56 protein-coding genes and 2 pseudogenes (1 of these 58 running past the window's edge) are annotated in these 57,671 nt (G+C 41.0%); 32 read left to right on the top strand and 26 right to left on the bottom strand.

The window, feature by feature from the left end; all coding sequences use genetic code 11:
- Positions 1–121: 121 nt before the first annotated feature.
- From CYP84_RS10915 to CYP84_RS00085, 11 genes and pseudogenes are all read right to left on the bottom strand, one after another.
- Positions 122–250, bottom strand: a pseudogene (locus CYP84_RS10915) (integrase); the annotation flags it as partial.
- Between the two features lie 53 nt (positions 251–303).
- Positions 304–1,161 carry an AMIN domain-containing protein gene (locus tag CYP84_RS00040; RefSeq protein WP_103636259.1) on the bottom strand — a complete coding sequence of 286 codons (858 nt, stop codon included), beginning with the start codon at positions 1,159–1,161 and terminating at the stop codon, positions 304–306.
- Positions 1,162–1,166: 5 nt separating this feature from the next.
- Positions 1,167–1,349: a hypothetical protein gene (locus CYP84_RS11110; protein WP_178140078.1), complete on the bottom strand. Its 183-nt coding sequence runs from the start codon at positions 1,347–1,349 to the stop codon at positions 1,167–1,169.
- A 104-nt stretch (positions 1,350–1,453) separates the two neighbouring features.
- Complete coding sequence (eno, locus tag CYP84_RS00050) at positions 1,454–2,704, bottom strand: phosphopyruvate hydratase (protein WP_103565812.1); 1,251 nt, start codon at positions 2,702–2,704, stop codon at positions 1,454–1,456.
- Positions 2,704–3,801 carry a recombinase RecA gene (gene recA, locus CYP84_RS00055; RefSeq protein ID WP_002940852.1) on the bottom strand — a complete coding sequence of 366 codons (1,098 nt, stop codon included), beginning with the start codon at positions 3,799–3,801 and terminating at the stop codon, positions 2,704–2,706. Before recA ends, eno begins: the two co-directional genes overlap by 1 nt.
- 62 nt (positions 3,802–3,863) lie before the next feature.
- Positions 3,864–4,352, bottom strand: coding sequence for an addiction module antitoxin (locus CYP84_RS00060; RefSeq protein ID WP_103636260.1), 489 nt, complete (start codon positions 4,350–4,352; stop codon positions 3,864–3,866).
- Positions 4,353–4,360: 8 nt separating this feature from the next.
- The gene (locus tag CYP84_RS00065; protein ID WP_103636261.1) at positions 4,361–5,158 is read right to left on the bottom strand and encodes a UDP-N-acetylmuramate dehydrogenase; all 798 of its coding nucleotides are present in this window, start codon (positions 5,156–5,158) and stop codon (positions 4,361–4,363) included.
- Entirely contained in the window at positions 5,155–5,424 is a 270-nt protein-coding gene (fliQ, locus tag CYP84_RS00070; protein WP_223154231.1) for a flagellar biosynthesis protein FliQ, read from the bottom strand. Before fliQ ends, CYP84_RS00065 begins: the two co-directional genes overlap by 4 nt.
- Positions 5,421–6,236, bottom strand: a complete 816-nt coding sequence (locus tag CYP84_RS00075; protein ID WP_430393500.1) for a menaquinone biosynthesis family protein — start codon at positions 6,234–6,236, stop codon at positions 5,421–5,423. The genes fliQ and CYP84_RS00075 overlap by 4 nt, the downstream gene beginning before the upstream one ends.
- A gap of 113 nt (positions 6,237–6,349) precedes the next feature.
- Positions 6,350–6,847, bottom strand: a complete 498-nt coding sequence (locus CYP84_RS00080; protein ID WP_103636263.1) for a chemotaxis protein — start codon at positions 6,845–6,847, stop codon at positions 6,350–6,352.
- 8 nt (positions 6,848–6,855) lie between these two features.
- Positions 6,856–7,944 (bottom strand): nicotinate phosphoribosyltransferase, encoded by a 1,089-nt coding sequence (locus tag CYP84_RS00085; protein ID WP_103636264.1) that lies wholly within the window; start codon positions 7,942–7,944, stop codon positions 6,856–6,858.
- Between the two features lie 127 nt (positions 7,945–8,071).
- Between CYP84_RS00085 and modA the strand changes: the two genes are divergently transcribed.
- The 4 genes from modA (at position 8,072) to CYP84_RS00105 (ending at position 11,307) form a co-directional block, all read left to right on the top strand.
- Positions 8,072–8,770: a molybdate ABC transporter substrate-binding protein gene (gene modA, locus CYP84_RS00090; RefSeq protein ID WP_103636265.1), complete on the top strand. Its 699-nt coding sequence runs from the start codon at positions 8,072–8,074 to the stop codon at positions 8,768–8,770.
- A gap of 8 nt (positions 8,771–8,778) precedes the next feature.
- Positions 8,779–9,438: a molybdate ABC transporter permease subunit gene (locus CYP84_RS00095; protein ID WP_103636266.1), complete on the top strand. Its 660-nt coding sequence runs from the start codon at positions 8,779–8,781 to the stop codon at positions 9,436–9,438.
- An 85-nt stretch (positions 9,439–9,523) separates the two neighbouring features.
- The gene (accB, locus tag CYP84_RS00100) at positions 9,524–9,976 is read left to right on the top strand and encodes an acetyl-CoA carboxylase biotin carboxyl carrier protein (RefSeq protein WP_002940019.1); all 453 of its coding nucleotides are present in this window, start codon (positions 9,524–9,526) and stop codon (positions 9,974–9,976) included.
- A complete protein-coding gene (locus CYP84_RS00105; RefSeq protein WP_103636267.1) occupies positions 9,976–11,307 on the top strand; it encodes an acetyl-CoA carboxylase biotin carboxylase subunit in 1,332 nt (443 codons plus the stop codon). Before accB ends, CYP84_RS00105 begins: the two co-directional genes overlap by 1 nt.
- Positions 11,308–11,472: 165 nt before the next feature.
- Here the strand turns inward: CYP84_RS00105 and CYP84_RS00110 are convergent, their stop codons facing one another.
- From CYP84_RS00110 to CYP84_RS00145, 8 genes are all read right to left on the bottom strand, one after another.
- Positions 11,473–12,024, bottom strand: a complete 552-nt coding sequence (locus tag CYP84_RS00110; protein ID WP_103636268.1) for a DUF2393 family protein — start codon at positions 12,022–12,024, stop codon at positions 11,473–11,475.
- Positions 12,024–12,554 (bottom strand): DUF2393 family protein, encoded by a 531-nt coding sequence (locus tag CYP84_RS00115; protein WP_002939967.1) that lies wholly within the window; start codon positions 12,552–12,554, stop codon positions 12,024–12,026. Before CYP84_RS00115 ends, CYP84_RS00110 begins: the two co-directional genes overlap by 1 nt.
- Complete coding sequence (gene hisIE / locus CYP84_RS00120; RefSeq protein ID WP_103636269.1) at positions 12,544–13,278, bottom strand: bifunctional phosphoribosyl-AMP cyclohydrolase/phosphoribosyl-ATP diphosphatase HisIE; 735 nt, start codon at positions 13,276–13,278, stop codon at positions 12,544–12,546. The genes CYP84_RS00115 and hisIE overlap by 11 nt, the downstream gene beginning before the upstream one ends.
- A gap of 2 nt (positions 13,279–13,280) precedes the next feature.
- Entirely contained in the window at positions 13,281–14,399 is a 1,119-nt protein-coding gene (locus tag CYP84_RS00125) for a prohibitin family protein (RefSeq protein ID WP_103636270.1), read from the bottom strand.
- 16 nt (positions 14,400–14,415) lie between these two features.
- Positions 14,416–15,330 carry a branched-chain amino acid transaminase gene (locus CYP84_RS00130; RefSeq protein WP_002939975.1) on the bottom strand — a complete coding sequence of 305 codons (915 nt, stop codon included), beginning with the start codon at positions 15,328–15,330 and terminating at the stop codon, positions 14,416–14,418.
- A gap of 100 nt (positions 15,331–15,430) precedes the next feature.
- Positions 15,431–16,072: a thiol:disulfide interchange protein DsbA/DsbL gene (locus tag CYP84_RS00135; RefSeq protein ID WP_103636271.1), complete on the bottom strand. Its 642-nt coding sequence runs from the start codon at positions 16,070–16,072 to the stop codon at positions 15,431–15,433.
- A 9-nt stretch (positions 16,073–16,081) separates the two neighbouring features.
- Positions 16,082–16,579, bottom strand: coding sequence for a thioredoxin-dependent thiol peroxidase (bcp, locus tag CYP84_RS00140; RefSeq protein WP_103636272.1), 498 nt, complete (start codon positions 16,577–16,579; stop codon positions 16,082–16,084).
- Positions 16,576–16,779 (bottom strand): tautomerase family protein, encoded by a 204-nt coding sequence (locus CYP84_RS00145; protein WP_103636273.1) that lies wholly within the window; start codon positions 16,777–16,779, stop codon positions 16,576–16,578. The genes bcp and CYP84_RS00145 overlap by 4 nt, the downstream gene beginning before the upstream one ends.
- A gap of 113 nt (positions 16,780–16,892) precedes the next feature.
- On the opposite strand from CYP84_RS00145, the gene CYP84_RS00150 reads away from it, so the two are divergent.
- Positions 16,893–17,297 (top strand): hypothetical protein, encoded by a 405-nt coding sequence (locus CYP84_RS00150; RefSeq protein ID WP_103636274.1) that lies wholly within the window; start codon positions 16,893–16,895, stop codon positions 17,295–17,297.
- Here the strand turns inward: CYP84_RS00150 and CYP84_RS00155 are convergent.
- Entirely contained in the window at positions 17,294–20,614 is a 3,321-nt protein-coding gene (locus CYP84_RS00155) for a DUF748 domain-containing protein (protein ID WP_103636304.1), read from the bottom strand. The two genes, CYP84_RS00150 and CYP84_RS00155, sit on opposite strands and share 4 nt — an antisense overlap.
- A 175-nt stretch (positions 20,615–20,789) precedes the next feature.
- Between CYP84_RS00155 and CYP84_RS00160 the strand changes: the two genes are divergently transcribed.
- The 13 genes from CYP84_RS00160 (at position 20,790) to CYP84_RS00220 (ending at position 34,459) form a co-directional block, all read left to right on the top strand.
- Positions 20,790–22,322 (top strand): ABC transporter substrate-binding protein, encoded by a 1,533-nt coding sequence (locus tag CYP84_RS00160; protein ID WP_103636275.1) that lies wholly within the window; start codon positions 20,790–20,792, stop codon positions 22,320–22,322.
- A 27-nt stretch (positions 22,323–22,349) separates the two neighbouring features.
- The gene (locus CYP84_RS00165; RefSeq protein ID WP_258033858.1) at positions 22,350–23,273 is read left to right on the top strand and encodes an ABC transporter permease; all 924 of its coding nucleotides are present in this window, start codon (positions 22,350–22,352) and stop codon (positions 23,271–23,273) included.
- Positions 23,270–24,070, top strand: a complete 801-nt coding sequence (locus CYP84_RS00170) for an ABC transporter permease (protein WP_103636277.1) — start codon at positions 23,270–23,272, stop codon at positions 24,068–24,070. Before CYP84_RS00165 ends, CYP84_RS00170 begins: the two co-directional genes overlap by 4 nt.
- Complete coding sequence (locus tag CYP84_RS00175) at positions 24,067–24,747, top strand: ATP-binding cassette domain-containing protein (RefSeq protein WP_103636278.1); 681 nt, start codon at positions 24,067–24,069, stop codon at positions 24,745–24,747. Before CYP84_RS00170 ends, CYP84_RS00175 begins: the two co-directional genes overlap by 4 nt.
- Positions 24,744–25,493 (top strand): ATP-binding cassette domain-containing protein, encoded by a 750-nt coding sequence (locus tag CYP84_RS00180; protein WP_103636279.1) that lies wholly within the window; start codon positions 24,744–24,746, stop codon positions 25,491–25,493. The genes CYP84_RS00175 and CYP84_RS00180 overlap by 4 nt, the downstream gene beginning before the upstream one ends.
- Before the next feature lie 26 nt (positions 25,494–25,519).
- Positions 25,520–26,596 carry an epoxyqueuosine reductase QueH gene (locus CYP84_RS00185; protein WP_103636280.1) on the top strand — a complete coding sequence of 359 codons (1,077 nt, stop codon included), beginning with the start codon at positions 25,520–25,522 and terminating at the stop codon, positions 26,594–26,596.
- Positions 26,597–26,706: 110 nt separating this feature from the next.
- Positions 26,707–27,153: a 3-hydroxyacyl-ACP dehydratase FabZ gene (fabZ, locus tag CYP84_RS00190; protein WP_004317884.1), complete on the top strand. Its 447-nt coding sequence runs from the start codon at positions 26,707–26,709 to the stop codon at positions 27,151–27,153.
- 24 nt (positions 27,154–27,177) lie between these two features.
- Positions 27,178–27,966 carry an acyl-ACP--UDP-N-acetylglucosamine O-acyltransferase gene (gene lpxA / locus CYP84_RS00195; RefSeq protein ID WP_103600252.1) on the top strand — a complete coding sequence of 263 codons (789 nt, stop codon included), beginning with the start codon at positions 27,178–27,180 and terminating at the stop codon, positions 27,964–27,966.
- A complete protein-coding gene (clpX, locus tag CYP84_RS00200) occupies positions 27,966–29,198 on the top strand; it encodes an ATP-dependent Clp protease ATP-binding subunit ClpX (protein WP_021088133.1) in 1,233 nt (410 codons plus the stop codon). Before lpxA ends, clpX begins: the two co-directional genes overlap by 1 nt.
- A 9-nt stretch (positions 29,199–29,207) precedes the next feature.
- Entirely contained in the window at positions 29,208–30,245 is a 1,038-nt protein-coding gene (locus tag CYP84_RS00205) for a rod shape-determining protein (protein WP_002939972.1), read from the top strand.
- On the top strand, positions 30,235–30,990 hold the full coding sequence (gene mreC, locus CYP84_RS00210; protein WP_103636281.1) for a rod shape-determining protein MreC: 756 nt from the start codon (positions 30,235–30,237) through the stop codon (positions 30,988–30,990). Before CYP84_RS00205 ends, mreC begins: the two co-directional genes overlap by 11 nt.
- Positions 30,990–34,250, top strand: coding sequence for a carbamoyl-phosphate synthase large subunit (gene carB / locus CYP84_RS00215; RefSeq protein ID WP_103636282.1), 3,261 nt, complete (start codon positions 30,990–30,992; stop codon positions 34,248–34,250). The genes mreC and carB overlap by 1 nt, the downstream gene beginning before the upstream one ends.
- On the top strand, positions 34,247–34,459 hold the full coding sequence (locus CYP84_RS00220) for a hypothetical protein (protein ID WP_180996345.1): 213 nt from the start codon (positions 34,247–34,249) through the stop codon (positions 34,457–34,459). The genes carB and CYP84_RS00220 overlap by 4 nt, the downstream gene beginning before the upstream one ends.
- Positions 34,460–34,510: 51 nt before the next feature.
- Here CYP84_RS00220 and CYP84_RS00225 read toward each other — a convergent pair whose 3' ends face one another.
- Both CYP84_RS00225 and CYP84_RS00230 read right to left on the bottom strand, forming a co-directional pair.
- Positions 34,511–35,650 (bottom strand): NAD(P)/FAD-dependent oxidoreductase, encoded by a 1,140-nt coding sequence (locus CYP84_RS00225; RefSeq protein ID WP_103636283.1) that lies wholly within the window; start codon positions 35,648–35,650, stop codon positions 34,511–34,513.
- Complete coding sequence (locus CYP84_RS00230) at positions 35,647–36,948, bottom strand: MFS transporter (RefSeq protein ID WP_009294826.1); 1,302 nt, start codon at positions 36,946–36,948, stop codon at positions 35,647–35,649. Before CYP84_RS00230 ends, CYP84_RS00225 begins: the two co-directional genes overlap by 4 nt.
- Positions 36,949–37,060: 112 nt before the next feature.
- Between CYP84_RS00230 and CYP84_RS00235 the strand changes: the two genes are divergently transcribed.
- A complete protein-coding gene (locus CYP84_RS00235; protein ID WP_103636284.1) occupies positions 37,061–37,702 on the top strand; it encodes a non-canonical purine NTP pyrophosphatase in 642 nt (213 codons plus the stop codon).
- On the opposite strand, the gene CYP84_RS00240 is transcribed toward CYP84_RS00235, so the two are convergent.
- Positions 37,695–38,417, bottom strand: a complete 723-nt coding sequence (locus CYP84_RS00240) for a tetratricopeptide repeat protein (RefSeq protein ID WP_103636285.1) — start codon at positions 38,415–38,417, stop codon at positions 37,695–37,697. The genes CYP84_RS00235 and CYP84_RS00240 overlap by 8 nt on opposite strands.
- Before the next feature lie 93 nt (positions 38,418–38,510).
- On the opposite strand from CYP84_RS00240, the gene CYP84_RS00245 reads away from it, so the two are divergent.
- Both CYP84_RS00245 and rmuC read left to right on the top strand, forming a co-directional pair.
- On the top strand, positions 38,511–39,722 hold the full coding sequence (locus CYP84_RS00245) for a saccharopine dehydrogenase family protein (protein WP_103636286.1): 1,212 nt from the start codon (positions 38,511–38,513) through the stop codon (positions 39,720–39,722).
- 249 nt (positions 39,723–39,971) lie between these two features.
- A complete protein-coding gene (gene rmuC / locus CYP84_RS00250; protein ID WP_103636287.1) occupies positions 39,972–41,504 on the top strand; it encodes a DNA recombination protein RmuC in 1,533 nt (510 codons plus the stop codon).
- A 17-nt stretch (positions 41,505–41,521) separates the two neighbouring features.
- On the opposite strand, the gene CYP84_RS00255 is transcribed toward rmuC, so the two are convergent.
- The 3 genes from CYP84_RS00255 to CYP84_RS00265 all read right to left on the bottom strand — a co-directional run bounded on the left by CYP84_RS00255 (position 41,522) and on the right by CYP84_RS00265 (position 44,663).
- Positions 41,522–42,154: a DUF6803 family protein gene (locus tag CYP84_RS00255; RefSeq protein WP_072593896.1), complete on the bottom strand. Its 633-nt coding sequence runs from the start codon at positions 42,152–42,154 to the stop codon at positions 41,522–41,524.
- 129 nt (positions 42,155–42,283) lie between these two features.
- Positions 42,284–42,997: a TorD/DmsD family molecular chaperone gene (locus CYP84_RS00260; RefSeq protein ID WP_103636288.1), complete on the bottom strand. Its 714-nt coding sequence runs from the start codon at positions 42,995–42,997 to the stop codon at positions 42,284–42,286.
- Entirely contained in the window at positions 42,990–44,663 is a 1,674-nt protein-coding gene (locus CYP84_RS00265) for a 4Fe-4S binding protein (RefSeq protein ID WP_103636289.1), read from the bottom strand. The genes CYP84_RS00260 and CYP84_RS00265 overlap by 8 nt, the downstream gene beginning before the upstream one ends.
- A 154-nt stretch (positions 44,664–44,817) precedes the next feature.
- Between CYP84_RS00265 and selA the strand changes: the two genes are divergently transcribed.
- The 11 genes and pseudogenes from selA to CYP84_RS00320 form a co-directional block, all read left to right on the top strand.
- A complete protein-coding gene (gene selA / locus CYP84_RS00270) occupies positions 44,818–46,143 on the top strand; it encodes an L-seryl-tRNA(Sec) selenium transferase (protein ID WP_103636290.1) in 1,326 nt (441 codons plus the stop codon).
- Positions 46,140–47,960, top strand: a complete 1,821-nt coding sequence (gene selB, locus CYP84_RS00275; RefSeq protein ID WP_103636291.1) for a selenocysteine-specific translation elongation factor — start codon at positions 46,140–46,142, stop codon at positions 47,958–47,960. Before selA ends, selB begins: the two co-directional genes overlap by 4 nt.
- Positions 47,961–48,013: 53 nt before the next feature.
- Entirely contained in the window at positions 48,014–48,721 is a 708-nt protein-coding gene (locus CYP84_RS00280; protein WP_103636292.1) for a thioredoxin domain-containing protein, read from the top strand.
- A 279-nt stretch (positions 48,722–49,000) separates the two neighbouring features.
- Positions 49,001–49,207 (top strand): twin-arginine translocation signal domain-containing protein, encoded by a 207-nt coding sequence (locus CYP84_RS00285; protein WP_004317725.1) that lies wholly within the window; start codon positions 49,001–49,003, stop codon positions 49,205–49,207.
- Between the two features lie 77 nt (positions 49,208–49,284).
- Positions 49,285–49,479 (top strand): annotated as a pseudogene (locus tag CYP84_RS10925) (hypothetical protein); the annotation flags it as partial.
- A 60-nt stretch (positions 49,480–49,539) separates the two neighbouring features.
- Positions 49,540–52,194, top strand: a complete 2,655-nt coding sequence (locus CYP84_RS00295; RefSeq protein ID WP_430393501.1) for a formate dehydrogenase subunit alpha — start codon at positions 49,540–49,542, stop codon at positions 52,192–52,194.
- Positions 52,195–52,204: 10 nt separating this feature from the next.
- On the top strand, positions 52,205–52,765 hold the full coding sequence (gene fdh3B / locus CYP84_RS00300; RefSeq protein WP_103636294.1) for a formate dehydrogenase FDH3 subunit beta: 561 nt from the start codon (positions 52,205–52,207) through the stop codon (positions 52,763–52,765).
- A 314-nt stretch (positions 52,766–53,079) separates the two neighbouring features.
- The gene (locus CYP84_RS00305) at positions 53,080–55,023 is read left to right on the top strand and encodes an FTR1 family iron permease (RefSeq protein ID WP_103636295.1); all 1,944 of its coding nucleotides are present in this window, start codon (positions 53,080–53,082) and stop codon (positions 55,021–55,023) included.
- Between the two features lie 20 nt (positions 55,024–55,043).
- Positions 55,044–55,565, top strand: a complete 522-nt coding sequence (locus tag CYP84_RS00310; protein WP_004317727.1) for an iron transporter — start codon at positions 55,044–55,046, stop codon at positions 55,563–55,565.
- Between the two features lie 51 nt (positions 55,566–55,616).
- Positions 55,617–56,996, top strand: coding sequence for a Fe-S-containing protein (locus CYP84_RS00315; protein ID WP_103636296.1), 1,380 nt, complete (start codon positions 55,617–55,619; stop codon positions 56,994–56,996).
- A protein-coding gene (locus CYP84_RS00320) for an ABC transporter permease (RefSeq protein WP_103636297.1) crosses the window boundary here: on the top strand, positions 56,993–57,671 show its 5' portion. 614 nt of this gene lie beyond the right edge of the window; the window shows 679 of its 1,293 coding nt (coding positions 1–679); it begins with the start codon at positions 56,993–56,995; the stop codon falls past the right edge of the window. Before CYP84_RS00315 ends, CYP84_RS00320 begins: the two co-directional genes overlap by 4 nt.

Consider the following 57,671-nt stretch of genomic DNA (forward strand, 5'->3'; position numbering starts at 1 on the left):
GTAAGCTTTTGGGCTGCTTGCAAGCTAAAAATTCTCGCGTATTTATATAGTTTCATAGTTAAATTTAGTGTTTTAAATTTGCATGGGTTAAATTTACTATTGATAGTTTGCTTTTAGTGCCCTAGTTCGCCAGATCCTCAGCCACTTTTGTGGCTAGTTTTAGCTTGTCACTATCAAAGTGCGTGTAAATTCACGAGGTATTTAAGCTAGTGTGCCTAAAAGCTTCTTGAGCTAGTTTAAGCCTTTTTTGGTTGCAACCAAGAGAAATTTAAAATAGCAGGCTTAAATTACAAATATCAAAAACTATAAAAGCTTAAGCACATATCCATTTTCAGCGGTTTCAAGCTTATATTTATGCATCTTGTCAAGCTCTAAAACCACTCTGAAATACTTATCATGCCAGCCGATTATGACGTTTTTAAATGTCTCGTTTTCAAGCTTTAAATTTCTAGTTTTAAAGCTTCTTGGAGGTTTTGCAAAGTCAAGCACGATCTTGTTTTTCTCGTAAGCAAAGTGCTTTAAATTTTTAGCTTTTGTGACGATATTTAGCTCTTTTTCATGTGTTAAAAAGCTCACAAATCCTAAGAATTTAATCTCTTTTTCGCTGCTTTTTATCTCTTGAATAGGCTTTGAGGCTGGCTCGATCTTTACTTCGACTACCTTTTGCTCAGGCTTAGCTGGCTCTTTTGCTTTTTTTGTGCCAAGGTCGATCACTACGACGTTTGGAGTTGGCACATCTGAGGTTTTGTTTCTATCTTTGTTTGGAATTTTAGTCTCATTTTTTTCTATTATGACTGGCGTGCTAACCTTTTGTGGCACCTCTGCCATCGTGACTGAGACGTCTAGTTTTTTGGCTGCGACTGGTTCTGGATTTTTCATCTTACTTATGGCAAATTCATCGTTCCAGTCGATAGTTTTGTTTATATCGGTTAGTCTTTTTTCTTTTATGCTGCCGTCATTTGCTCTGTATCTTATGGTGACATCCATCAAAAGCGCTGCGTCGCTTGGAAATTTAAACGAGAGCGAGTTGAAGCTGTCATATTTTTCTACGACGTTTGTCGTCATAACGCTTGTGTTTAGCTCGCTAATAGGTATAAATGGGTTTTCTCTGGCGCATAAGCTCGCAATCATGATAGATAAAACTAACCAAATTTTCTTCATCGTTCCTACTTTTTATTAGAGTCTGGCTCAAGGCCTTGCAATTCAAAATAATCTTTTTGCAGACGTGCATTCATCTTTTTTAAAATTTCCACGTCTTCGCTAAGCCTCTCTTTTTTGCTCTGAAGGCTTAGCATCACGTCAAGTGAGCGTTTGCCAAACATCATGTTGCCCACGTAAAAGGCAAACATAGCCACGCAAATGGTGGCTATGACGTAGCGTAATGTCGGCCGAACAAATTTTACGATTTTATGAAATATGCCATCTTCTTTGCCATATTCATCTAAAATTTCGCTCAAATATTATCCCCTAAAAACTCACCCGCCTCAAGCTCGATCTCGAGCAAGCGGTTGTATTTCGCGTTGCGCTCGCTTCTTGAAGTGGCACCTGTCTTTATCTCGCCAGTGTTTAGTGCGACTGCAAAGTCAGCGATAAACGCATCTTCGCTCTCGCCGCTTCTGTGGCTCATTATGCAGCGGTAGCCATTTCTTTGAGCAAGGCGGACAGTTTGCATAGTTTGAGTGACGGAGCCTATTTGATTTGGCTTGATTAGGATCGCATTTGCGATCTTTTTCTCGATGCCTTCGCGTAAAATTTTCTCATTTGTAACAAAAAGGTCGTCGCCAACTAGCTGCACTTTGCTACCAAGCCTTTTTGTAAGCTCAGCCCAGCCGCTCCAGTCATCCTCGCTAAGGCCATCTTCGATAGAGAATATCGGATATTTTTCACAAAGTTTTTCGTAGTAGCTAATGAGTTCGTCGCTGCTAAATTTCTTGCCCTCAAGCTCGTATTTGCCATCTTTATAAAGCTCGCTTGAAGCGACGTCAAGGGCAAGTTTTATCTGGCTGCCTAGCTCATATCCAGCCTCTTTTACGGCTTGTGAGATGAGCTTTAGCGGCTCCTCGTTGTCTTTTAAATTTGGAGCAAAGCCGCCCTCATCGCCGACAGCTGTGCTGTGTCCGGCTGCATTTAGGATAGATTTTAGCTTGTGATAAATTTCAGTCGCAGCTCTTAGTGCCTCGCTAAATGTGCTAAAGCCAAATGGCATGATCATAAATTCTTGAAAATCAACGCTATTATTTGCGTGTGCGCCGCCGTTTATGATGTTAAACATCGGCACTGGCAAGATGCTAGCGTTTGCACCGCCAAGGTAGCGATAAAGCGGGATATTTAGGCTCTTTGCAGCTGCGCGAGCTACCGCCATAGATACGCCAAGGACTGCGTTTGCGCCTAAATTTGAGTAGTTGTGCGTGCCATCAAGCTCAAGCATCTCCGCATCGACTGCCTTTTGGTTGTAAGCATCAAGTCCTATCACTGCTTCTGCGATCTTTTCATTTACATTTGAAACAGCCTTTAAAACGCCTTTGCCAGCATATCTCTCGTCTTTGTCGCGAAGCTCGAGCGCCTCACGCTTGCCAGTGCTTGCACCACTTGGTACGATCGCGCTTGCCTCGGTGCCGTCGCTTAGTCTAACTGTCGCACGAACTGTTGGGTTGCCTCTGCTGTCTAAAACCTCGTGAGCTTCTACATCTTCAATAAATACCATTATTCATCTCCTGCTTCGTTTGTGTCGTCGTCTTCGTCTTTTGCGCCGCTGCTTATTAGGTGATCGATCCCCATTGAGCCTTTTATCGCCGCTACTATCTCATCAGAAATTTCTGGGTGCTCTTTTAAGTAGGCTTTGGCATTTTCTCTGCCTTGGCCTAGTTTTTCGGCCTTGTAGCTAAACCACGCACCTGATTTGTCGATGATGTCGAGCTTTACGCCATAGTCGATGATCTCGCCCTCTTTGCTCACACCCTCTCCAAACATGATGTCAAATTCAGCCACTTTAAATGGAGGCGCGACCTTGTTTTTAACGACTTTTGCTTTTGTGCGGTTGCCGATAGGCTCGTCGTTTTGTTTAAGTGTGGCTATCTTTCTTACGTCTATTCTTACAGATGAGTAAAATTTAAGTGCATTACCGCCAGTTGTAGTCTCTGGCGTGCCATATCCCATCATACCGATCTTCATACGAATTTGGTTGATGAAGATAACAGTTGTCTTCATCTTGCTTAAAATTCCAGTTAGCTTTCTAAGCGCCTGGCTCATGAGCCTTGCTTGCAAGCCAACGTGCTGATCGCCCATATCGCCGTCTATCTCGCTCTTTGGAGTAAGAGCTGCGACGCTATCAACTACGATAAGATCGATCGCTCCGCTTCTTGCAAGTGTCTCAACGATCTCAAGTGCCTGCTCGCCAAAGTCTGGCTGAGAGACGTAAAGGTTGTCAGTGTTTACGCCTAAATTTGAAGCATATTTTACGTCTAGTGCGTGCTCTGCATCGACAAACGCACAAATTCCGCCAGCTTTTTGCGCTTCAGCGATGATGTGAAGTGTGAGAGTAGTCTTACCAGAGCTTTCTGGTCCGTAGATCTCGATGATCCTGCCTTTTGGGACACCGCCTATGCCAAGAGCCAGATCAAGCCCTAGCGAGCCAGTCGGTATCGACTCGATAGCCTCAACCTCTTTGTCGCCAAGTCTTAAAAGCGTGCCTTTGCCAAAAGCTTTATCGATCTGCTTTAGCGCAAGCTCAAGCGCCTTTTTCTTGTCCGCTTCGCTCTCTGGGATAGCTATCTTTTTGTCACTATCTTTTTCTTTTGCCATTTTTTACCTTATAGTTGAAATTTGGCTTGATTTTATCTAAAAAGAGATGAATTTTACTTGATTTACTCGCAAATTATAATATTTTCGCCAAGCAGTGCAGCGCTATCAATAAGAGCAAAAAGCTGCTCTTTTTCAAACAAAAATCCATAAATTTGATCTTCGTTTTTTAGTATCGCAAGCTTAAATGGCTCTACAAGCGAGCTTGCGCAAAGATTTAAAAAAGCTTCATCGATACTGTTTTGTGAAATTTGGGGTTTGATTTTGAAATTTTCATCTTTTATAAAAGAGATAAATTCCTCTTGCGAGGTAGATTTATTAAATTTAAAAATTAATTTTTCTTTTAAGGCCTCAGCCAAAATTTCATCAAATTTAACTAAGTCGATGTGATCTTTTACACCTAAAATTTTGGCAAAATTTAGCAAGTTTTTATCATAATCAGCCACATTTTTCTCATGCTCGCTTTGTGCCTTTTTAGCCCTATAAATGGCGTAAAATCCGATAGCTATAAACAAAAGTGAAAGGGTAAAAACTTCGCTTAAAAACTCACTCATCATCATCCTTATAAAATGCAAACTTCAGTCTTAAGCTCTACGCCAAATTTCTCTAAAACTCTAGCTCTAGCCAAATTTATAAGGCTAGTGGCGTCTTCAAAGCTTGCGTGGTTAAAATTTATCAAAAAATTTGCGTGCTCTTCGCTAAATTTCGCTCCGCCAATAGCGTATCCCTTTAGTCCAACTGCCTCCACCAACGCCCCTGCAAATTGCCCTTCAGGATTTACAAAGCAGCTGCCAAAGCTAGCTCCTTTTGGTTGATTTGCCCTTTTTGCGCTTATAGCTTCAGATATGCTTGCACCAAAGCCACTAGAAAGCTCAAATTTAGCCCCCAAAATGGCCCCATCTATGCCGCTGTGGCGGTAGCTAAATTTTATCTCCTCTTTGCTTACCCAGCCACGGGCCAGACGCACATGCGTGAGGTTGTCGCTTATGCTAAATTTAAGCAGTCCAGCGTTCATTTTTATAAGTCCGCCAAGCGTGCCTGGGATATTTTTTAAAAACTCAAGGTTCGCGATGTTGTTTTGCTTGCAGAAGTTATAAATTTTAGCGGATTTTGTCGCAGCACCTATCTCAAGACAAATTTTTTCATCACAAATTTCTAAATTTATATAGTCAAAGCTCTTGCCAAGCATTGCCATTTTTGGGGGATTTGGCGAGATAAGAAGGTTGTTGCCTCCGCCTATCATCACAGAGCCTAAAAAGTGAGGCGAGCTTAGATCTTCAAGGCTATCAATCTCGAAAATTTCATGCACTCCGCCTATCCTAACTGAGGTAAATTTAGAAAAATCAACAAGCCTCGTCACTGGATAAATTCCGGTATAAAATCAAGCATACGAGTGGTAAATTCAACCATCATCGAGATCATCCAAGGCATCAAAAATATGATGACAACGACGACTAGTAAAATTTTTGGCACAAAGCTTAGCGTGGTTTCGTTTATCTGCGTGGTCGCTTGAAAGATGGAGATGATAAGACCAGCTATTAGTCCGCTTAGTAGCATGGGAAGGCTGATATAAAGGGCGATCTTAAAGGTTTCAACTCCAAGTGAGACAAGCGTACTTTGCATCAGCTAAACCTTACTTCGTTGTATTCAGTTGGGATTAGGTAGTCATTTACGTCGATAGCTTTTTCAAAAAAGCCTTTGTCGTAGCCTATTTGATAGAGCTTATTTAGCGCTTTTAACTGCGTTTCATTCATGCTTATTGACTCGTCATTTGCATATAAATTTAGATACGTTTTAAGATCCTCTTTGCCAACTCTGATGAGGTTTCGCTCCATTAGCATGTGAGATAAAAATGGCTTGTGCGAAGTAGCGATCCTAACGGCCTCGCTAAGCACTCTCTCGCACTCTATCGCGTCGGTTATCGGTAGGCTTCGTCTAAGCGCCATGCCACCAAGTGGAAGCGGTAAATTTTCGCCATTTAGCTCGCTCCAGATGTCCCAAATTTCGCGCTCTACGCAGAGCTGGTCTGAGAAATTTAAGATACTTTCATGTATAAGCACGCCAGCATCGACCTCGCCGCTAAGCACGGCATTTTCGATCTCTAAGAAATTTTTATAAACGATCCTTGCCTCTGGGTAGGCTATGCGAAAAAGCAGAGCATTTGTCGTGTTTTTGCCAGATAGTGCGACCTTGAAATTTCGCTTTAGCTGCTTATCTTTTAGCTTGATAAGCTTTGGGCCATATCCGTTGCCAAAGCTCACGGCACAGCGTAAAAGTGCAAATTCATCGCAAATTTTAGGATAGAGTGCAAAGCTGATCGCCGTTGCCTCATAAGTGCCTTTTAGCGCCTCTTCGTTTAGTGTCTCTATATCAAGCGTCTTTGATGTAAAGGCTAAATTTTTACTGCTAACCCAGCCAAATTTGACCGCGGCATACATGAAAATATCGTCAGCGTCCGGCGAGTGAGCGACGTTTATGGTTTTTAGATTGTGCAAAGATGATCCTTTTTTTTGATTACGCCATTTTAATGAAATTTATTTAAAATAAAGTTTTAAGGGCGGTTTTGAAACGATTTTACCAGCTTTGCATCTTTGAAATTTAGCACGTATTTCACGTCTATGGCGTCTTTAGCCCCTTTTCTTCGAGCTTGGAGCGTTGAGTAAAACGGATGCTTAAGCTCAAGCATCTTAATCAGTTTTTGATCGCTATCTTCTTTTTTTATATTTTCAACGATTATTGTCGTTATAAATTTGCCCTCAAACTCGTAAAATGGCCAGACAATCACGCCTGCATCGCTTGTTTTAAAGTCCGTAATTTTAGACTTTTTAGGGATATTTAGCATAGAGATGATCTTTTTGCGTGAGCTGTCCGCATTTTGCACGGAGATCACCTTTACAAGCAGGTCTTTTTTGACTCCGATGCCATTTTGACTAAAGCGATAAACTCCGTCCTCAAGGATGCCAACTTTTTCAAAGGCGTTAGCGTAGGTTGCGGCAGTGCATGCAGTCAGTAAAAGCGACAGAATCGTTAAAATTTTTATAAATTTCATCTTCTTTCCTAAAATTTCACTCTCTTTAGCCTATCTGAAGCGAAATTTTTTCTGCCAAATTTAGCCTCGCTTTTGCCGTTTAGCTCGACTAGATCGCCTGTAAAGCCACAAATATCATTTTTGACAAGATAGCTTCCCACGCCGTAAATATCAACTGGGGTGTTAAATTTCTCAAATTCGCTCATTTTTTGTGGGTTAAAACCTGAGCTAACGACGATTTTAACGTGCTTAAAGCCAGCTTTATCAAGCGCCTCTCTTAGGGCAAATATAAGCTCCTTGCAAACGCCGTGTGGGTCAAATTTGCTCGTATCTTTGTCTTCAAAATACCTATCTATCAAATTTTTACTAGTATCCACTCTAACCGCGCCAAGCCTCTTTTTTAGGGCATTTGCAGCCTTTAAAGCGTCTGTTATCACGTCGTTGTTGTAATCAACCAAGGCAGTGATCTGCTCGTTTTCAAAGGTTTTAGCGTAAATTTGGCAAGCTCTCACCACGTCTCCGCTGCACATTTGAATGAGCGCATGAGGCATGGTGCCACCACCTTTTAGCCCTGTAAGCTCGCCCTGAGCGTCTGTGGCGACCTTTTTGATGCCACCTACAAATGATGCATAGCCGTCGCCTGGCTGAGTGCAGATGTCATCTTGTCTGTCTGCCATGCTAAAGACGTCCTTGCCATTTGCTGCTTTTATCACATCTCTGGAGTTTGTCGCCACACAGCTTCTTCTAGTAAGCGTCGCATCGATGATGTTTTCTAAAAAGCCAAAATCCTCATACTTGCCGCTTATCTTTAAAACTGGCTCATTTGCGTTTATGATATCGCCATCATCAAGTGCGTAAATTTCAAGCTCGCTTGGGTTTTTGGCAAATTTATTAATGATAGCTAAAACCTCGTCGATACCGCAAAGCACGATATCGTCGCGCCTTTGAAAAAACTGCATCGTCACGTGCTGATCAGGCAGGTTTTGCTTAATTATCTCATTTACTTTTAGAAAGTATTTCGCTGTGAAGTAGCCCTCACCGATCCTTGGATCTAGCCTAAAAGTCTTATCTGTTAGCCTCTCCATCTTGCCTTGCATCTTTAGCTCAAGTTCGTTCATGTCTGTCCTTTTGTTTTTGCGAGATTATACCATTTTAGAAAAAGGGTAAAATTGTAAAAATATATTTTAAGAATATATAAGAGTATATTTTATAAAATCGTGAAATTTTATTTTTAAAGGAAAAAATATGAAAAAATTTTTGCTTTTAATGGCCGCAGTCTTTGCATTTGGCAATGAAAATTTGCTAGTAAGTGCAGGCGGTGGTTATAAAAAGATAGTCGAAGCAGTCGCGCAAAATCTCAAAAAAGATGGCGTAAATATTGATACATCCTTTGCAAACATCAAAGCGATCATGGCGCAGGCAAAAGAGGGCAAAACTGACGTGATAGTGGGCGATGAGGACTTTTTGAAAAAGTCTGATCTAAAGATCACTGAATATGTAAATTTAGGCTCTGGCGCCTTGGTGCTAGCTACTAAAAAAGGCTTGAAAATAGAAAAAATTGACGAGCTAAAAACGCTTTCAAAAATCGCTATGCCAGACGCGGCAAAGACAGTTTATGGCAAGAGAGCGCGCGAGTTTATGCAAAAAGCAAATTTAGAGGGCGAGCTAAAGGATAAAATTTTAGCAGTTGCAGGCGTGCCACAGGTCGTTACCTATATATTAAACGGCGAAGTTGATGCTGGCTTTATCAACCAAACCGAGCTAAACGCGCACAAGGATGAATTTGGTAGTTTTATCTTGATAGACAAGTCGCTTTATGCACCAGCAAACATCGTGGCTGCAAAGCTTGAAGGATGCGAGAAAAAGGCTGACTGCGAGAAATTTATAAACGAGCTAAAAAGCGAGAGATCAAAAGAAATTTACGCTAAATTTGGCATAAGATAGGGCGAAATTTGCAAGAGCTTGCTTGGCTTTTTGATCCGCTATTTTTAAGTATAAAGGTCGTTTTGTGCCAAGGGCTTTTGCTAGCCGTTTTTGGGCTGGCTCTTGCTTATTTTTTAGCTTTTAGCAACTCTAAATTTAAAGCAGTTGCCGAGATGATAGTCACCTTTCCACTCATATTTCCGCCCATTGCGACTGGATTTTTACTGCTTTATCTACTTGGCAAAAATGGCATCATCGGCAAGGCTTTAAATTTAGAGATCGTCTTTAGCTTTAAAGCCCTTGTGATAGCAGCTTTCATAGCCTCGCTGCCACTTTTTGTAAAGCCCGTAGCCTCAGCGCTTAGCTCACTTTCAAAAAGCCTTAGCGAGGCGGCATACAGCCTTGGTAAAAATAAATTTCAAACAGCCATTTTAGTGCTTTTCCCAAGCATCGCAAAAAGCGTGGCAGCAGCCTTTATCTTAGCGCTCTCGCGAGGGCTTGGCGAGGTTGGTATAACACTCATTTTAGGTGGCAATATCATAGGCAAAACAGACACCATCTCACTTGCTATCTACAACGCAGTCTATGACGGCAAAAGCGATCAAGCACTCGCTTTAAGCCTTGTTTTAGTTGTGCTTAGTTTCGTCTTATTTTTTATTATAAATTTGCTAGAAAAAAGTAGGATTTAGCACAAAATTTATGCCAGCTAAAAATTAAATTTATTTAAATTTCGCTACAATTAGGGGCTTATATAAAAATTTAGGAGAATTTTCTATGAAAAAAGAAGATATAAAAGAGCTTATCGAATTTTTTAATGGTATGGAGATGAATCATATCAAGATAAAAAGTGGTGATTTTGAGGTCGAGGTAGAGAAATTTGCTGATTATTGCGCGCCTGCAAAGCCAGCGGCACAAGCAGCAGCTCCAGCGCCAACACCTGTAAATGTTGTCGTTAGCTCAGAGGTAAAACCAGCTGCAAATTCGCCAAAAGATAGCATAAAATCTCCTATGGTAGGTACTTTCTACGCTGCTCCAAGCCCAGGCGCTGCACCATTTGTAAAAGTAGGTCAAAGAGTGAGAAAAGGCGATGTAGTGGGCATCATCGAAGCTATGAAGATCATGAATGAGATCGAGGCTGAATTTGACTGCCAGATCACTGAGATGCTAGTCTCTGACGGACAGCCAGTTGAGTTTGGATTGCCGTTATTTGGCGTGGAGAAAAATTAATGGAATTAAAAAGAATTTTAATCGCAAACCGCGGTGAGATCGCTCTTCGTGCTTTGCGAACGATAAAGGAGATGGGTAAAGAAGCCGTTGTAGTTTATTCAACCGCTGACAAAGACGCGCTTTACGTAAAATACGCCGACGTAGCCATTTGCATCGGCAAAGAGCGCTCAAGTGACAGCTACCTAAATATCCCAGCTATCATAAGCGCAGCTGAGATCAGCGAAGCAGACGCTATCTTCCCAGGTTATGGCTTTTTAAGTGAAAATCAAAATTTTGTTGAAATTTGCTCACACCACAAGATCAAATTCATTGGACCAAGCGTTGCTGCGATGGCTTTGATGAGTGACAAGAGCAAGGCAAAACAGGTCATGCAAAGAGCTGGCGTGCCAGTCATCCCTGGCTCAGACGGCGCTGTGGCTGATACAAAAGCTGCAAAAGAGCTAGCCAAAAAGATCGGCTATCCTGTCATCTTAAAAGCTGCGGCAGGCGGCGGCGGACGCGGTATGCGCGTGGTTGAAAAAGAGGCTGATTTAGAAAAAGCGTTTTGGTCTGCTGAGAGCGAGGCGATGAGTGCATTTGGCGATGGCACGATGTATATGGAAAAATATATCCTAAACCCACGTCATATCGAGGTTCAAATCATCGGCGATAGCCATGGCAACGTGCTTCACATAGGCGAGCGCGACTGCTCTATGCAGCGCCGTCACCAAAAACTGATCGAAGAGAGCCCAGCTATCTTGCTTGATGAAAAAACAAGAGAGAGGCTACATGAAACTGCCATAAAAGCTGCAAAAGCGATCGGCTACGAGGGAGCAGGTACGTTTGAGTTTTTGGTTGATAAAAATTTAGACTTTTACTTCATCGAGATGAACACAAGGCTCCAAGTCGAGCACACAGTAAGCGAAATGGTAAGCGGACTTGATATCATCGAGCTTATGATAAAAGTGGCTGAGGGCGAAAAGCTACCGCCACAAAAGAGCATCGAGCTAAAAGGCCATGCGATCGAGTGCAGGATCACAGCTGAGGATCCAAACACCTTCACACCATGCCCTGGCAAGATCACAAAATATGTCTGCCCAGGCGGCCGTAACGTGAGAATGGATAGTCATATCTATCAAGACTATTCTATACCGCCGTATTATGACAGTATGATAGGCAAGCTCGTAGTTTGGGACACTGATAGAAACAGAGCCATTCACAAGATGAAAGTTGCTCTTGATCAGCTCATAATAAGCGGCATCAAAACAACAAAAGACTTTCACATCGCCATGATGGAAAACAAAGACTTTTTAAGCAACAACTACGATACAAACTATCTTTCAAGACATTAAAACTAAATTTTAAACCATTGCCTTTTGGCTTTGGTTTAAAATTTCAAAATTAAATTTATTTTATATAAGCCAAATTTTTAGGTATTAAACTTTTTAAATTTAAGAGAAATTTAGCTAGTTTGTAACTACAAAATGTAATAAATACTAAAAATTTATCTAAATTTATTAGTAGCAACTAAGTTTTGTGATGTTCATACCATTTTTAAAATATGGCGGGTAGGGCATAGTCACTGTAAATGGCACTGCTTTTTGCTTTGGTAAATTTTGAGCTACATCAAATTTATATGCCACAGTGTTTGGTCTCTCCTCCTCATCGCCTCCAAAAACCCATGAGAAAAATGAAATACCGCTTGGCTTAAATAACGCCTCGCCGCCAAGATCGTTTTTGTTTAGCGGTTGATTTATGAGCTTAATTGTAAGGGTGCATTTGCTAATGGTAAATTTGCCGACATTTCTTACTTGACCACGAAATACGATGCTTTCATTTCTTAACACTCGCTCGCTCTTTACGCCTTCGACTATGCCTTTTTTAGTGTATTTATCAAGAACTAGCATCAAAAAAATAGCAAGCGTGGTTGAGACCAAAATGTTTGTAAAAAGTAGCGATAAAAATAGTTTTCGCTCGGCTCTAAGCGACAGCACAAGAAATAAAATAGAAAGTAGTGCGATCGCGAAAAGCACGATGATATGAACGATGGTAAAGTAGTTTGAACTCATCAAAAACACTCCGCTTTTTTGGTGATATTGTAGTCAATGAAGGCAAAGTCATTGACAAATTCTCTTATCTGCTTGCTCTGCTTTGGCAAAAGTGCTTCATTTAAAATGATCCGTTTTTTAGCAAATGGGTTTAGTGAATTTAAAAAATTTCTCGTGCTTTGCTTTGAGCCAAGGTAGAAGCCAAGCTCGATTTTGCAAATGTTTAATGTGTAGTTTGAATTATTTGTGATGTTAAAATCAACCATCAACGCATCTACATATTGAAGCTGTTTTGTGTTTATTTTGCTTATGCTAACTGGTCTTAGATTTTCATTTATATATTTGTTTGCGTAGTAGTTGCCTGCAAAAAGTCCCAAAAAACCAGCTAGGATAAATAAAAATCCTATCTGCCACCATGATTTTATCGCGACGAAAATTCCTAAAAGAACGATAAATATAAAGGCTAAAAAGACCCAACCATAGGCTAGAAAGTCGATAAGTTTGGCGTTTTGAAGTATGAAAAGTATGTTATGCTTGATGCTATTTAACATCTCGCGATCTTTTTTCTTCGATGCCACTCATGCCAAAACGCCTTGCAAGCTCGTTTTTGACGGCATCTGGATGTATGTTGTGGGCTGAAAGTGCCACAAGTGAGTGAAAACAAAGATCGGCTGCTTCATAGATGAGGTCATTTTTTGCTTTTTGCTCATCTTGTTTTATCTGCTTGGCAAAACTAAGCTCTTTTGCCGCCATGACAAGCTCTGTAGCCTCTTCGCCAACTTTTTTTAGAATTTGATTTTCACCCTTTTTAAAAAGGCTTGCCACGTATGAAGTTTGCGGATCAGCATTTAGCTTTCTATCTTCTATAACGTGATAAAGCTCGTCAATGACGCTGTAACTTGGCTTTTTAACCTCGCATTTTTGATCAGAAATTTCTAAATTTTCTAAATTTATCTCGTTAAAAAAGCAAGACCTTGCCCCAGTGTGACAAGCAGCGCCTCCATTTTGAACGACTTTTAAAAGCAAAGTGTCGTTGTCGCAGTCTAAAAACGCAGCCTTGATCTCTTGCGTGTTACCACTCTCTTCGCCCTTTTTCCAAATTCTATTTTTAGTGCGTGAAAAGTAGTGAGCGTAGCGGCTAGATAGACTTAAATTTAGTGCTTCTTCGTTCATATAAGCAAGCATCAAAACCTCGTTTGTAGCGTGATCGCAAACCACCACCGGGAGCAATCCACCAATCTTTTGCCAGTCTATACTTTTTGCTACGCTATTCATTTTTACCTTTCGCTAACCGAGCTAGCTTTTGCCCTATCTTTCGCATCTAGCCAGATATTTGGCACAGCTCCGCCAGGTGTTAAGAAAATTTTAGCATCTTTGTTCTCTTTAAGAGCGTCGTTAAATCTATTTTGCGTCTCGATCTGTTTTAAATTTAATAAATTTTGATCGACACTTTTTGCGATCTCTTTGTTTGCATATGCAGTCGCATCAGCCTCGATCTTGATTGCATCAGCCTTACCTTTTGCTTCGATGATCGCAGCTTTTGCAGTACCTTCTGCAAGGGCAGCTTGTTTTAGAGCCTCTTGATTTGCACGCTCGACCTCGTATTTTGTCCTCTCAGCCTCTTGTTTAGCGATCTGGACACGCTCGATCTGCTCTTTTACCTTTGAAGGCAAAATGATCTCACGAAGCTGCACTGTTAGGAGCTCGACTGGCTTGTTTGGCTGTGAGTCGATGTCTTTTCTTATGCCCTCATCTATCTGCCTTGCTAGGTCGTTTCTCTTGGTTGGTAGCTCTTCGGCTGTGTATTTACCAGCTATGCTGCGAACCACGTCACGCACGACAGGATCAACGATCTTGCTCTCCCAGCTAAGACCCCAAGATGCGATAGTTTGTGGTGCATTTTCTGGATTTAGGCGGTATTGCACGGTGATATCGATACTAACTGGCAAGTTTCTAGCGTCCAAAACCGAGATAGAGTTCTTGCGTAAAATTCCAGCACCGACGCCTTGATATGATTTTTGCATTGATTCGCCCATATCCTCACCAGAAGTGTAATTTATGATCCTAACTCTGGTATCCACGATGATGATGTCTTGGATAAATGGCAAAAAGAAGTGAAAACCTGGTTGCAGAGGATTTGGCTCATATTTACCCGCTGTGGCTTTGATGCCGACCTCGCCTGAGTGTATCACTTTAAATGGCTGAGTGATAGCAAGGATCGCGATAATAGCGATTATAATGTAGGCTAGCGCACCAAATTTGCCAAAGCCGCTTGGTATATTTGGCATTTTAAAATCCTTTTTAAAAGGTGGCTCTTTGTCGTTATTTTGACCTGAGCCCCTATTGTCATTACCTGGCTTTTTTTTGTTGAAATAATCATTTAAATCAGCGGGCATTTCGTTCCTTTAAATCTTAAATATATGTTAAAAATGATTCGTATTTTTTGTTTAGACCATAAACTACGTCAAAGTAAGCTTTTTGTAGTCTCTTTGTCACTTCGCCTCTAGCGCCGTTGCCGATGATGCGGTTATCTATGCTGTTTATCGGAGTTACTTCAGCTGCAGTGCCGGTGAAAAATGCTTCGTCAGCTGTGTATGCTTGATCTCTTGTGATGCGCTCTCTTCTTACTTCGATGTCAAGATCGTGAGCTAGTCTTATGACTGTATCTTGAGTGATGCTAAGTAGGCTGTTGTCGTTTGGTGGAGTGATTAATGCGCCATTTTCAACGATAAAAAAGCACTCGCCTGGACCCTCAGCTACAAAGCCCTCGCTATCAAGAAGCAGCGCTTCGTCGTATCCAGCCTCTTTTGCTTCGTAGTTTGCCATTTGTGAGCTTAGGTAGTTTGAGCTAGCCTTTGCTCTGTTCATTTGAGCAGCAGGGGCTAGTTTAGCAAAGCTTGAAATTTTAACTCTGATGCCTTTTTCTAGGCCTTCATCGCCAAGATATGCACCCCACTCCCATGAAGCGATAGCAGTTTGCACTGGTGCTTTTGTGTGCGCTACGCCCATTACGCCGTATCCTAAAAAGATAAGTGGGCGGATATATACGTTGCTGTTATATTTATTTGCGCGAAGTAGTTCGATCTGTGCTTTTTCAAGCTCTTCTTCAGTATAAGGCACGTTTAAAACGGTCATTTTTGCTGATCTTAAAAGTCTTTTTGTGTGGTCTTTGAGTCTAAAAATAGCTAGACCTTTTTTTGTTTTATAAGCTCTTGTGCCCTCAAATACGGCATTAGCGTAGTGCAAAGAGTGAGTTAGAACGTGTACTTTCGCATCGTCCCATTTTACTAGTTTTCCATCCATCCAGATGAATTCTGAAGCGTTCATAATTAAACCTTTCTTTTTTAGAAATTTGATCCGAGTTTATCTAAAATTGCTTTAAATTTACATTTCTAAGCCCAAAATGTCCGTAAATTTTGGGCTAAAGTTACTTATCTAAAAGCTCTTTTATCGTCTTTGCCATCTCATCGATCGATGATGCTGCGTTTAAATTTATCAGATACTTGCCGCTTACCACAAAGGCTGGCACACCGCTGATACTTGCTACATCATAAGAGGCAAACCACTCGTTTAAAAGCTCTTTTGCACGCTCTGAGTTTAGCGCTTTTTCGTATTCGTCTTTGCTCACGTGAGCTGCATTTAGCGCTAGGTCGATAAATCTTTGCTTATCTTTGCCGTCATTAAAGTCATCTTTTTCATCGTGTCTTGCTTTATAGATCGCAAATTTAGCTTGCTTAAATTTAGACTCATCGCTTAGCAGATCAGTCCCATTTGCCTCGTCTATCGATATAAGAGCGGCGAAAATTTTACTTGTAGTCTCGCCAAGCTTGCCTTTGGTGCTTAGGTGATATGGGATAAATTTAACCCCGTCAAGCTTTGATATCAGCTTTCTTGTGATCGTTCGGTCAAATTTATAGCAGTGAGGGCAGTCGTAGCTAAAGACCTTGACGACTGAGTTTTTAGGCACGTTAAGCGGTTTTGCTAGAGTTTGATACTCCACACCTTCAGTCAGTGCTGATAAATTTAGCGTAAAAAACGCACTTAAAATTAGCATTTTTATAAGCTTCATTTTTGCTCCTTACTTCACCAGATCAGCTAGCACTTTTGCGGCGTGGTCTTTGGCTTTTACGCTTTTATAAATTTTAGCTATCTTGCCGTCTTTACCGATCACAAAGGTGCTTCTTACGATGCCAAGATACTCTTTGCCGTAGTTTTTCTTGACCTGCCAAACGCCATAGAGCTTTGAAATTTCCTTATCCTCATCGCTTAGCAAGATGTGCTTTAAATTTTGCTTTGCGATAAAGCCAACGTGAGACTTCACGCTATCTGGGCTAACGCCGATGATAATGGTGTCATTTTTGATGAACTGATCGTAGTTTGCGCTAAATTCGCAAGCCTCAGTTGTGCAGCCTGGAGTGTTGTCCTTTGGGTAGAAGTAAAGCACCACGTTTTTGCCTACAAAGTCCTTTAGCGCAACCTTTACGCCGTCTTGATTTAGCGCTTCAAACTCTGGCGCCTTGTCGCCAACCTCAAGTGTTATCTTTCTTTCTAAGTCCGCTTTACTAAATTCGCTCATTTTATCCCCTTTCTCTTATCTTCTACGCTCTCGCCTGCTACGCCGATATTGCCAGCATCGTGAGTTTCTAAAAATATCATAACCGCCTCTTTTTTCTTGCCAAGCACCCTCGCAAGCGTCTCGGTTACTTCTTTAAAAACTTGATCTTTTTGCTCTTTTGTAGGCTCTGGGCCTGCTATTTTGATATTAACATAAGGCATTTTTGCTCCTTTTTTAAGATGCAAAATATTAGCCAAAATGAGTGAAATTTCAGATTAAAGCCGTTATTTAAGAATTTGGCATTAAAATAAGCAAACTTCCAAAAGGAGCGAAAATGGATTATAACAGGCAAAATAAGGGCTTTGTTTGCTTTATGTATGGCTTTGGACGAAGCAGGGCGGTTTATGCAGTTTTGATGATAGTAATGGCACTTTTAGCTGGTTTTTTAACACTTACTTCAAACGCTCAAGCTGACTTTTCAAATTTGCAAATAGCCCTTGGCATCATACTTTGTGGCCTTTTGCTGATCTTTGTAAATCCTAAAATTTTCATCATCAAGCTAATTGGCTACTTAATCGCTTTAGCTGGCGTTATGATCGCCCTTCACAACGCAAATTTGCTGGGAGCTGATTTTAATTTATACTTTTACGCAAGCCTTATTTTTGGGGCATTTATGATGCTTATGCTTCTTAGCTGGTTTGTCTATAATGCTAGAAGCAGCGAAATAAATGAAATTTAGTTCGCCACTCCCATTAGCACGCTTGTGTAGGTGTTTTGCTTAGGCTCTGAGCTTGTTGCATCGTTTATATTTATGCGGCCAGCCTCAAGCCCAGCTTTTATAAGCGCCTCTTTTACCGCATTTGCACGCTCATTTGCAAGCTCTACTAGCTTTGCTTTATCGACCTCGATGCCCTTTAGCGCCTCTTCTCTTAAGGCTTTTTCGTTTCTATCTTTTAAATTTGGCACAAGCTCATTTAAAACTGCGATGTAGTCTTTGCCGCTTGAAGCGATGATTTGATTGATCTTTTGATCTAGTTTTTTGTTCTTATAAAAGCTCTCATCGAGTTTTGAGTATGTTGGCGTTATGCTAAGCTTCATCTTAGGTTTTGAGCCAGTTAGCTTTATAAAATCAGCTATCTTAGGCGCTTCTGAGCTTATAAGCTCGCTACTTCCTGCAAGAAAATCAATAGAGCTAAGATCTTTGCTGCCAAGTCCTAGGGCGTTGCCTAAAAATCTAAATGGAGCTAGCGTGATGTCAGCAAAGAGTTTTTTCACAGCTGCCCAGATGACGCCGCCATATTTAAAGTCAGGATCGTCTAAATTTCCCTCAACTGGCAGATCGATGTTTATTTGATTATTTTGATCGCTAAGTATCGAGATAGCAAGTGAAAGTGGCAAATTTACAGCATCTTTTGACTCAACCTTATCTCCAAGTGTAAGCGAGTCAAAATTTATAAAATTTGAGCCATTTAGTTTTGAGTCGGTGACGCTATAGTTTAGGTTTAAATTTAGCTTGCCTTTTTTGATCTTATAGCCCACAAACTGCCCGCTATATGGCGTTATATCGGTTAGATCGATATCTTTAAAGTCAAGCTTTATATCGGTATTTTGCTTTAGCTCAAACGGAAAGAGTTTTGCAGTGATCTGTGCAAAGCCATTTTTGCCAACCACGCCTTGAAACTCGCCTGAGCTTGGGCGCTTTTTATCGATGTCGGTGAGCTTGCCATTTAGCTTTGAGATCGTTGTGGCAAATGGCATAAATAGCGATGCGTCCGAGAAATCAACCTCGCCATTTTTTAAAGAGAAATTTTTCACGCTAAATTTTAGCTCGTCCTCTTTTTTGCTAGCTACTTTTTTGGTCTCAGGTTTTGCCTCAGTTTTAGCTTTATTTTTATCCTCTTTTACGATCTGAGATAGGTTAAATTTACGCTCTTTGCTTAGATGAGCCTTGATAAATGGCGAATTTAAGCTCACTCCGCTTATAGTAAGGTCATTTTTGGCAAATGAAATTTTTTCAAGTTCTAAGCTTTTAAAAGCGACCAGTTTTTCAGCTTTTTTGCCATTTAGCCTTATATCTTTTATGCTAACTTTTGCGTCTGCTTTGATATCTTTTGCGTAGCTTATCTCAGCGCTACTCTCAAGCTGTCCGTTAGCTAGATCGGCCTCTAAAAAGGGCTTTGCATAGGCAAAATACTTTGGTAAATTTGTATCATTTAGCTTGATCTTCGCACTCACATCAAGTGGCTCGATCTTTATCTTGGACTCAACATCCAAATTTAGCTTTTGTGAGCTCTTCATCGCCACTTTTGCGTCAAATGGCTTGCTAAAATCACTACTTAAATTTGCTACTTTTACAAAAAGATTATCAAATTTATGAGCGATCTTCTCGCCCTCAAAAAGGTGCGTCAATGCGATATCTGCGTTATTTACACTTATATTTTTTACATCAAATTTAAACTCATTTTCTTTGCTTTTTGAAGCGCTTTTATTTTCAACCTTTTTCTCCACTTTTTTAGTGTGTTTTGCCGCCTTTGTAGCTTTTGCGCTCTGCTCGCCAAATCCTAGCTCATTTACAGCACTTAGACCATTGTCGTTTAGTTCTGAAGTAAATTTAGGCTTATTAATATCGACACTAGCGATATTTAGAGCCATTTTTAAAAGATCAAAGCTTATGCTCTTTATCGCCACGTCAGCGACGCTTGCTATATCTTTATTTTTTGCTTTAAGCCCTATGTTTTTTACGTTTAGCTCATCAAAGCTCGCAAGGCTCTTGTTGCCATCCATTGTAAAGCTTGTATTTGTCACGCCAGCGCTTGCTACATTTGCATTTGCACTTTTGCTAAGTGGCGCGTTGATGCCGTTTAGTGCTATTTTTTCAAGCGTTAGGGCGGTTTTGTTATTTACTAAATTTAGATTTAAATTTGAAGCGTTTATATCTTTTAAATTTGCTAAATTCCTATCTGCTTCATCTATTTTTAAAGCGTTTGCACCTACGCTTTTTAGCTTGGCTGTGGCGTTTAGTTCGCTTTTTTCATTTAAATTTGCAAGCAGCGAGATCTCATTTAAATTTAGTGATTTTACGCTCGCAGCGATAGCACTTTTAAAAGAGATGTCATTTAAATTTATAGCGCTTAAATTTAGCGCAGCCTCCGTTTTATCCGCTATCTTGCTATCAATGTCAAATTTTGGAAGCTCTAGCTCGCCAAGGCTTAATTTATTTTCGCCCTCGTTTAAATTTAGCCCTTTTACATTTAAAAAGCCATCTTTTAAATTTATCTTAGTTGCGTTCTCGTCGGCATTTAAAGCGTAGTTTATCTTTAAGTTTATAATGGCATTTTTGAGATTTAACGTGTCATTGTCGATGAAGCTTATCGCAACTGGCTTTATGCTAAAGTCCTTTATGCTGACGTTACCCTCTATTTTTAGTGGATTTAGCTTGATATCGCCATTTAGATCGATCTTGTGTGCCAGGCTTGAGTTTGAGTCAAATATGTGACTACCTGCGCTATTTTTCTTTGTATTTAGCGAGCTAAGCTCGTAGTTTATATCATCAAAACTTACGTTAAATGGCTTTGTTAAATTTTGATCACTATACGAAAATGAGCCTTTGATGATTTTTGCGTTATTTAGTGCGAAATTTATCGAGCTAGTGCTGTTATCTTCGCTAGTTGCGTTGTCCTCGCTTATAAAATTGCTAAAGTTAAAATTTGCCTTTTTGTCTCTTGCGATCTTTACTTTTGGCTCATCTAGCCTAAAAATGTCTATCTCAACTAGCTTTTTAAAGATAGAAAATGGTTTTAGTTTAAGGTCGATCTGCTTCGTGCTAAAAAGCGGCGAAGTGGTGTTTAGCTCGGCATTTGTAGCGTTTAGCTCGAAGGTAAAGGGATTAAATTTAGCATCACTTACAAAAAGCGTTGCGTTGTAGTCTTTTAGGTACTTTGGCGCGATATTTTTGATAGCATAAGGCAGACCAAAAAAGCCAAGTAGCGTGTAGATAAGCAAAAGTGAAACTACGCAGATGCCAGTGATCAGAGCTATTTTTTTCTTTTTATCCATTTTGAAATTTACCTTTTTGTCAGCTAAAATAAGCCCTGATTTTACTTTAAAAAAGGTTAAAAGATAGTTAGAAATTTCAAATTTTCTATACATTAAATTTACATTTATCTTAATAATACTTTTATGCATTTCGTATTACCATTCGTCAAATATTTTTTAAACAAAGGAGCGAGTGATGAAGAGATTTTTGGCTTTATTGTTTTTGTTATTTTCTGCCTTTACTTATGCAAATGAAAATGCTGTTGTAGTCGCTATCGAGGAGCAAACACCTCGCATAAACCCACTTTATGACGAGGATCACGATCCTACGCTTTCGCTGGTTTTTTCTGGTCTTACTAGCCACGATGAAAATAGCCATGTAGTGCCAGAGCTTGCTAAGTCTTGGCAGGTGAGTGATGACGGGCTGGAGTATATTTTTGAGCTAAGAGATGATGCTTTTTGGCACGATGGGGTCAAATTTAGCGCAAAGGACGTTAAATTTACCATCGAAGCAGCTCAAGATAAGAAGCTAAACGCGCCTGCTATCTCAAACTACGAGGTGGTAAAAAGCGTTGAAATTTTGGGTGATTATAAAGTTAAGATCACGCTTAGTGAGCCATTTCCGCCGTTTCTTGACGCACTTAGTTTTGGCGTTTTGCCTGAGCACATTTTAAAGGGCAAAGATATCGCAACTGATAAATTTAATGACGCCCCTATCGGCACTGGCGCATACAAGCTTGTAAAATGGAAAAAGGATGAGAGCTTGGAATTTGCGGCAAATGAGAAATTTTATAAAGGCGAGCCAAAGATCAAAAAGGTATTTTTTAAAATTGTTGGCGATGAAAATTTAAGACTTGTGGGCCTAAAAAGCGGTGAGATCGACGTCGCACTCATCTCTCCAACAGGGGTAAATTTCATAAAAGATGATAAAAAACTTAGCTTGCTTAAATTTAAAAGCGCGGATTATAGGGCTTTGATGTTTAACTTTGAAGATCCTCTTTTTCAAGATAAAAATGTAAGGATAGCCCTAAACTACGCCGTAAATAAAGATGAGATCGTTAAAAGCTTATTTCACGGATATGCAAGCGTAGCGAATAATCCGATAGAAAAAAGCTTTGCAAATGACAGCGAGTTTAAATTTAGCTACGACCCTGCAAAGGCTAGGGAGCTACTTGAAAAGAGCGGCTTTAAGAAAAACAAGGCTGGCTTTTTTGAAAAGGACGGCAAAGAGCTTGGCTTTGATATCTACGCCTTTAATAACGATGTTTTAAGGGTCAATCTAGCTAAAATTTTAAGCAGCGAGTTTGAGAAATTTGGCGTGAGAGCCAAAGCCTACGCAAAGCCAAGAACAGCCTTTAGCATAAGCAAGGTAGATAGCTTTGTTATCGGCTGGGGAAGCCCGTTTGATCCAGACTTTCACACATATAGAATTTTTGGCGGATTTGCTGACGTGAGCATAAATGAAAATGGCTGGAATTTTAGCCACTACAAGGACGCAAACGTCGATCTTGCCTTAAAAAACGCGAGATATACAAAGGACGTGGAGCTTAGGAAAAAATACTACAAAGAATTTCTAAAAGCGCTTCATGAAAACCCACCTTACATTTTTATAGCCTATCTTGACTATCCGCTCGTTTTTAACAACAAAATTTCAGGCATAAAGACACAAATTTTGGGCCACCATGGGGCTGGCTTTTTATGGAACATAAGAGAGTGGCAAGTAAAATAGTGGATAAAAACTTTGTTTAGAGCCATTTTGAAAACAGCGATCTCAAGCCTTGGGTTGCTGTTTTTCATCTCATTTTTTCTATTTTTGCTCATATATTTTTTGCCAGGAAATGTCACTGACGCGATGTTTTCAAGAAGTGAGGCGATAAATTTAGCCATAAAAGAGCAAATTTTAGAAAATTTGGGGCTAAAAGATGGCTTTTTTGTGCAGTATTTTAGGTGGCTGGCTCACTTTGTCACTGGGGACTTTGGCACTAGCTTTGTAAGTGGGGCAAGCGTGTCGCTGCTCATTAAAGAGAGGCTTTTAAACTCGCTCATTTTATTTTTTGCTTCGTTTTTTCTGATAGCTCTTTTGTCCTTTTTCTTGGGGCTTTTAAGCGCCATTTATAAGAATAAATTTGCCGATATCTTTATAAATTTTAGCTCCTTTTTGCTGGCATCACTCCCTCATTTTTACATCGCACTTGTGCTAATAGCGATCTTTAGCGTCTATCTAAACGTGCTGCCAAGCTCTGGGGCAAACGAGCTAGGATCTAGCGGTGTTGGGGTAAAATTTATCATCTTGCCAACGCTTGCCATCATCTTGCCACACCTTGGCGCAAACGTGAAATTTGTGCGTGACACGCTAAATCAAAGCCTAAACGCTGACTTTATCCAGACGGCTCACGCTAGAGGTTTGGGGCGGGGCAAAATTTATCTCTTTGCGATAAAGCACGCAAGCACCGATATAGTCTATTATTTCGCCACTCTTGTGGCTGGCGTTTTTGCTGGCTCATACGTCATTGAGAGCATTTTTTCATTTCCAGGCATAGGCAAGCTTAGCCTTGATGCGGTGATCGCCAAGGACTATCCAGTCGCACTTGCGACCATTTTGCTAACGGCTGTTTTTGTCGTTTTTGCAAATTTGCTAGCTAAAATTTTCGCTATCTTGGCAGATAAGAGAAATTTATGAGAAAAGTCATATTTTTCCTAGCCTGTTTTGTCTTTTTAGCTCTTGTCACATTTGCCTTTGTGACGCCGTTTTTTTCTAAATTTGAACCAAATTTCACTGACTTTATGGCGGTAAATTTAGCCCCAAACGGCGAACACATCTTTGGCACTGACATCCTAGGAAGGGACAATCTCATAAGAGTTGCCTATGCGCTTAAAAACTCGCTTCTTGTCTTACTGCTAGCTGGCTTTTTAACGACGCTTTTTTCGCTCATCTACGCGTATTTTGGCACGAGCAAGAGCAGAGTTTGCGAGAGCCTTTTTGACAAGGGGCTTGATGCCTTTTTGAGCATACCAAACATCGTTTTTATCATGCTTTTTAGCTCATTTAGTAGCGGAGATCTCTTTATAACATCTTTTATCATCGCCATTTGCTCGTTTATGCAGGGTGCAAAAGTTTTTATGCAAAATTTAAGGCTTAATAAAAAGTGCGACTACGCCGAGCAGGCCGTGATAAATGGCGCTAGTAAATTTAGCCTTATATGCTTTGAAATTTTGCCAAATTTAAAGCATCTTGTAGTTAGTATCTTTGGCATAAATGCGATAAACGCGGTCGTCATGGAGGCAACGCTTGGTTTTTTTGGCGTGGGTAGCGACGCAAATAAAATAAGCCTTGGCATCATGCTAAATGAGAGCAAAGAAGCACTTTTTCTCGGCTCTTGGTGGATGGTGCTTTTCCCTGGCGTGACGCTTTTTTTGCTCATCCTCGCAACATCGATCATCACGTCAAATTCAAAAAATGGCAATATAAAAATATGATAGAGATTAAAAATTTAAACGTTTTTTATAAGGATAAGAAGCTTTTGTGTGAGCTTGATTTTGACATGAGCGAGGGTAAATTTGTAGGTATCACGGGTGCAAGTGGCAGCGGTAAATCGCTCTTTGCAAAGAGCCTAATAAGGCTTTTTGATGATCATTTTAGAGTGAGGGCGGATAAATTTAGCATTTATAAAAAAGATATCTTAAAGCTTAGTCAAAATGAGCTAAAAGAGCACCGAAAAAAGGTCGCTGCGCTCATCTTTCAAAACTCAGTTGCCAGCCTTCATCCGCTCTTAAACGTGGGCGATCACTTTAATGCCTATCTTGACGGCGATAATAAAACAAATAAAGAGCTTGCATTTGCTTATTTTAGGGAGTTTGGGCTGGGTAATGCCAATCTCATCTGGCACAAATACTCATACGAGCTAAGTGGCGGCGAGGCGAGCCGTGTGCAGATCGCTCTTGCGCTTTGCTTGAAGCCAAAAATTTTAATCTGCGACGAGATAACAAGCGGGCTTGATAGCATTAGCGGTAGCCACGTGGCGGGCATCTTGGAGAGTTTAAAGGGCAAGATGAGCGTCATTTTTATCTCGCACGATGAGGCGCTAACGAACTATCTTAGTGATGAGATTTGGCAGATGAGAGATGGGCGGCTAAATTTAAAGGAAAATGCGTGAAAATCAGGCTTGAAAACGTATCAAAAAGTTTAAGCTTTAAGGAGCATTTTAACGCTAGAGCTGAAGTGCTGCACCTTTTAGAGGGGATAAATTACGAGCTTGATGATGGCGAAAATTTAGCCATTTTGGGGCAAAGTGGCAGTGGCAAAAGCACGCTTGCAAAGCTCATATCATTTAGCGAGCCAAAAAGTGGGGGCAAAATTTATATAAATAATGAAGAGATCACGGACAAAAATGAGCTAAAAAAAGATATCAGATATATCTTGCAAAACCAAAAACAAGCCCTAAATCCAGCGCTAAAAGTAAAAACAGCTATCGCTCATGTGAGGTCATATCTTAAGCTTAGCTTTAGCGAAAATGAGCTCAAAGAGCTTCTAGCAAATCTAAATTTAAAAGATGAAATTTTAGAAAAATATCCGTCACAGCTAAGCGGCGGCGAGGCGACAAGGGTCGGGATACTGCTAGCGCTTCTTTCAAAACCAAAAATCCTAATCTGCGACGAGATAACAAGCGGGCTTGACAACGAGACGAAGCAAAAGATCATAAATTTGCTTTTAAGCTTAGATGAAAAGATCAGCATTATTTTTATCACGCATGATATTTTAAGTGCGATGAAGATAGCGCAAAAGGTGCTAATAATCGAATCTGGCAAACAAGTGGCTTTTGGTAAATTTGATGATCTTGCAAGCCAAAATGTCCTTAAAAAATACCTCGATGCAGCTAAATTTTATGACGCCAAACTTTGATATAATGCAAGCAAAAAAGGTCAAATTTGCTAGTTCATATCTGCTGCTCGGTCGATAGCCACTACTTTTTACAGCGCCTACGAAAAGACTATCCAAATGAGCGAATAGTAGGCTATTTTTACGATCCAAACATACATCCATATAGTGAGTTTTTACTGCGTTTTGAGGACGTGAAGCGAAGCTGTGAGAAGCTTGGCATCAAGCTAATATGTGGCGAGTATGACTACGAAGCTTGGCTTGGTGGCACAAAGGGGCTTGAAGATGAGCCAGAAAAGGGCAAAAGGTGCGAGTACTGCTTTGACTTTCGTATGAAAGACTCCGCTAAAAAAGCACTTGATCTTGGTCTAAATAAGATCACGACGACACTTTTGATGAGCCCAAAAAAGGACTTTACTCAGCTTAAAAAGGCGCTTGATGAGGCAGTTGCTGGCTCAAATTTAGAAGCGGTTGCGGTTGATTATAGAAAAAATGGCGGCACAAGCGAGCAGTTTATCCTCGCTAAAAAAGACAAACTCTATCACCAAAACTACTGCGGCTGCGTCTTTGCGCTAAAAAAACAGCGCGACTCTCAAAATTTGCCCCAAAGTGAGCTAATGAGCGAGCTGCACGCAAGGGCACTTTATGGCAGCATAGAAGCGAGGCTTGAGCTTTACAAAAAGGTGCGCCTTTGCGAGGCGAGAGGAGAGAAATTTCATCTTTTTAGAAGGCGATTTTTAAACTACAGACTTTTGCGCGCTAGTGTGAAATTTCAAAACGCTGTGGTGCCAAGCTACTTTGTGCTTTACTCTGGCTTTAAAAGAGAGAATTTAAAGCTTAATGTAGAGCGCGACTGCGAAATGGACAATGAGCTAAAAGAGGGCGCGATATTTATGAGCATAGAGTGCTTTAATAAATTTACAAATAGCAAATTTAAAAGCGTTGATGAGCTTTGTAAAAGACCGCTTGAGCTTGACGCTGAGATGAAATTTCGCCGTGATATAAGCGGGGAGTTTTCGCAAAATCCTATCATCATCTTAGACGAGGTCAAAAAGGGCAGCTACGAAATTTACGCAAAGGCTGTTTTTTACAACGACAGCGAAGAAATTTTGGTTTTAGAGGGCTAAATTTAGACCCATTAAGGCTAAATTTCAGAGATTTTAAAAGAGGCTAATAATTTTTTTCTTAGTATAAATTTGTTACAATCTGCCAAAATTTACATTACTAAGGCTAAAACGTGATAGACGTCGTAGAAATTCAAAAAATTCTCCCACATAGATTTCCATTTTTGCTTATCGATAGAGTTGTCGAGCTAGAGCCTGCGAAAAACATCGTCGCTTATAAAAATGTAACCATTGGCGAGCCGATATTTCAGGGGCACTTCCCAGGTCACCCGATCTATCCAGGTGTGATGATCATTGAAGGCATGGCGCAAGCTGGCGGCGTGCTAGCGTTTAAGAGCATGAGCGACGAGCATCAAGCTGGTATCGAGAACAAAGTAGTCTATTTTATGAGCATAGACGGAGCGAAATTTCGCCATCCAGTCCGCCCTGGGGATAGGCTAGAGTACAGACTAAACGTGCTAAAGCACAAGGGAAATATCTGGGTGCTTGAGGGCAAGGCATACGTCGATGATGTGCTATGCGCCGAGGCCGAACTAAAAGCGATGATAGTCGATAAATAGGCTTTTGCTTAAAAAAGAGAAACAATGAAAAATATCCACCAAACAGCAGTTATAGAAGATGGAGCGATAATAGGAGATGACGCAAATATCGAGGCTTACGCATTTGTAAGTAAAGATGCGGTCCTTGGCAACAACGTCACGATAAAACAAGGCGCAAGGGTGCTTGGCAAGACGAGGATCGGCGATAACTCTCGTGTATTTAGCTACGCGATCGTGGGCGATATCCCGCAAGATATCAGCTATAAAGACGAGGTCGATACTGGCGTCATCATCGGTGAGCACGCAACTATACGTGAGTTTTGCACGATAAACTCAGGCACGCACAAGGGCGATGGCATAACAAGGATCGGCGATAACGCCTTTATCATGGCATATTCTCACATCGCACACGACTGCATAATAGGCAACAACGTCATTTTGGCAAATAACGCAACACTAGCAGGCCACGTCGAGCTTGGCGACTACGCTGTTGTGGGCGGTCTTACGCCTATTCATCAGTTTGTTAGAGTTGGGGAAAGCTGCATGGTCGCAGGGGCTAGTGCGCTCAGCCAAGATGTAGTGCCATTTTGCCTAGCTGAGGGCAACAGAGCTTATATAAGAAGCTTAAATTTAGTTGGCATTAGACGTAGATTTGACAAAGAGCAGGTTGAAGAGCTTGTTCGCGCTTATAAATTTTTGTTTAATCAAGGCATCAGCCTAAAAGATCAAGCAAACGAGCTGATCGCAAAAACCAGCGACGAAAATGTTAAAAAAATGTGTAAATTTATATTAGAAACGACAAGAGGAATTCCGCTTGCAAAAGGAAGAGATTAATGGCTAGAAAGTGTAATTTTTGTGGCGAGGCTGAGTCTGCTGAGAGAAGATTATTAGCAGATATCGAAGGAAACGCCTATATATGCGAGTACTGTATAGCAGCAGCATACGATATGATACATGGTGATACGAGTGTAGAAGAGAGTAAAAACGATGAGGCGATAGAGTATCAAAAGCTCACACCAAAGGAGCTAAAAGCGGTACTTGATAACTACGTGATCGGTCAAGATAGGGCTAAAAAGGTCTTTAGCGTCGGCGTATATAACCACTATAAGAGAATTTTTAAACAAAGCGACATCAAAGACGACACCGAAATTTCAAAGTCAAACATCTTGCTTGTTGGTCCAACTGGAAGCGGCAAGACGTTGATGGCTCAGACTTTGGCGAGATTTCTTGACGTGCCTATAGCAATTTGCGATGCGACAAGCCTAACTGAGGCTGGATATGTCGGCGAGGACGTTGAAAACATCTTAACAAGGCTCTTGCAAGCTGCAAATGGCGACGTGAAAAAGGCGGAGCAAGGCATTGTATTTGTCGATGAGATAGATAAGATCGCTAGAATGAGCGAAAACAGAAGCATCACAAGAGATGTCTCAGGTGAGGGCGTGCAGCAAGCGCTTTTAAAGATCATCGAAGGTAGCGTCGTAAATATCCCACCAAAAGGTGGTAGAAAGCATCCAAATCAAGACTTCATCCAGATAGATACGACAAATATCTTATTTGTTTGCGGCGGTGCATTTGACGGACTTCTTGATATCATCGAGCGCAGAGTTGGTAAAAACGTACTTGGCTTTAACCAAGAAAAACGTGGCAAAAACGAAAAAGAAAATTTACTAAGCCTGCTTGAGCCAGACGATCTTGTAAAATATGGCCTCATCCCAGAGCTCATCGGCAGACTTCACGTGGTGGCTACTTTAAATGAGATAACAAAAGAGGATATGGTTAAAATTTTGACCGAGCCAAAAAATGCGATATTAAAACAATATCAAAAGCTTTGTGCGATCGACGGCGCTACGCTTAAATTTGATGATGAGGCGCTTGAAGAGATAGCGAGCCTTGCTATCGAGCGAAAGACTGGAGCAAGAGGGCTTAGAAGCATAATGGAAGAGCTCATGACAGACATAATGTATGATCTGCCAGAGCTAAAAGACTACGATATCGTGATCTCAAAAGAGACGGTAAAAGATAAGGCAAAGCCGATTTTGGTAAAGCACAATAAATTAACAGCGTAAAGGAAATAGATGTTTTTAGATCAGGTTATAGGTTTTTTCTCAAGTGATATGGGTATAGATTTAGGTACGGCAAACACTTTGGTTTTGGTAAAAGATAAGGGAATAATCATAAATGAACCATCAGTTGTTGCGGTAAGACGTGAGAAATATGGAAAACAAAAAATTTTAGCAGTCGGTCACGCTGCAAAAGAGATGGTGGGAAAAACTCCTGGCGACATTGAGGCGATAAGACCGATGAGAGATGGCGTTATCGCGGACTTTGACATGACAGAAAGGATGATACGCTACTTTATAGAAAAGACTCATAGAAGAAAAAATTTCTTACGCCCAAGGATCATCATCTCAGTTCCTTACGGACTTACTCAGGTTGAAAGAAAGGCTGTTAGAGAGAGCGCACTAAGTGCTGGTGCAAGAGAGGTATTTTTGATAGAAGAGCCTATGGCAGCAGCTATCGGAGCAAATTTACCAGTTCGTGAGCCACAAGGCAACCTTGTAGTTGATATCGGCGGTGGTACGACTGAGATCGGCGTCGTCTCACTTGGCGGTCTGGTAATATCAAAATCTATCCGCACAGCTGGTGATAAGATAGATAGCAGTATCGTTAACTACATAAAAGAAAAATACAACTTACTAATAGGCGAGAGAACAGGCGAGGAGATAAAGATCGCTGTGGGCTCTGCTGTGCAGCTTGAAAAAGAGCTAAGTGTAGTGGTAAAAGGACGCGACCAAGTGAGCGGTCTTTTAAGCAGGGTTGAGCTAACAAGCGAGGATGTGAGAGAGGCGATGAGAGAGCCACTAAAAGAGATCGCAGATGCGCTAAAAACTGTGCTTGAGATGATGCCGCCTGATCTTGCTGGCGATATCGTAGAGACTGGTATCGTGCTAACTGGCGGTGGAGCGCTCATTAGAGGGCTTGACAAGTTCTTGTCTGATATCGTTAAACTTCCAGTATTTGTAGCTGACGAGCCGCTTCTTGCTGTTGCTAGAGGCACAGGCAAGGCACTTCAAGAGATCGGACTTTTACAACAGCTAACAAATGAAGAGTAAGATTGTTCTTTTTGTTTTTATAGCGTTGCTTGCTGGCGCCTCGATGTTTAAGGGCGAAATTTTAAGCAACATCTCTATTAAATTCAGCAACTACGCTATAAATTCATACGACAATTTTGCCAAAAGCGTGAAAGATTATATAAATGAATATTTTAGGCAGGCTAGCGAGATAGAAAAACTAAGAGCGCAAAACAAAGAGCTAGAGCGCTCAGCCACGCTTCTATCTACTTTTGCAAACGAGCTAAATCAAATTTTAAAAGATAAAAACTCAACTGCCTACGCCCCAGCCGTAAAGCTAGTAAAAGGGCTTAGCTACGTGCATATTGGGGATTATAATAAAATTTGGATAAGCGAGTTTGAAGGATACGACCCAAATAAAATTTACGGGCTCATCTATCAAGGAAGCAGTGCTGGCATCGTCATCGCAAAAGATGGCAAGCCTCTAGCTTACTTGCAAAATGACCCAAAAAGCATATTTGCAGTCTATATAGGAAATGACAAAATTCCAGGCGTCGCGCATGGAAATCAAGGTCAAGTAATTGTGAAATTTATCCCACAATGGCTCAGCCCAAAAGAGGGCGACGAGGTCTTTACGAGCGGGCTTGACGGGATATTTTTTAGTGGGGTGCCAGTAGGGCGCGTGAGTAAAATTTTAAAAGAGAGCTCCTATCAAAGCGTGATAGTAGAGCCCTATGCAAAGCTAAACATACCAAACTACCTATACGTTGTAACAAAGGAAAAATGATGCCAAAAAGAACAGATATAAATACCATTTTGCTAATCGGCTCAGGCCCTATCGTCATCGGTCAAGCCTGCGAATTTGACTACTCAGGCACGCAAGCAGCCAAGACGCTAAAAGAGCTTGGATACCGCGTAGTGCTCATAAACTCAAACCCAGCCACCATCATGACTGACCCAAATTTCGCCGATGCAACGTATATAGAGCCTATCACAAAAGATAGCATTTTAAAGATCATCGAAAAAGAAAATATTGACGCCATTTTGCCAACTATGGGCGGACAAGTAGCGCTAAATGCCGCTATGGAGGTCTTTGAGAGCGGTCTTTTAAAGGATGTCAAATTTCTTGGTGCAAACCCAGAAGCGATAAAAAAGGGCGAAGATAGACAAATTTTTAAAGCAACCATGCAAAAGATCGGCATGGACCTGCCTGAGAGTAGATATGCTTATAACATGGATGACGCGCTAAATGCGGCAAATGAGATAGGCTTTCCGCTCATCATAAGAGCTAGTTATACGCTTGGCGGCGCAGGAAGCGGAGTGGCTTATAATATGGATGAGTTTAAAGAGTTAGCCAACACAGGCCTTGACGCAAGTCCGATACATGAAATTTTGATAGAAGAGAGCTTGCTTGGCTGGAAAGAGTACGAGATGGAGGTCATCAGAGATAGAAATGACAACTGCATTATCGTCTGCTCGATCGAGAATTTCGACCCAATGGGCGTGCATACAGGCGATAGTATCACGGTCGCACCAGCACTAACACTCACAGATAAAGAGTATCAGGCTATGCGTGATGCTAGCTTTGCCATACTTCGTGAGATCGGCGTTGATACTGGCGGCAGCAATGTGCAGTTTGCCATAGATCCAAAAACAGGCCGTATGATCGTTATCGAGATGAACCCACGAGTTAGCCGCAGCTCAGCACTTGCTAGTAAAGCTACTGGCTATCCGATCGCAAAGGTTGCGACGCTGCTCGCAGTTGGTTTTAGCTTAGATGAGATCAAAAACGACATCACAGGCACGCCTGCTAGCTTTGAGCCGGTGATTGACTACATCGTGACAAAGATCCCACGCTTTACATTTGAGAAATTTCCAGGATCAAACCCATATCTAGGCACTGCGATGAAGTCAGTTGGCGAGGTCATGGCTATTGGCAGGACATTTAAAGAGAGCATCCAAAAGGCGCTTTGTAGCCTAGAGCGTGATCTTTGCGGATTTAACAGCCTTAGTTTAGAGAAAAACGCTTTGATTTATGGCATCAGAAATGCAAATGAGAGAAGAATTTTATATCTAGCGCAGGCTTTTAGAGATGGCTTTAGCGTGGCTGAGGTGCATGAGTTTAGCAAGATTGATCCTTGGTTTTTGGAGCAAATTTATGAGATAGTTAAATTTGAAGATAAGATCGACATGGATATCTTAAACAACGAAGAGCTACTGCGAGAGGCCAAAAGCATGGGCTTTTCAGATAAGATGATAGCCGTGCTTATAAATGAAAAAGACGATCTTGAGCTTAGTCAAAATGATATCTATTTTGCGAGAGAGAAGCTTGGCATCGAGCTTGAATACAATGAGGTCGATACTTGCGCGGGCGAGTTTAAGGCACTAACGCCGTATCTTTACTCAACCACAAATATCACTAAATTTCCTAAAAAAGAGCTAGCAAAAGAGGCTAAAAAGGTGATGATAATAGGCGGCGGTCCAAACAGGATCGGCCAGGGCATAGAGTTTGACTACTGCTGCGTGCATGCAAGCTACGCCCTAAGAGACCTTGGTGTAAAGACGATAATGTATAACTGCAACCCAGAAACCGTCTCAACCGACTACGATACGAGCGATATCTTGTACTTTGAGCCTATAGATTTTGAGCACGTGAGAGCTGTCATCGAGCGTGAAAAGCCAGACGGCGTGATCGTGCATTTTGGCGGCCAAACTCCGCTTAAATTTGCAAAACGCCTAAGCGTGATCGGTGCTAAGATCATTGGCACAACTGCAAGAGTGATCGATGTGGCCGAGGATAGAAAGAAATTTAGCGAATTTATAAATAAAATAGGCGTCCTTCAGCCTAAAAACGATACCGCCACTAGCCTAGAAGAAGCTTTGCAAAAGGCCGCTACTATCGGCTACCCAGTGCTCGTTCGTCCAAGCTACGTTTTAGGTGGTAGAGCGATGAGAAGGGTGCATAACGAGAGCGAGCTAAAAGAGTATATGAGTGAGGCGGTAAAGGTTAGCAACCACTCGCCAGTGCTACTTGATAAATTTTTGCAAGACGCAAAAGAGCTCGACGTAGATGCGATATGTGACGGCAAAGAGGTCTATATAGGTGCGATAATGGAGCATATCGAGGAGGCTGGAATTCACTCTGGCGACTCAGCTTGCATATTGCCACCGATGAGCTTAAGCGATGAGATGATAAAAAAAGTGGAGAGGCAAACCAGAGATATCGCGCTAAATTTAGGCGTTGTAGGCCTTATGAATATCCAGTTTGCCATCTATGAAAACGAGCTTTATATGATCGAGGTAAATCCTCGCGCGAGCAGGACCGTGCCATTTGTGAGCAAGGCTACTGGCGTGCCTATGGCGAAAGTAGCTACAAGAGTTATGTGGCAGGGAAATTTACGTGAGGCACTTAAATTTTATGATGATTACAAGGTCGTTTATGAAGATGGCGACATCTTAAAACCTCGTGTGAGCTCGCATGTTTGCGTAAAAGAGTGCGTGCTACCATTTAACAAGTTAAGCGGTGCCGATCTCATCCTTGGCCCTGAGATGAAGAGCACGGGCGAGGTCATGGGTATCAGCCACGACTTTGCAAGCTCATTTGCAAAGAGCCAGATCGCTGCGAGCAACACTTTGCCAAGTAAGGGCAGGGTATTTTTAACGCTAGCTGACGCTGATAAAACTTACGCGCCAGACCTTGCAAGAGATCTCATAGCGCTTGGTTTTAGCATTGTCGCAACTGGTGGAACGCATAAAATTTTAAGCGAAGCTGGCGTGGAGGCTGAGTTTGTCTATAAGATAAGCGAGGGCAGACCAAACGTAGAAGATAGGCTTAAAAACGGCGATATAGCACTTGTTATAAATACAAGCGATACAAAATCAAGCGTGGATGACGGCAAAAAGATCCGCCAAAATGTACTTAGATTTAAGATTCCATATTTTACAACTATCCGCGCAGCACTCGCAGCTGCTAAGTCGCTAAGCACAGTTCAAACTGGCAAAGCACTCGAGGTAAAAAGCCTACAAGAGTATCTAAGCAAGAGATGAATCAAAAAGAGTGTGTAATAGAAGCGTTAGCTAGCCTTGGTGGTATGGCAACGCTTTTTGATCTTTACCATGAAACTGATGTTAACACTTGGGGCAGCAAAACTCCATTTGCTAGTATAAGACGGATAGTTCAGACTAATAAAGAATTTTATAAGACCAGAGCTTGGCTTTGGGGACTTTGTGAGCTTGCGAGCTTAAGCAAAAAATAGTAATTTTAGTGGCAGTTTTGGATGCCACTATAAATTTCACTTTCTATTTGATTAACTATTTTTTAAAGCGCTAGCTACCTTTAAAGCACTTGCAAAGGCTAGATGCAAGTTATATCCGCCAAGCATACCAGTGATATCTAAAACTTCTCCTATAAAGTAAAGCCCTTTTACACTTTTACACTCTAAATTTTCATCTAAAAAATTAGTTTTTACGCCACCTTTTGTAACTTCAGCCCTTTCAAAGCCAAATGTCCCAGCTGGAGCAAAATGATATGCAAAAAGCCTTTTTATGATGCTCTTTTCATCATCACTAAATTCATAAAATGCCCTATCTTTTAAACCAAAATTTCTTAAAAACTCCAGCACAAATCTCTTTGGCAAAGGTAAAACTGAACTAAGCTGCTTTTTGCCATTTACTAAATTTTTCTCACTAAATTTAGGCAGAAAATTTATGCAAATTCGACCCTTTTGCCAAAAGAGTGAGGCGTTTAGTATCGCTGGACCACTTATGCCTCTATGTGTAAAAAGCAGATCACCACTAAATTTATAGCTCTCATTTTTGGTATTTATCACTACATCTGCGCTTAGACTAACACCACTAAGCTCTTTAAACCAAAACTCATCTTTTTGCACGCTAAAGCCAACAAGAGCAGGGGCAGGCATTGAGAGCTCAATGCCAAATTCGCTAGCTATCTTATAGCCAATATCGCTTGCGCCAAGGGCTTTGTAGCTTAGTCCGCCACTTGCGATGACTAAATTTCTAGCTCTAAATTTCTCATCTTTTGTCAAAATTTCAAAAATTTCATCTACTTTTTTGGCGCCAAGAACCTCTTTGTTATAAAAAATCTCTGCATTTTGCCTTTTTAAAAGCAGGCTCAAAACGCTCTTTGCACCGCTATCACAGAAAAATTGATTTTGCTTTTGCTCGCTAAATTTAAGCTCACTAAAAAATCTCAAAACCTGATCAAAGCTTAGCACTTTTAAAATTTGCTCTATAAATTTCTGCTCGCCAAGGTAGTTTTTAGCGCTTACGAAGCGGTTTGTGATGTTGCATCTGCCGCCACCGCTTGCCAAGATCTTTTTGCCAGCGCTACTGTTTTTTTCTAAAATGGCAACCTTTTTGCCCTTTAAATTTGCCCCTAAAAAGAGCCCGCTAGCGCCAGCACCAACGATAATGACGTCGTAGATCAAAACTTCAAGCTCTCTTTTAAGGCCGCCTCGCTTGTTAGGCGAGAGTCAAATTTGATCACTTGATTTTTCTCATTTTTATAATAATCCACCACACCTTTTTGGCTGTTTAGTAGCTCTAAATTTAGGCTCGCTTCTGGGCTTAGGTAGATATTTTTAAAAATTCTTGGATCACTCAGGCTAAAGAGCAAAACAAGCCAGATCACGCAAAGCACCACGCAGATGATGGCAAGCACTTTAAAACCAAAAGCGTGCATGATGTATCCGCCAAACGCGCCCCCAACGAAGCTTCCAAAGTAGCCAAATGAGTTAAAGATGCCAAGAGCGGTGCCTTTTTGTGAGGATTTTACAAATTTCGTCGCGGTTGATTGCATGATTGGCTCGTGAAGGTTAAAGCCTATAAAAAATACCGCGATGCCAACCACAAAGAGAAATTTCGTAAAGCTAAGGGCAAAAATGGCGTAGGTTAGGGCAAAAAGTAATGTGCCAGCTATCAAGATGACCTTGCTAAGCCCCTTGCCATCGCCAAGTGCGCCAGCTAGCCCCATAGCCAAAAAGCCAAGCACAGCGCCAAGCGTATAGACCTTGTAAAGCTCGCCACTCTCATAGCCATACTCTTTTACTAAAACGATCGGGATCACTAAAAATGCGATGCTTGTGAGCATCTTTTGCATGAAAGAGGTGAAATTTATGATCATGTAGTCTTTTTGTAAAAATAGCTTGCCAAATGGCACCTTTTCAGCCTTTGCGCTCACTTTTATCTCTTTTGGCACGACGGTGTAGAGCAGCACGACGCAAAGCAAGCTAAGTGCGGCGCTTAGATAAAAGAGGCTTGAAAGCCCGTAGTCCTTGGCAAGAAGCGGTCCAAGCACCATCGAAAGCGTGAAGCTAAGCCCTATAAAAGCGCCCATGATCGCCATGGCTTTTGAGCGGTTTTCCTCAGCTACAAAGTCGCTTATCATCGCTGTTGCCACGGCTCCTACGGCTCCTACACCTTGTAAAAATCTACCAAAAAGCATCGTGTAAATTTCACTTGCCAGCGCGCAGACGATAGAGCCAGCCACAAATATCAAAAGGCCGATAGTTAGTGCTTTTTTGCGGCCGATCTTATCTGAGAGAGCGCCAAAGGGCACTTGAAATATCATCTGTGAGATCGCATAGACGCCTACTATTAGCCCCACTAAAAACTCATTTGCGCCGCTTAAATTTAGCGCATAGAGGCTAAGCACCGGTAGGACTATGAAAAGCCCAAAAAATCTGCTAGCTACAATAAAAGATAGTGGCAAAACGCTTTTTAACATAAATTTTCCCTTATTTTTAAAAGGACTAAGTTTATCATTTTAACACTAATTTAAATTTAAAAATTTAATCTACTTTTTTGTAAAATACGCCCAAAAATCAAGGAGTTTTGCGATGAAAATCGTGCTTGCGACATCAAATTTAGACAAAGTAAAAGAGATAAAAGAGTTTTTAAAAGGCTATGAAATTTACGCTTTAAGTGAGGTTGTAAAGCCATTTGAGATCGTTGAAGATGGTAGCACTTTTCAGCAAAATGCGCTCATAAAGTCAAGAGCCGTCTTTGCAAAGCTTAAAGAACAGGGGCTTGAGGGCGAATTTGTCTCACTTAGCGATGATAGTGGCATCAGTGTGGATGCGCTTGGTGGTGAGCCAGGGATCTACTCAGCGCGCTACTTTGACCTTGATGAAAATGGCAAAGTGTGCGGCAAGAACGCAAATGACGCAAACAATAGAGCAAAGCTAATTAGCAAGCTAAAGGCGCTAAATTTAAAGAGCTCACCAGCTCACTACACCGCCTGTATCGCTATTAGCTCGAAATTTGGCGACTACACGACGCATGGCTTTATGTATGGTGAAGCGATAGATGAGGAGCGCGGCACAAACGGCTTTGGCTACGATGCACTCTTTATCCCAGATGGCTTTACAAAGACGCTTGGCGAGCTAGATAACGAGACAAAGCTTAAAATTTCTCATCGCTCAAAAGGGCTTGAACTTGCAAATTTCGTACTAAAGAGCCTAAAGAAAAACTTTAGTTAAGCTCCTTTAGCCCTTTGCTGGCTCGCTCCAAAAGGCCCAGCGCGCGAGGGTTTTGCTCTTTACCTTTTAAAATTTCAAGCACTTCTTTGTAGTTTTTGGCGGCTTGATCTTTTCCATCAAGCTTTGCTAGGTCGTTAGCGACCTCTATTAAAAGCTCTGATCGCACAAGCTCGTTATTGCTTAGATCTGGCGTGATATCAAGTAAATTTAACGCTAAAATGTGCTTGTCGTAGGCTTTTGCAAAGTCATTTTTCATGTAGTAGGTGCTGCCGATGGACTTTATGCAAAGCAGCTCGTCACGCATCGGCGTATTTGAGTTGGTGTCATAAATTTTTTGAGCTTCATAAAAGCTAGCAAGCGCTTCGTCGTATTTGCCTAGCATCTTTTCTGCTGCGCCTATGTTTTGATAAGAGCGAGCTAGTAGCAGTTTGTCACTAACGTTTGCCGCGAGTTCTAGGGCTTTTTGCGAGAGCTCTAGTGCCTTTTGAGGCTCTTTATTTACCATACACATGCTGGCGCCATTTATTAGCGAAGTGATCGCCTGCTCGGTGTTGCCCTCTTTTAAGCAGACATCAGTCGCTTGCTCGGCTAAATTTATAGCGCGAGCTAAATTTCTATCACTTTTATAAAACTCATTCACGCTTTCTTGCACTAGCTCGTCGCAGCTACTTGCAAAGAGGCAAATAGGCGCTAAAAATGGCAAAATTTTCTTCATCTTTTTACCTTTAAAATTTGGCTCATTTTACCTTTTGAAGCTAGAAATTTATATTAACTTTGCTAAAATCACTAAAATTTTAAGGAGCCAAAAATGTCAAATATCTTAATCATCGGAGCAGGTGGCGTTAGCCAAGTCGCAACCGTAAAATGTGCGATGAACTCGGACGTTTTTACAAATATCACCCTAGCAAGCCGCACAAAAAGCAAGTGCGACGCGATCGCTAAATTTATAAAAGATCGCCTTGGCGTGCAGATAAATACCGCGCAAATCGACGCTGACGACACAGCGGCCGTGGTGGAGCTCATCAAACAAACAAAGGCTGACTTGCTTCTAAACGTCGCGCTGCCGTATCAAGACTTAACCCTTATGGACGCTTGCGTAAAGGCTGGCATACCTTACATCGACACCGCAAACTACGAGCACCCAGACACTGCAAAATTTGAGTATAAGCTTCAGTGGGCGAAAGATGGTGACTTCAAAAACGCTGGCACCATGGCGCTTCTTGGCTCTGGCTTTGACCCAGGTGTGACAAACGTGTTTTGCGCCTATGCACAGCAAAATTTATTTGACGAGATCCACGAGATCGACATCCTAGACTGCAACGCCGGCGATCACGGCTATGCTTTTGCGACAAATTTCAACCCAGAGATAAATTTACGTGAAGTTAGCGCAAATGGCCGCTACTGGGAGGCTGGCAAATGGATCGAGACAAAACCTATGGAGATCATGTTTAAGTGGGACTACCCAAAAGTTGGCGTCAAGGACAGCTACCTGCTCTATCACGAGGAGCTTGAAAGCTTAGTTAAAAACATCAAAGGGCTAAAGAGAATTCGCTTTTTTATGACCTTTGGACAAAGCTATCTAACTCACATGAAGTGCCTAGAAAACGTGGGAATGCTACGCATCGACGAGGTCGAGCATAACGGCATGAAAATCGTGCCGATCCAGTTTTTAAAGACGCTTCTACCTGACCCTGCAAGCCTTGGCCCACGCACAAAAGGCAAAACAAACATCGGCTGCGTGATACGTGGGCTAAAAGATGGCAAAGAGCGCCAAGTCTATATCTACAACGTCTGCGACCACGAGGCTTGCTACGCTGAGACAGGCGCGCAGGCTGTTAGCTACACCACAGGCGTGCCAGCGATGATCGGCTCGCTAATGGTCGCAAAAGGCATCTGGAGCGGCAAAGGCGTCTTTAACATGGAAAACTTCGACGCAAAACCTTTTATGGACGAGCTAAATAAGCAGGGGTTGCCGTGGGAGATGATAGAAATGAAGCCAGGCGAGAGATACGAAGTTTAAAATTTAGACTCTTTAGGCTTGTCTTTTTCTACTTATATTTCGTTGAAATTCGATTTTTAATGCTCACGTATCACATATACGCTCCGCTTAAAAATCGAATTTCGTCTCGTCTAAGCGAAAAATACTTCGCCTAAATTTATTAAATTTAACCACTAAATTTTATCTCTCCTTTTCAGTTGCAAGCTATTTTTCACAACTCTTTTACAAATTTTCAAATATAATAAAGCCAAAATTTAAAAGGAAATTTTAGTGCTAACGATAGAAAATTTATATATTTTGGTGGCAGCTCTTGCGCTTCTTTGCGTGATACTAGTAGCTTTTTTGATAAATGCAAATTTGCAAAAGACAAAGCAAAGAGAAGCTTTAGAAAATTTACAAGATGAGCTAAAAGATAGCGAGCGACTAAATATCGAGCAAAGAGCAAAGCTTGAAGCAAATAACGACAAGATAAATGAGCTAGCTAAAAATTTAGACGAGTATAAAATTTCGCTCAAGCAAAAAGATGAAAAAGAGGACGAGCTAGAGCGCGAGCTAAGGCGTCTAAACGAGGAGCTTGGCAGCCAGACAAAGATGGCTGAGATGGCAAAGTCGCTATCTTTAAATTTGCAAAACGAGCTTGGCGCAAAAGAGGATGAGCTAAAAAGATCAAATGAGAGTGAAAATGAGCTAAAACGCGCTATCGTCGCACTAAAAAGTGAGATCGAGGCCAAAGAAAATATCCTAAGATCGCAAGAAGAGAATTTAAAAAAGGTGAAAAACGAGCTAAATTTAGAGTTTGCAAACCTTGCAAATAAGATATTTGAAGAAAAAAGTGCAAATTTCTCAAAAAATAGCAAAGAGTCGCTTGAGCTCTTGCTAACGCCACTTGGGGAGAAGATAGTAAGCTTTGAAAAGAGGGTAAATGACGCCCACAGTGACTCGCAAAAGAGCGCAGGCGAGCTTAGTGCGCAGCTAAAAGAGGTGGTCGAGCTTGGCAAAAATATGTCAAAAGAGGCAAACTCGCTAAGCACGGCACTAAAAGGCAGCAACAAGGTCCTTGGTAACTGGGGCGAGATGCAGCTTGAGCGCACACTTGAGGCTGCTGGACTAGAAAAGGGCACGCACTACGTGACGCAAGAGGGTTTTGACGTGAGCGGCAAAAAGCTCATACCTGACTTTGTCATAAATTTCCCAGACGACAAACAGATGATAATAGACAGCAAAGTCTCACTCCATGCCTACGAAAAGGCGGTTGCGGCGGCTGACCCGGCGCAGAGCAAACTAGCCCTTGGCGAGCATATCGCCTCAATAAAAAAGCACATCGACGAGCTAGCTAAAAAAGACTACTCATTGCTTGTGAAAAGCCCTGATTTTGTGCTGATGTTTGTGCCAGTTGAGCCGGCATTTTTGGAGGCTTTGAAATTTGATCCAAATTTGTTTAACTACGGCTATGAGAAAAAAGTGGTGCTGGTCTCGCACACGACGCTCATGCCGCTACTTCGTGTGGTGGCAAATTTATGGCGTATGGAAAATGGCAACAAAGAGGCAAAAGAGATATTAAAGAGTGCAAATGAAATTTATGAGAAATTTTGCACCGTCGCTGAGAAGCTAAATAGGCTTGGAAACTCGGTGAGATCGATAAATGATAACTTCAACGAGGTCGTTAAAAGCGTGAGCGGACAAGGTGGGCTTGATAGCAGGCTGGAGAAATTTAAAAGGATCGCTATAAATCCCAAAGATACGCAGATAAAAGAGCTTGAGGCAAGACCTAGAGAGATCTTGCTAGCTAGCTCTAAAGAGTAAATTTGGAGCTTTTAAATTTAGTGATGCATGTGCATATTAGTTGAGTTATCATCACTCATATTTTGCATCATCATATTCATATGCATCTCACCCATATTTTGCATCATCTTGTGGTGATCGTGCATTGGCATATCTGCTGGCATGTTCATTGGCATATTCATATGCATACCCATCTCACCGTTTTCAGCCTTGTAGCCAGTTATGGTAGGATCAACCATGCCAAATATCATTGCGACGTGTGCGACGATCAAGGCAAATATGAGTAGGAAAAAGTGAAGCTTTAGCTTTGCCTTTTCGCTTGCGTTTTTGTAGATCAAATTTAGCTCTAAAAGCGCGATGCCAAGAAGTGGTATGACGCTGATGAGATATGAGTAGACAGCGATGACATCGGCATATCCACGCCATTTTATACTTGGATAAATTTTTGCCATAAAATAGATCACAAGAGCTGTAAAATAGACCCCAAGCACTATGCCAGCAAATTTGCCAACAGCCTTATAGCCAGCATTTTTACCGCTATCCATGTGATACATAGTGAGAAACTCCATCGCCACTAAAAGCTCCGTAAGCCCCACAGGTATCACCATGAAGAGAATTAGATTGTAAGGTTGATTGAGCGATAAAAGCTCCATATAGTGTGTCATTACCATTGTAAATCCTTTGTAAAAAATTTAAAGAAGCTTACTACCAAATTGCTAATAATCATAAAATATCAAGATAACAAATTGAAGCGGATGTTAAATTTACTCCTAGCTCGAGTAAGAGCAAATTTAACCATTTTAGTCTTTAAACTCGTGTGAGATGACTGGGGAGAATTCCTCCCAGTGAAGCTTAGTTTTAAAAGTTGGCATCTTGCTTTGATAAGGCTCTTTTTTAAGCGCTGCAACCGCGACGCTATCGCCTTGTGGCTTGGCTGGTGCCTCTAGGCTTAAAACGGCTCTTTCAAGCTCGATGAAGTCTTTTAAAATGATCGCATATGAGCGGAAGAAATTTGCATTTTTATGAGCTAAAAGTAGCGAGCCAAACTCATCTATAAATAAATTTAAAGTCTCGCCAAATAGCTTGTCACTGATATTTTTTGCGCCATTAAATTCATCACTTAAAAATGTTGCCATCGCTAAAAATATAAAGCCAACATAGTCCTCGCTATCCTTGCAAAGCTCCTTATCACGCCTATATGGGCTAAGGTTTAGGCAGTGTATCACCCTAAGTCTAGCCGCGCCGTTATCTCTACCCTCTTCATAAAATGAGGCGCTTAAAGGGATATTTGTAAAGCCAAAAAGAACGTCATTTTGCTCGCTTGTAAGCTCATCAAAGCTAAATTTATCTAAATTTGCAAACGCCTCTGCACTTTGCTCGCTCAAAGGATTTTGCGCTAGGTAGCTAAGCTGCTCTTTCCATCTCGCAAACCCCTCATCACTGGTGTGAAAAAAGAGTGGATATGCCAAAAATTCGTAAAAATATGCCCTTGCTTTTATGATATTTTTATCCATTTAATAAATCCTCTTTCATCGCGTTTAGCTGGGCTTGCACCATGATCTTTGCCTTGCAGTCAGCGCAGCAGTAAAGTGACTTGATCTTGGCTCTGTCGTTGCCAAAACGTGGCTGCATGATCGCTGCGATCTTTTCGACCGCTTTTTTAGTCGCAAACTCTTTTCCGCACTCCACACAGGCAAATAACTCGTCATGCGCAAGCTCGCTATAAACGAAAAACTCAGGCTTAAGTGCTAGCTTGCCGACCTCAAGTGAGATGGTGTTTTTCTCAGCGCAGCTTAGCTCGCAGTAGCCGCAGGCGGTGCAAACGCTTGGGTTAAATAAAATCGAATTCGTCTTTTTATCAGCCACTAAAGCGCTTACGTTACAAGCTCCAACACAGCTAAGGCAGAGCGTACAGGTATCAGTGTTTATCTTGACCTCGCCATATCTTATCATCTCGCCAGTTTTTACCACGCCAAGATCGCTCTCTCCTACGATAAACTCAAGTCTTTTGGCAAAAATTTCTCTCTTTGGCAGCGCGTATTCGTTGATAGAGTGCTGTGAGCCATCAATTAGTTTAGCCTTTTTTAGCGCATTTTCAAGGCTAGCCTTGTCTTTTGCGTGATAGATCGCACTCTCTTTAAATTTAAGCTCATAAATTTGATTTAAGATGCTAATGGCGTCCTTTTCGCCCTTGCCAAGGCTCTTGCTATATAAAATCACACTCGAGCCACTCTCTTGCAAAAGTGTCAAAAAGTGCGTTTGGCTTAAGAAGTGGGCGGCTGAGATGGCAAAAGGCAGGACATTTTCTGGTAGGCTCACGTTTAGCTCATCTAGGCTCATCTCCTCAGGTACGATGAGTGGGATCTTGCCTTTGTAAAGCTTTGCCACAGCGGCAAATGAGCTTTGTGGCATTAGTGTGTAGTCGAGCGCGCCACTAGGGCAGACGCTGATGCAGTTTCCGCAGTTTGTGCAGTCGATCGCTGAAAAGATAAGGTGCTTTGTCTCGTCCTCTTTTAAGATAGCAACCGTTGGGCAAACCTCGGCGCAACGACCGCAAATTTCAGTCCTGCGCTCGTGATACTGGCAGATTGATGAGTCGTATTGAGTAAAGCTTTTGTATCTAAATTTTGGGCTTTTTGCATTTAAAATTTCAACCACTTTTTCATCTTTTAGCCCTGAAATTTCGTAGCAACCGCTTTGTTTTAGCATATAGTCCCTTGCGTTTTCAACCAAGAAAAAGTCGCAATCAACCTCAAATTCGTCATTTGCTCTAAGCACCAAAACGCTTAGCTCACCAGCAGCGCCATATATAAATTTAACCTCAAAGTGTGTAAGCTCGATCACTTTGTAGCCATTTTCTTTTAGTAAATTTGCTAACTCTTCGCGGCCTGAGTTGCTAACTATGACAACATTTTTGCCGACCTCTTTTTCGTAATCCACATCCTTTGCCATGTCAAAGGCGCTAGCTCTTGCCTCGTAGAGTAAAAGTGTGTTTTTGGCTTTTTCTAAGACGCTTGCGGTGGTATTTTTAAGATAGAAATTTATCTCAGGTGCGATGATGTTTGCTTTTAGCTTTGGAGAGTTTGAGACTAGATAGTCGCCATTTTCGTTGTTGATCTCTATCTGCTCATTTAGCATCAAAGCATCGTCAAAATCGTTATAAAAGCCAAATTCTTTCATTGTTTCTCCTATTATCAAAAACGGGCTTATTCTAATATTAATGGGATTAATAGACTCTGAAATTTATATCCTCTTTTTTTGCTCTAAGTTTTAATTTATAATATTTTTATGTTAAAATCACGGCTTGGTAAAACTAACTTACTAGGAGCGCAAATTGAACGATTTAAGAAATATCCCACAAGTTGATAAGATCATAAAAAACGAAGCATTTTGGGGGCTTGATACGAGTTTAGTCACTATGCTTGCAAGGCAAATTTTAGATGAGGTTAGAGCTAAAATTTTAAATGAAAACGCAAGTTTTAGCGGCGATGAGATAATAAATTTGATCCTAGATGAGTATGATAAATTTAACGAAGCAAGCCTTCAAAGGGTGCTAAATTTAACTGGTGTCACCATACATACAAACCTTGCTAGAAGCGTCATCGACAAGGAAATTTTAAACCGAGCTACACCTGTTATCACTGGCTACTCAAATCTTGAATACAACCTAAAAACAGGCAGCCGAGGTAACAGATATGACTACGTTGGCTCGCTCATCGCAAGAGCCTTTGGTTTTGAGGACGCCATCGTTGTAAATAACAACGCAAGCGCTGTATTTTTGGTGCTAAACACCTTTGCAAAGGGCAGAGAAGTGGTCGTTAGCAGGGGCGAGCTAGTCGAGATCGGCGGCAGTTTTAGAGTGCCAGAGGTGATGGCAAACGCAGGCTGCATCCTAAAAGAGGTCGGCACGACAAATAAAACTAGGTTAAAGGACTACGAAGAGGCGATCAGCGATGAGACGGCGATGCTTGTAAAGGTTCATAGATCAAATTTTGACATCGTTGGCTTTAGTGAAGAGACCACGGCAAATGAGCTAAGCGAGCTAGCAAGCAGGCGAAATTTGATAGATTATTTCGATCTTGGCAGTGGATTTTACGGAAATTTACCATTTAACTTAGACAAAAACGAGCCAGATCTAAAAAATTTAAAAGATGTTTCGCTAGTTAGCTTTAGCGGTGATAAGCTGCTTGGCGCGGTGCAGTGTGGCATAATAGTTGGCAAAAAAGAGCTCATCGCAAAGCTTAGAAAAAATCAGCTTTTAAGGATGCTTCGCGTCGATAAAGTGATCATCTCGCTTTTGGCTGAGAGCATAAAAGCTTATCTAAACAAAGAATTTGAGCTTATCACAACGCAAAAACTGCTTCACAAAAGCGTAAAAGAGCTTGAAAGCTTAGCAAATTTTATAAATAAAAATTTAAAAAATCCGCTTGAGATAGTGCGAACTTCGACCTTTGTAGGGGGTGGTGCTATGCCAAATAAAAAGATCCCAAGCGTGGCACTTGCATTTAGTGGAGAGGCAAATTTAAACGAGCTAAAATTTAGGCAAAAAAGAGTGATCGGCCGCATAGAAAATGATAAATTTATGCTCGATCTTAGATCGCTTTTAGATGAGGACGTAGAGACGCTAATAAAAATAATAAATGGAACGGAAGAAAAATGAGTTTAATAATAGGAACAGCAGGGCATATCGACCACGGCAAAACCGCGCTTATAAAGGAGCTAAACGGCTTTGAGGGGGACAATCTTGAAGAGGAGAAAAAGCGTGGCATAACGATCGATCTAAGCTTTTCAAATTTAAGCAAAAATAGCGAAAATATCGCATTTATCGACGTGCCAGGGCATGAAAATCTCATAAAAACGATGATAAGTGGCGCATACGGCTTTGATGCGTGCTTGTTTGTGGTGGCGGCAAATGACGGGCTCATGCCTCAAAGCTTGGAGCACCTTGAAATTTTAAATCTTCTTGGCGTGAAATCTGTGATCGTTGCGCTTACAAAGTGCGATCTAGTAGATGAAGCCACCATAAATTTAAGAAAAAAAGAGATAAGAGATGAAATTTCTAAATTTAAAAACCTGCAAATTTTAGAAATTTTTGCCGTTAGCATAAAGGATAAGGCGAGCATCGATGAGCTTAGAAACTACCTCTTTACGCTAAGAGCCAAAAAGCGCGATGAGGACGGCGTTTTTAGATACTACATCGATAGGGTGTTTAGTCTAAAAGGTATCGGAAATGTCGTAACTGGCACCGTTATAGAGGGAAGCGTTAGTAAAAACGAGAAGCTTTTTAACTACGACGCTGGCAAAGAGGTGCTAGTAAGAAGCGTGCAAAGCCACGATAAATTCGTTGATAGCGCCGGAGTTAGCAGCCGCGTGGCGCTTAATCTAACTGGCATAGAGCTTAGCGAGCTAAAAAAGGGTCAGCTACTTAGCAAAAAGGGCTTTTTTAGGGGATTTAGAGAGGTTGATGCAGTCGTAACTGCTAAAAATCTCATCCACTCTCAAAGCGTGACATTTTGCGTGGGCGCTAAAAACGTGCCCGCAAAGGTGCTAATCCTTAGCCAAAAAGATGATAGCTACTTTGTGAGCTTTAAATTTCAAAGCGATATGTTTTTGAAATTTGACGAGGCCTTTGTTCTCATATCAGATGCGCGCGTGATAGGCGGTGGTAGGGTGCTAAATCCTGTGCTTGAGCCACTAAAAAAGGCTGGTAAAATTCTCTTTTTAGCCTCGCTTTTAAAGCATGATTTTGTTGAAGCCTTTTCTATACTTAAAGAAGCCCACAAAAATGGTTTTGGCATCATCTCTTCTTATCAAAGATTTGGTCTAAGTCACGAAGAGGCCTTGGCAGTTGCTAAAAAAGTCTCAAACGTCTTTGTCGATGAAAAGGCTTTAAATATCTACGATCTAAGCGCGGTTGAGCGGATAAAATCAGCCATTAAATTTATGATAGAAAAGAATGAATTTGCTGTCTTTTCAGCTCAAAGTATCAGCCTAAAACTTGCTTGGGCTAGTCAAAATTTAGCACAAAAAGCGCTTGATGAGCTTGAAAGTATAAATTTAATCTCAAAAGATAGTGGCGTCTATACAAAAAAAGGCGTTGATCTTAGCAAACTAAAAGTTAGGCTTGAAGAGAAAATTTATGAAATTTTAGAAAGTGGAAAGCTAGCCCCAACTGCGCCATATAATATATATGATGAGTTAGAGATCGATAGGGTTAGTGGCGATAACGCTCTTAAAAAACTAACCGCAATGGGCAGGGTCGTAAGGCTAGAGCATAACCTTTTTATAACTAGAAATTCGCTAAAAATGGCACTTGATAAGCTAAGAGAGATCATAAAAAATCAAGGCTTTGTAAATGTCACAAACGCAAAAGATGAGCTAAATTTAAGTAGAAAATATATAATCGCCTACCTTGAGCAGCTCGATCTTGAGAGTGACATAATGAAGCAGGGAAATGATAGAGTTTTTCGCGGTTAGTATTCATTTACAAAAAGCAAATATAATCCGCCAAATTTTTAAAAAGGATAAAAATGAAAAAAGTGATCTTAGCCTCAATCATCGCGGCAACTAGCCTAATGGCAGCAAGCGATAAGCAAATAGAGGAGTTCTACTCTCAAATGGTTGATAGCAGTGTAAAAGTAAAGGTAGCTGACCGTCACAAAGTTGCAGGCGACATCGAAGCTGTCGTTGTGAAGTTAAGCAAAGATGGCAACTCACAAGATGAGATAGTATTTACAAAAGGCGACTTCATCTTCCCAGACGTGATCGATCTAAAAGAGCAAAAATCATACCTAGCTGAAGTGAAAAAAGAGGTCATCGCAAAGGGAATTTCTAAAATTTATAAAGATGAGGACAAGGCAAACATCATCGTTCTTGGCAGCGATCCTAAAAAGCCAACTATCATAATGTTTTCAGACCCTGAGTGCCCATACTGCAGAGCTGAGCTAGCAAAGATCGAGACAACGCTAAAAGATAACAACGTTGAGATCGTCCTAACTCCAGTGCATGACATCTCATCACTTCAAAAAAGCTCACTAATCTACAAAGATGCAAAAGCTGCTAAGAGTGACAGTGATAAGGTTAAAATTTTAAGAAAATACTACGCTGAAGACTACAATGTAGATGATAAGAGCGTTAGTAAAGAAGATGTCGCAAAGATCGATAATCTGCGCAAAAAATACTTTGCAGCTGGTGTTAGATCAGTGCCATTTATCGTAAATAAAAGCGATCTAAAATAACATTTTCTAGGGAGCTCTCCCTAGAATTTCTACTACAAATAAATTTTATAAATTTAAAGTATATTTAACTATATTTTTAATAAATACTTAACATTCTTAATTAAACTTTTATATTTACTTTGCTTAACTTAGAAATATGCTAAATTTACATAGTTTAACTTTAGGGCGCTAAAATACCCTAAAATAGGCTGTTTGCGATATTTTAGAAATTCTAAATATGCAAATTTTACATATTATTGAACCAAATTTCTCAAAAATTTTGAGGCATAAGGAGGAAAAATGCAAGGATCAAGAAGAGATTTTCTCAAAAAATCTCTAAAAGTCGGTGCTGCCAGCGGAGTACTCGCAGTCTCAGCTGTAGCAAAAGTGACTAGCGATGACTTGGCTCCTGATGACAATGGCGTTGTCGTAGGCAAGTCAAACAAAAAAGAGGTGCTTTATAAAAAAAGCAAAAACTGGGAAACCTACTATAAAATCGCATACTAAGGGAGAAAACCATGAGTGATGCACGTATAGGAAGACGTTCATTTTTAAAGCTAGCCGCACTTGGTGCTGGCACCACAATGGCTTTTGGACAAAATGATACGATAAGACACGCTAGCGCAGAGGAGATAAAAGATCCTTTCCCTGGCTCAAAAAAGGTTAGAACTATTTGTTCTATATGCTCAGCAGGCTGTGGCATCGAGGCTGAGGTACAAGATGGTGTTTGGGTTCGCCAAGATATGGCGATGTTTCACCCGATATCTCAAGGCTCACACTGCTCAAAAGGTATCGATCAGATCGACCTTACACACAGCAAACAACGCATCAAATATCCTATGAAAAAGGTTGATGGCAAATGGCAGAGAATTTCATGGGATCAAGCTGTAAATGAGATCGGCGATAAGATGCTTCAGATCCGTAAAGAAGATGGTCCTGATAGCGTTATATTCTTAGGATCTGCGAAATTTAACAACGAGCAAGCATATTACTTTAGAAAATTTGCTGCGTTTTGGGGCACAAACAGCAACGACCACGTAGCAAGAATTTGACATAGCGCAACAGTCGCCGGTGTGGCGAATACTTGGGGTTATGGCGCGATGACAAACCACTTTGGAGATATGGCTGCAAATTCAAAATGTATATTTATAATAGGTGCAAACCCAGCTGTGGCAAATCCAGTTGGCGGCATGAAGCACACTTTGCAAGCAAAAGATAGAAACAACGCAAAAGTGATCGTAGCTGATCCAAATTTTACAAAATCAGCCGCTCACGCTGATCTATACCTAAGACAAAGATCAGGCACTGATATAGCACTTGTTTATGGCCTTATCCATATCATCTTAAAAAATGGCTGGGAAGATAAAGAATTTATAAAAAATAGAACTTACGGCATCGACGAGATAGCAAAAGAGGCTGAGCACTGGACACCAGAGGTCACATCTGACGTTACAGGCGTGCCAGTTGATAAGCTAATGGAAGCTGCAAATATCCTAGCTCATACAAAACCAGGCACTGTGATCTGGGCACTTGGCATCACTCAGCACTCAGTTGGTAGCTCAAATACGAGAATTTTACCTATCCTTCAACTAATCCTAGGCAACATGGGCAAACCAGGCGGCGGCTGTAACATCATCCGTGGTCACGACAACGTTCAAGGTTCAACCGATATGTGTAACCTCTCAGATAGCTTGCCGATGTATTACGGACTAACTGACGCGGCTTGGAAGTACTACTGCCAAGGCTGGGGCGTTGATTATGATGAGTTTATCAAACGCTTTGCAGTCTCAACTAAAGAGCCAAAACAAGGTGGCACACCAGTTAAAAACACTGTTTTTGAAGAGTATTATTATCACGATCCTAAAAATCCAGAGGATAGAAACTGGAGAAATGAAAAAGGCTGGTCACTTTCAAAATGGTGGCAAGGCGTCTTGAAAGAGGAAAATACCTTTAGCAGTGGTGCGTTAAGAGTTCTTTGGGTTCAAGGAACTGGTTTAACATCTATGGCGCACCTAGCTAAAATTCAAGAAGCGGCTTCAAAACTAGATATGATCGTAGTTGCTGAGCCATTTGTAAATGAAATTTCTATCCTTTCAGATAGAAAAGATGGCGTTTATATCTTGCCAGTGGCAACTGCCTTTGAAAACGAAGGTCACCTAAACGCTACAAACCGCTCAGGTCAGTGGAGAACTAAAGTCGTTGACCCACTTTATGAGAGCAAGGGCGATCACGAAGTAATGTTTGCATTTGCTAAGAAATTTGGCTTTTACGATGAATATGTAAAAGGCATGAAGATGGCTGTCGTAGATAGAGAGCTAAAACAAGTTAAAGATGACTTTGTATGGCCAGATGATGCGACAAACGAGATAGCAAGGGTTGGAAATTCTATCGGTTATGGTGGCAGAACTGCTGAGATGTTTAGACGTCACCAAGCAAACTGGGATAAATTTGACCCAGATACGCTAATAGGTCTTGGTGGCGAGGTAAAAGGCGAGTACTACGGCAAGCCATGGCCAGCATGGGATGAAAAACACCCTGGCACACCGATACTTTACGATATGAGCAAGTCTTATGCAGAGGGCGGCTCTGGCTTTAGAAACCGCTTTGGCCTAGAGCATAACGGCGTTAGTCAGCTAGCTAGCGATGAGAGCACACTTGTTGGCTCAGCCATAAAAGGTGGCTACCCACAAATAACTAAAGATAATATAGAAAAAGTCCTAGGCATCACTCTAACAGAAGAAGAAAAAGCTAAGATAGGACCTAGCTGGAGCATGGACTACAGCGGTATCATCTTAGAAAAATGCCGTGAAAAAGGGGTCGTGCCGTATGGTAACGCAAGGGCTAGAGCTATCGTTTGGGAATTTCTTGATCCTATCCCAAAACATAGAGAGCCTATCCACTCACCACGCTGGGATCTTGTCCAAAAGTATCCGACATTTGATGATCAAGCTAGAAATTTCCGTGTTTCTACTAAATTTAAGTCAGAGCAACAAGCAAAAGACTGGTCAAAAGAATTCCCTATCGTATTTAGCACGCAACGCGTTGTAAATTTAAGTGGTGCGGGAATGATCGAAAGAACAAGTAAATATCTCTCAGCCATCACACCTGAGATGTTTGCTAACGTCCATCCTGAGCTTGCTTTAAAATACGGCATAAAAGATCGCGATATGATGTGGATCCACAGCCCACAAGGCACGAAGATCAAAGTAAGGTGCTACCACAGCTATATGGTAACTCCAGATAGAATTTGTATGCCTTACAACTTCGCTGGCGTTATGCAAGGTGTCGATCTCTCAGCTCGCTACCCAGAGGGCACTAAGCCTTATGTTATCGGCGAGAGCTTTAACACAGTTACTAACTACGGATTTGACCCTGTTACTCAAATTTCAGAATTTAACGCAGGTCTTTGCCGCATAGAAAAAGCTGAAGAGAACACCTTTAAAACGTCGTTTTATCACGAGTATGGCGAAAGAGACGCCCTAGGTAAAGAGTAAGGAGAGAAAAATGGCAAGAATGAAATTTTTTGTAGATACTAATAGATGTATCAGCTGCTTTGGATGTCAAGTCGCTTGCTCTTCTGCTCATGAGCTTCCAGTGGGAATTTATAGAAGAAAGGTCATCACTCTTCACGATGGTATCGAGGGTAAAGAGGTATCAACCACTATCGCGTGCCAGCACTGCACCGACGCGCCTTGTGAGCAAGTTTGTCCGGTTGATTGCTTCTACATTAGAGCTGATGGCATCGTGCTTCATGATAAAAACAAGTGCATAGGCTGTGGATACTGCTTATATGCTTGTCCATTTGGTGCGCCACAGTTCCCTAGAGACGGGGCATTTGGCGTAAAAGGCGTAATGGATAAATGCACTATGTGCGCAGGCGGTCCAGAGCCAACTAACTCACACGAGGAGAGAGAGCTTTACGGTCAAAACAGAATGGCTGAGGGCAAAGTGCCTATGTGTGCGGCTATCTGTTCTACAAACGCACTTTTAGTTGGCGACGCTGCTGAGGTTTCAAATGTATATCGCAAACGCGTTATGCTAAGAAATACAGGACTAAACGTATAACACTAAGGAGGGCGCTTGCTCTCCTTTTAAATTTATAAAATTTAAATTATTTTTATGATTTTTATAATCTAAAATTTCATCAATAATTTTTCTTATCTATTGAAATTAGCAAAAATATATAACTTTTTTATCTCGATATGAAATTTTGATCTAACCCTCTAAAGCCCTAAATTTACGTAAAGTTGATTATTAGATTGTAAAAAATATTATTTATGCTTTCAATTTACATTCTTTTATGATAATCGTTTTTATTTTAATCAAAGTAAAGGCTTGCTAATATTCGGGCAAAATATATTTTACAGGTGGTTTAACTAATGAATAAATTTTTTAAATTTATGCTTATCATGCTACTGCCTATCTGGCTTGTAGCAAAAAATGACGACTACACACAAGTCGCAGCTCAGATAAAAGAGTCATTACAAAAAGTAATAACAGAGTATAGAGCTGGTAACGTCGAGCAAGCAGTTAGCGATACTCAAAATGCTTATTTTGGTCTATTTGAAGATGTCGAAGCTGGCATCAGAATAAATTTAGGTCAGAAAAAAGCTTACTCTATGGAGAAGCAGTTTGGCGAGATCAGAAAGGCGATAAAAGCTGGCGAAGCACCAGATGATGTGCAAAAAAGAATAGATCAGATAAATAGCGAAATCGCTGAAGTTTTGCCAGTTATTTTAAATGGACATAAGCTTGTTGGTGAGTACTCAGACAGCCCAGCACAAGCTGCTACAAGTGGCTATGACACTTCTAAATTTATCCCTGAGTGGAAGGTAGCATTTGAAAATTTATCAGCTACTTTGGATAAAGCCATAGCAAGCTACGAGAGCGATAAACAAGATGATGCTAAAAATTCTATCCAAGATGCTAAATTTAATGATTATAGAAACACTCAACTTGAAATCGCCGTTCGTCAATATATAGAAAATGGCAAAAGCATAGATGCTGACATCCAAAGAAAGATGGGTGAAGCGATCAGTGGCATCACAAATGGCATAACAAAAGATGATTTTAAAACAAAGCTAGAAGAGATCAAAAAACTAGCTTATGATGCCGTTGCAAAACTCCCAGCTGAAACAGTAAAACTAGCAAAAGTTGATATGAGTAGTGCAGCATCTAGCGATAGCAGCGAAGATAGTGGCACAGACTACACTCAAACTGTTAAAAACATAAATGACAAAATTCAAGCAGCCATCGCGCTTTACAAAGGCGGCAATAGCGCTAAAGCTATGGGCGATATCCAAGACATCTACTTTGATGAGTTTGAAGGTAGCGGCATGGAGAACAAAGTAGGTGCGATAGATGTAAATTTAAAAACAGCTATCGAAGCTACATTTGGTAACCTTGTAGCCCTTATGAAATCAGGTGCAGACGAAAAAACACTTGAAGAGAGCGCAAGCAAGATGTCATCTCAGCTAGCAGCTGCACTTGAGAAAACTAGCGGTTCAAGCTCACCTTGGACGCTATTTATCTGGGCGCTAACTATCATCTTAAGAGAGGGCTTTGAAGCTCTTATCATCGTTGCAGCCGTCGTTGCATATCTTGTAAAAACTGGCAATGCAAAATCTATGGGCAAGGTCGTATATAGCTCAGTTGGCGTGGCTGTCATCTTAAGCTTTGTCATGGCTTGGATAATGAACATCATCTTTGGCGAGGCAGCAGGTCAAAAAAGAGAGCTTATGGAAGGCATCACGATGCTTGTTGCAGTGGGACTTCTATTTTATGTTGGCTTCTGGCTTCTTTCAAATGCTGGCGCTAAAAAATGGAACGACTACATCAAATCTCACTTATCTGAGTCTATCTCAAGTGGCTCAAGCACGATGCTTTGGTGGACTGTATTTTTAGCGGTATTTAGAGAGGGCGCTGAGACAGTGCTATTTTATCAAGCGCTTATCTTTGACGCAAAAGACTCAGCTGGCTACTCAATGATCGCAGCTGGCTTTGTTGTAGGTCTTATCGTTCTTTTAATAGTCTATTTCTTATTTAAAATTTTCGCTATTAAAATTCCTATTAAGCCATTTTTTATATTTACATCAGCTATCATCTTTTACATGTCGATCGTCTTTGTTGGCAAAGGCGTTGGCGAGCTAGTTGAGGGCAAAATTTTCATCCCAACTATCATAAAAGGACTAAATTTTCCTGACTGGATGAGAGACTGGCTAGGACTTATGCCATATTACGAGAGCTTAGTACCTCAAATCATTATGGTGCTTGCCCTAATTATAGGCATCGTTATCATGAAATCAAAACAAAATAAAAACTAATCTTATATAAAGGAGAGGATATGAATAAAATTCTTAGTTCAGCTCTAGCACTTAGCCTAGCAGCTGGTTTTGCACTTGCTGGAGAACACCCAATCGGCGAGCCTGTAGAGGCTAATGGCATGGAGATAGCTGCAGTTTATCTTGAACCAATCGATATGGAGCCAAAAGGCGTTGATCTAGCTCCAAGCTTGGCTGATCTTCACTTAGAAGCTGACATCCACGCTATAAAAGGCAACAAAAACGGCTTTGGCGAAGGCGAGTGGATCCCATATCTAAAGATCAACTATGAGCTAAAAAACCTTGATAATGGTAAAACTAAAAAAGGTACATTTATGCCTATGGTTGCAAGCGATGGCCCACACTACGGTGCTAACGTAAAAATGGATACAGGTGTTGGTAACTATGAGCTTAAATTCCACATCGACAATCCAGAAAAACAAGGCTTTGGTCGCCACGCTGACAAAGAGACTGGTGTTGGTAAATGGTTTGAGCCTTTCACAACAACTTATAAATTTCAATGGACAGGTGGTCCTGTTAAATAATTACTTTGGGGCGTTCTCGCCCCTTTTTAAAAATTCTCATAGGGTTTAGTTATGTCAATTTACTTCTATCAGGTCTTTTTAGCCCTCCTTGGATTTACGCTTTTTGCTGCCTTAAATAACAATGGCAAAAGTTTAAAAACGATCTTTTTACCATCATTTCTTGGTGTTGTTGCTGGTGTGCTTATCTTTAAAGCTGCTCGTCATGCGCTTGTTGATGACCAGTTTAAAATTTTCATAGATTCAGTGACACTGGTTTTTCTACTAATTAGCATTTTATGGATATTTTTCGAGCTTAAGATAGCAAAAATCGTAACATTTTTTATTTTAGGCATCGGCTTTGGCTTTGGTTATAGCTCAAGTAGCGCTTTGTTCCCGTTATTTGGCGGCGAGCTGCTTGACACGCTTTCAGTTATAAGCTTCTTTTTGATGATCTTTGCGATGATCTTGATGCTATTTTTATTTTTCTTCATTTCAAATTTAAAATCTAGCATCCCATCATCAGTAGCTAAAATTTTAGCTTTTATCACATTAGTATTTTTGCTAGTTGATAGAAGCTCGCAAACTGCACTTGAGCTTTTACGTGCAGGCGCTTTAAAGATAAGTAGCGAGCTAAATTCTCAAATTTTATCTATCAGCGCAAAAGGCATCTATGTCACAGAATTTAGTGCCTATTTTTATATAGTTGTGATCCTACTTTTATGCATCATCGCACTTTGCTTCATGCCAAAAAGTATCGATAAGAGCACGTTTGGCTCTATCAAATACCGCTTTACAAAAGCCATTAGAGAAAATGTCTTTGACAATGCAAAATTTGCATTTTGCAGCGTTTTAATAGCGCTTGGCTTTTCACTTTATTTTGATCTTTACGCATCTCGCCCACCTCAAATTTCAGAGCCAGTCTTGGTTGAGCCAGTGGGAGATAAATTTATATTTGATGTTGATATGTTAAAAGATAATGAACTTCACAGATTTGCCTACATCACAGATGAGGGCAAGCAGATAAGATTTTTCTTGCTAAACCGCTTTAGCGACCGCGTCTCGCCTGTCATCGTCTTTGACTCATGCATGATTTGCGGCGATATGGGCTACATAAAAAGAGGCAATGACCTTATTTGTATCTCTTGTAATGTTAGAATTTTCTTGCCTTCAGTTGGCAAAGAGGGCGGTTGTAACCCGATCCCTATGGCATTTACCTTTGATGGTAAAAATATCATAGTGGATTATAAAACGATCGTCGCAGGGGCAAACTACTTTAGTAAGGTTGTCGAAAAGATGGTGCTTGATCCTGTAAGCCACAAAAAGGTGAGCAATCTTGATTCAAGATCATATTTATACTATGGACGCACATATTTCTTTGAGAGCAACGAAACTCAGGCGAAATTTGAAGCAAATCCAGAAAAATATGTAGAAACAAATGGAACGTTAAAATGAAAAATATGCAACTAAGAATGATAAAAAGCTCGATCACTGGTTCAAAGGTGCAAAAGACGATGGCGTTTATCACCATCTTGCTAGCTGCTCTTTTGATAGCTTGCATGCTAAATATCACGCTAAAAATCGGCGATCAAGTGGCAAGCGAGCTTAGAGGATATGGCTCAAATATCGTCGTTTTGCCACGCGGTGAGAGCCTAAGCATCGAGATCGAGGGTAAAAATTTCACCCCACTAAAATCACAAAATTTACTCCCAGAAGCTGATATCTACAAGATAAAAGAGATCTTTTGGCGAAATAACATCGTCGCTTTTACTCCGTTTTTAGAGACAAAGGTAAAAGACGCTAAGGGCGATGAGTTTAGCTTTGAGGGGACATATTTTGATAAAAATATCGGACTAAAAGATGAGCCAGAATTTAGCACAGGCGTTAAGAGCTTGTATGGATTTTGGGGCGTTGAGGGTGCTTGGCCAAAAGATGAGAGCATGGATGAAATTTTAGTCGGCGAAGAGCTTGCAGGCGCTAAAGGCTTAAAGGTTGGCGACAAGCTTAGCCTTGTGGGCAAAAACGGCACAAAAGAGGTTAGCGTGGTTGGCATCTTAAAAGGAGCAAGCGATGAGGCACATAAGCTAGTTGGCTCACTCAAACTTGCTGGCGATCTCTCAGGACACGCTG

This window comes from Campylobacter concisus, assembly GCF_002912425.1.
GTDB lineage: Bacteria > Campylobacterota > Campylobacteria > Campylobacterales > Campylobacteraceae > Campylobacter_A > Campylobacter_A concisus_AH.

Bases quoted from the DNA above. Each gene is read 5' to 3' on its own strand.
- CYP84_RS00080 (WP_103636263.1), bottom strand. From the start codon at position 6,847: ATGAAATTTATAAAAATTTTAACGATTCTGTCGCTTTTACTGACTGCA.
- CYP84_RS00170 (WP_103636277.1), top strand. From the start codon at position 23,270: ATGAGAAAAGTCATATTTTTCCTAGCCTGTTTTGTCTTTTTAGCTCTT.
- CYP84_RS00130 (WP_002939975.1), bottom strand. From the start codon at position 15,330: ATGAACGCTTCAGAATTCATCTGGATGGATGGAAAACTAGTAAAATGG.
- CYP84_RS00205 (WP_002939972.1), top strand. From the start codon at position 29,208: ATGTTTTTAGATCAGGTTATAGGTTTTTTCTCAAGTGATATGGGTATA.
- CYP84_RS00220 (WP_180996345.1), top strand. From the start codon at position 34,247: ATGAATCAAAAAGAGTGTGTAATAGAAGCGTTAGCTAGCCTTGGTGGT.
- CYP84_RS00085 (WP_103636264.1), bottom strand. From the start codon at position 7,944: ATGAACGAACTTGAGCTAAAGATGCAAGGCAAGATGGAGAGGCTAACA.
- CYP84_RS00040 (WP_103636259.1), bottom strand. From the start codon at position 1,161: ATGAAGAAAATTTGGTTAGTTTTATCTATCATGATTGCGAGCTTATGC.
- CYP84_RS00145 (WP_103636273.1), bottom strand. From the start codon at position 16,779: ATGCCTTATGTTAATATCAAAATAGCAGGCCCAGAGCCTACAAAAGAG.
- bcp (WP_103636272.1), bottom strand. From the start codon at position 16,579: ATGAGCGAATTTAGTAAAGCGGACTTAGAAAGAAAGATAACACTTGAG.
- CYP84_RS00240 (WP_103636285.1), bottom strand. From the start codon at position 38,417: ATGAAGAAAATTTTGCCATTTTTAGCGCCTATTTGCCTCTTTGCAAGT.
- CYP84_RS00115 (WP_002939967.1), bottom strand. From the start codon at position 12,554: ATGTTAAATAGCATCAAGCATAACATACTTTTCATACTTCAAAACGCC.
- fdh3B (WP_103636294.1), top strand. From the start codon at position 52,205: ATGGCAAGAATGAAATTTTTTGTAGATACTAATAGATGTATCAGCTGC.
- CYP84_RS00135 (WP_103636271.1), bottom strand. From the start codon at position 16,072: ATGAAGCTTATAAAAATGCTAATTTTAAGTGCGTTTTTTACGCTAAAT.
- lpxA (WP_103600252.1), top strand. From the start codon at position 27,178: ATGAAAAATATCCACCAAACAGCAGTTATAGAAGATGGAGCGATAATA.
- CYP84_RS00285 (WP_004317725.1), top strand. From the start codon at position 49,001: ATGCAAGGATCAAGAAGAGATTTTCTCAAAAAATCTCTAAAAGTCGGT.
- CYP84_RS00315 (WP_103636296.1), top strand. From the start codon at position 55,617: ATGTCAATTTACTTCTATCAGGTCTTTTTAGCCCTCCTTGGATTTACG.
- CYP84_RS00150 (WP_103636274.1), top strand. From the start codon at position 16,893: ATGGATTATAACAGGCAAAATAAGGGCTTTGTTTGCTTTATGTATGGC.
- CYP84_RS00310 (WP_004317727.1), top strand. From the start codon at position 55,044: ATGAATAAAATTCTTAGTTCAGCTCTAGCACTTAGCCTAGCAGCTGGT.
- CYP84_RS00260 (WP_103636288.1), bottom strand. From the start codon at position 42,997: ATGGATAAAAATATCATAAAAGCAAGGGCATATTTTTACGAATTTTTG.
- selB (WP_103636291.1), top strand. From the start codon at position 46,140: ATGAGTTTAATAATAGGAACAGCAGGGCATATCGACCACGGCAAAACC.
- CYP84_RS00110 (WP_103636268.1), bottom strand. From the start codon at position 12,024: ATGAGTTCAAACTACTTTACCATCGTTCATATCATCGTGCTTTTCGCG.
- CYP84_RS00235 (WP_103636284.1), top strand. From the start codon at position 37,061: ATGAAAATCGTGCTTGCGACATCAAATTTAGACAAAGTAAAAGAGATA.
- CYP84_RS00060 (WP_103636260.1), bottom strand. From the start codon at position 4,352: ATGAGTGAGTTTTTAAGCGAAGTTTTTACCCTTTCACTTTTGTTTATA.
- CYP84_RS00175 (WP_103636278.1), top strand. From the start codon at position 24,067: ATGATAGAGATTAAAAATTTAAACGTTTTTTATAAGGATAAGAAGCTT.
- recA (WP_002940852.1), bottom strand. From the start codon at position 3,801: ATGGCAAAAGAAAAAGATAGTGACAAAAAGATAGCTATCCCAGAGAGC.
- CYP84_RS00265 (WP_103636289.1), bottom strand. From the start codon at position 44,663: ATGAAAGAATTTGGCTTTTATAACGATTTTGACGATGCTTTGATGCTA.
- mreC (WP_103636281.1), top strand. From the start codon at position 30,235: ATGAAGAGTAAGATTGTTCTTTTTGTTTTTATAGCGTTGCTTGCTGGC.
- CYP84_RS00105 (WP_103636267.1), top strand. From the start codon at position 9,976: ATGGAATTAAAAAGAATTTTAATCGCAAACCGCGGTGAGATCGCTCTT.
- clpX (WP_021088133.1), top strand. From the start codon at position 27,966: ATGGCTAGAAAGTGTAATTTTTGTGGCGAGGCTGAGTCTGCTGAGAGA.
- CYP84_RS00280 (WP_103636292.1), top strand. From the start codon at position 48,014: ATGAAAAAAGTGATCTTAGCCTCAATCATCGCGGCAACTAGCCTAATG.
- CYP84_RS00305 (WP_103636295.1), top strand. From the start codon at position 53,080: ATGAATAAATTTTTTAAATTTATGCTTATCATGCTACTGCCTATCTGG.
- eno (WP_103565812.1), bottom strand. From the start codon at position 2,704: ATGGTATTTATTGAAGATGTAGAAGCTCACGAGGTTTTAGACAGCAGA.
- CYP84_RS00155 (WP_103636304.1), bottom strand. From the start codon at position 20,614: ATGGATAAAAAGAAAAAAATAGCTCTGATCACTGGCATCTGCGTAGTT.
- CYP84_RS00075 (WP_430393500.1), bottom strand. From the start codon at position 6,236: ATGTATGCCGCGGTCAAATTTGGCTGGGTTAGCAGTAAAAATTTAGCC.
- CYP84_RS00160 (WP_103636275.1), top strand. From the start codon at position 20,790: ATGAAGAGATTTTTGGCTTTATTGTTTTTGTTATTTTCTGCCTTTACT.
- CYP84_RS00245 (WP_103636286.1), top strand. From the start codon at position 38,511: ATGTCAAATATCTTAATCATCGGAGCAGGTGGCGTTAGCCAAGTCGCA.
- accB (WP_002940019.1), top strand. From the start codon at position 9,524: ATGAAAAAAGAAGATATAAAAGAGCTTATCGAATTTTTTAATGGTATG.
- CYP84_RS00230 (WP_009294826.1), bottom strand. From the start codon at position 36,948: ATGTTAAAAAGCGTTTTGCCACTATCTTTTATTGTAGCTAGCAGATTT.
- CYP84_RS11110 (WP_178140078.1), bottom strand. From the start codon at position 1,349: ATGTTTGCCTTTTACGTGGGCAACATGATGTTTGGCAAACGCTCACTT.
- CYP84_RS00125 (WP_103636270.1), bottom strand. From the start codon at position 14,399: ATGCCCGCTGATTTAAATGATTATTTCAACAAAAAAAAGCCAGGTAAT.
- hisIE (WP_103636269.1), bottom strand. From the start codon at position 13,278: ATGAATAGCGTAGCAAAAAGTATAGACTGGCAAAAGATTGGTGGATTG.
- modA (WP_103636265.1), top strand. From the start codon at position 8,072: ATGAAAAAATTTTTGCTTTTAATGGCCGCAGTCTTTGCATTTGGCAAT.
- carB (WP_103636282.1), top strand. From the start codon at position 30,990: ATGCCAAAAAGAACAGATATAAATACCATTTTGCTAATCGGCTCAGGC.
- CYP84_RS00255 (WP_072593896.1), bottom strand. From the start codon at position 42,154: ATGGTAATGACACACTATATGGAGCTTTTATCGCTCAATCAACCTTAC.